The sequence below is a fragment of the Streptomyces sp. NPDC024687 genome (genome assembly GCF_055559055.1).
This window is the reverse complement of record NZ_JBVHLJ010000008.1, coordinates 1-57,671: the sequence shown is the minus strand read 5'-3', so window position 1 is coordinate 57,671 and position 57,671 is coordinate 1. Positions and strand designations below refer to the sequence as shown.

Genomic DNA, 57,671 nt, shown 5'->3' with positions numbered 1-57,671 from the left:
GACGCCGGCGGCTGCGTGAACCCCGCCGACCCCCGCCTTCACCGGCCTACGTGAGCTCCAGCAGCCCCCGTCGGACCGCCTCGGAGACCGCCGCCGCCCTGTTGTCCACGCCGAGCTTGCGGTAGACGCGCACCAGGTGTGTCTTGACCGTGGCCTCGCTGAGGTACAGGGAGTCGGCGATGGCACGGTTGCTGTGGCCGTCGGCCATCAGCTGCACGACCTCCCGCTCCCGACGCGTCAACTCCGGTGCGGGGCTGACCACTTGGCCGACCAGGTCGCCGACGGCCTCGGGGGCGAGCCCCATCCCGCCCACCGCGGCGCTGCGCACGGCCCGGAAGAGCTCCTCCGGCGGCCCGGCCTTCAGGACGTAACCGCGCGCACCCGCCTCCAGCGCGCGCACCACGTCGGCGCGTCCGGAGTAGCTGGTCAGCATCACCACGGGCACGGCCGGAGCCCGGGCGGCGAGCGCGCGGACCGCTTCGACGCCGTCCGGGATGCCGCTGCCGCGGGCCGTGCCCTCGAACCGCAGGTCCATCAGGACGACATCGGGGGCCAGTTCCACGGCGAGGCGCACGGCCTCCTCGGGGTCCGGGGCCTCCGCGATCACGTCGATGTCCGGCTCGCCCTCCAGCAGGGCGCGCAGCCCGGCCCGTACGACGGTGTGGTCGTCGGCGATCAGCAGGCGCAGCGGGGACGCGGTCACCGGACGGCCGCCGCGGAACTCTCGGCCAGGAGCGTGACGGACGACGTCCGGGCGGGCACGGTGGCCCGGATCCGGGTGCCCCGGCCCGGCGCGCAGTCGACGGCGAGATCACCGCCGTACTCCCGAAGCCTCGCCCGGGCGGCCGGCAGGCCGAACCCGCGGTCCGACGGGGGCCGGCCGGTGACGCGGGCGAGGTCGAACCCGACACCGTCGTCGCAGACGTCCAGGACGACGCGGTCCGCACCGTGGTGGAGCGTCACGAGCAGGCTGCTCGCCCGCGCATGTTCCCGCACGTTGGCCAGCGGGCCCTGCGCCACCCGGAACAGGGTCGTGGCGGCCTGTTCGTCCAGCTCGGGCCGGTGCTCGCCGGTCGAACGGAACCGTACGCGCGCCGCCGTGCCGTCCTGCTGGGCGCGCAGGCACAGCAGCCGCAGGGAGCCCTCGATGCCTTCCTCGACGACCACGGAGGGCGTGAGATCACGGATCATCCGCCGGGTCTCGGCGAGGCTCACGTCCAGACCGTCGGCGACCGCGCGCACCCGGGTGCGGGCCGCGTCCGGGCGGAGCTCCCACTCCCGCTCGGCGGCCTGCAGCAGCATCAGGCTGCCCGACAGTTCCTGCGCCAGAGTGTCGTGCAGATCCCGGGCGATGCGCTCGCGTTCCCCGAGTATCCCGGCCCGCCGCTGCTCCCGCGCCAGTACCTCGCGTGTGCCGCGCAACTCGTCCACCAGGCACTGCCGTTCAGCGGCGTCCCGCTGCTGCGCCCGGTACAGGGCCACCGTGCCCCACACGGCCGCCACCGGGATCAGCACCACCTCCGGGTCGAAGCCGCCCGCGCTCCGGGTGAGCTGACCGACCAGGACGAGCGTGATGACGCCGACCACGGCCGCGGCCGCCCGGCGTCCGAGCGCGCGCAGGGCCGCGCAGGCCAGGGGTACGGCACACCAGACGTAGGCGTTGGTCAGGAGAGGCGGGGTGAGGGTGACGAGCACCGCCCACAACGCGACCAGGGCCACCGCCCACACGTGCCGGGCGAGCGGCCCCAGTCTGTGCCACAGCGCCAGCCCGGCCGCGTACGTCGTGGCGAGCAGTGCGCTGACGGTCACGATGTCCCAGCACAGCGCGATGTCCAGGGCGACGAGGCGGACCAGTGCGGCGCCGACCACGAGGAAGAACACGAGGTGCGGGACGTGCCTCAGGGCGCGGTGGTCGTACACGACGAACCCCCTGAACGAAAGATCCTGGGACAGGGGGTCCGAGTCTATCCACCGACTGTGTGAACGGGGTGAAGGGCCGCCGTGGGATCAGGCGCCGGGATGCAGTCCCAGGACGCCGGGCGTGGGTTCGCCCTTCACCTCGCCGAAGTACAGGGCGAAGGTCTGCTTCAGGCGCTCCACCTCGGCGCGGTCGGCCATGAACTCGGGGAAGCCGTCCACGTGCGCGTTCGGGTACTCCCACACCGGCTTCAGGCCGGCCGGGGGTGTGATGTCGGTGCGGACCGACCAGCCGTTGAAGGACTTCTGCTGTGTCTCGGCGGACAGCTGCCAGTTGAGGTACAGATTGGCGGCCGTCGGGTTGGCGGCCTGCTTGAAGATGCCCGCGCGCTGGCCCCAGGCCATGAAGGGTCCGTCGGTGATCACGAACTTCGTCGCGGACGTCGAGGAGGGGACGGCCGAGCCCGAGGTCCCGATGCCGATGGCCTTCTGCCCGGCGGAGACGGCGACGCCCGGCGAGTTGCTCCCCCGCGCGAACTGCACGTCCTGCGCGGCGAGTCGGGCCAGCCAGTCCCAGCCGTACCGCTGGACGTACAGCGAGTAGAGGTAGAGGACGGCGTCGTCGTGCGGGTACGAGGAGGCGATCCGGCCCTTCCACTTCGGGTCGATCAGGTCGAGCGGGCTGCGCGGGGCGTCCGAGCCCACGGCCGCGGTGCCGTAGAGGAAGCTGAACGCGATCACCGAGACGGCGACCCAGGCGCCCGCCGGATCCCTGAACCCCTTGTGCAGCTTCGAGAACCCGGCGGGCCGGTACGGCAGCAGCCGCCCCTGCCGGTTCCAGCGGACGAAGTCCTGCAGCGTCTGCAGCTGTACGACGTCGGGGACGAGGGTGTTCGTCGCGAACTGGTTGTCGACGCGGACGTCGTGGTACTTGCTGTAGTCGACGACCACCTTCAGGTCGATGTCGGGGAAGCGGGCCTTGAAGGCCGCCTTGGTGCCGTCCTGCTGGGTGGGGGTGTCGCCGCCGGCGTAGACGACGAGCTTTCCGCCCTCCTTGAGCGCGGCCCGGTAGAGCTCGTCGAGCGTGCGGGTCTCCTCGGGCCCGGTCGCGTGCCGGGCGGCCGTGTCGGGGGAGGCCGAGGCGGAGGTCGCGGTGGCACCGACCGCTCCGAGACCGAGGGCGGCACCGGCCCCGGTGGTGAGGACACGTCGCCTGCTGGGGAAGCTGGACATGCTGCGGAGACCCCTCTGAGGGGGGTGACGTTCAGAGCCCGGCGCCATGGGCGACCGCCATTGTGCTGCGGGCTCGTGCGCCACCGCGTCGTCCGTACGGATCGACGGTCCGGCCGAGGATGGAATCCCCGTTCAACCGAAAGGATGAACGGGGCGCTCACCCGCGGCGGGGTCAGTCCCTCGTCGTCGTGTCGCCGAACGCCTCGAGGATCCGCTCGGCGGCCAGCGTCGCCGTCAACCGGCCTTCCCTCACCTGCTGTTCGAGGTCCGGGGCGAGGGACCGTACGGCCGGGTGGGAGTGCAGACGGCCGAGGAGCTCGTCCCGGACCATCGTCCAGGCCCAACCGACCTGCTGGTCCCGGCGCTTGGCGGTGAGCCGCCCGGTGGCGTCGAGGAGTGTGCGGTGCTGTTCGAGCCGCTCCCACACCACGTCCAGGCCGGTCGCCTCGCGGGCGCTGCAACTGAGCACCGGGGGAGTCCAGAAGGCGTCCTTGCCGTGCATGAGCCGCAGCGCGCCCGCCAGTTCACGCGCGGCCGCGCGAGCGTCCCGTTCGTGCGGGCCGTCCGCCTTGTTGACCGCGATCACGTCGGCGAGTTCCAGGACACCCTTCTTGATGCCCTGGAGCTGGTCGCCGGTGCGGGCCAGGCTCAGCAGCAGGAAGGAGTCGACCATGTCGGCGACGGCCGTCTCCGACTGTCCGACGCCGACGGTCTCGACCAGGATCACGTCGTAGCCGGCGGCCTCCATCACGACCATCGACTCCCGGGTCGCCTTCGCCACCCCGCCGAGCGTGCCGGCGCTGGGGGAGGGCCGTACGAAGGCGGCCGGGTCGACCGCCAGCCGTTCCATCCGGGTCTTGTCACCCAGGATCGAGCCGCCGGTACGGGTGGAGGACGGGTCCACGGCGAGCACGGCCACCCGGTGCCCCAGTGAGGTGAGCATGGTGCCGAACGCGTCGATGAACGTCGACTTCCCCACGCCCGGCACCCCGCTGACCCCGATCCGCCGCGCCCGGCCGCTGTGCGGGAGCAGCTCGGTGAGCAACTCCTGGGCAAGGGAGCGGTGCCGGGGGTGGGTGGACTCGACGAGCGTGATGGCACGGGCCACGATCGCCCGCTTGCCGTCGAGGACACCCTTCACATACGCGTCGAGATCGATCACTGCCCGTGCCCGAGGTCGGCCGAAAGACGCTCCACCAGGTCGTGGGCCGCGTCCGGAATCACCGTCCCCGGCGGGAAGACGGCCGCCGCGCCCATCTCCAGGAGGGTCGGCACGTCCTGCGGCGGGATCACCCCGCCCACCACGATCATGATGTCCTCCCGGCCCTCCTCGGCGAGCTGCTCGCGCAGCGCCGGTACGAGGGTGAGGTGACCGGCCGCCAGCGACGAGACGCCGACGATGTGCACGTCGGCCTCGACGGCCTGGCGGGCCACCTCGCCCGGGGTCTGGAACAGGGGGCCGACGTCCACGTCGAAGCCGAGGTCGGCGAAGGCGGTGGCGATGACCTTCTGGCCGCGGTCGTGGCCGTCCTGGCCCATCTTGGCCACCAGGATGCGCGGCCGGCGCCCCTCGGCCTCCTCGAAGGCGTCCACCAGGGCACGGGTGCGGTCCACGGACGGGGACTCCCCTGCTTCGTTGCGGTACACGCCGGAGATCGTACGGATCTGGCTGGCGTGCCGGCCGTACACCTTCTCCAGGGCGTCGGAGATCTCACCGACGGTGGCCTTCGCGCGGGCCGCGTGCACGGCCAGCTCCAGCAGGTTGCCCTCGCCGTCGGCCGCCCGGGTCAGCGCGTCCAGCGCGTCCCGGCAGGCGGTCTCGTCGCGCTCGGCGCGCAGCCGCCGCAGCTTCTCGATCTGCTGGGTCCGTACGGAGGAGTTGTCGACCTTCAGGACGTCGATCGCCTCGTCGGTCTCGACGCGGTACTTGTTGACGCCGATGACGGGCTGGCGGCCGGAGTCGATACGGGCCTGGGTGCGGGCCGCGGCCTCCTCGATACGCAGCTTCGGGATACCGGCGTCGATCGCCTTGGCCATACCACCGGCCGCCTCGACCTCCTGGATGTGCTGCCACGCCTTGCGGGCCAGGTCGTACGTCAGCCTCTCGACGTACGCGCTGCCGCCCCACGGGTCGATGACCCGGGTGGTGCCCGACTCCTGCTGGATCAGCAGCTGGGTGTTGCGGGCGATGCGCGCCGAGAAGTCGGTGGGCAACGCCAGTGCCTCGTCGAGGGCGTTGGTGTGCAGCGACTGCGTGTGGCCCTGCGTCGCCGCCATCGCCTCCACACAGGTACGCGTGACGTTGTTGAAGACGTCCTGCGCGGTCAGCGACCAGCCCGAGGTCTGCGAATGGGTGCGCAGGGAAAGGGACTTGGGGTTCTGCGGGTCGAACTGCTTCACCAGCTTGGCCCACAGCAGGCGGGCCGCCCGCAGTTTGGCGATCTCCATGAAGAAGTTCATGCCGATCGCCCAGAAGAAGGAGAGCCGGGGCGCGAAGGCGTCCACGTCCAGGCCGACTTCACGGCCCGCCCGGAGGTACTCCACACCGTCCGCGAGGGTGTACGCCAGCTCCAGGTCGGCTGTCGCACCGGCCTCCTGGATGTGGTACCCGGAGATGGAGATGGAGTTGTAGCGGGGCATCCGCTGCGAGGTGTAGGCGAAGATGTCGGAGATGATCCGCATCGACGGCTTCGGCGGATAGATGTAGGTGTTGCGGACCATGAACTCCTTGAGGATGTCGTTCTGGATGGTCCCGGCCAGCTTCTCGGGCGGTACGCCCTGTTCCTCCGCGGCGACGATGTACAGCGCCAGCACCGGCAGCACGGCGCCGTTCATCGTCATCGACACGGACATCTCGTCCAGCGGGATGCCGTCGAACAACTGCCGCATGTCGTAGATCGAGTCGATGGCCACGCCCGCCATGCCGACGTCACCGGTCACGCGCGGGTGGTCACTGTCGTAACCGCGGTGCGTGGGCAGGTCGAAGGCGACCGACAGGCCCTTCTGGCCGGCCGCGAGGTTGCGCCGGTAGAAGGCGTTGGACTCCTCGGCGGTGGAGAAGCCCGCGTACTGGCGGATCGTCCAGGGCTGGTTGACGTACATCGTCGGGTACGGGCCGCGCAGGTACGGCGCCACACCCGGGTACGTCTCCAGGAAGTCCAGGCCCTCCAGGTCGGCGCCGGTGTAGAGCGGCTTGACCTCGATGCCCTCCGGTGTCTCCCAGAGGGGCTCGGCGCCCTGAGTGGCGCCCTTCACGGCCGTACGCCACTCGTCGGCACCGCCGCCCGGGGCCGGGGCCCCCAGCTCGATCCCGGTGAAGTCGGGGATGGAAGGGCCGGCGGGGGCGGTCATCAGGACACTCCCATGCGGTCGAGGGTGGCGGTGAGCACGGCGACGGCGTCGCAGCCCGCGAAGACGTAGGAGTCCACGCCCGCGTACTGCCCGGGCCGCCCGGCGAGGAACACGTGCCGGGCGCCTTCAGCCTTCAGGGTCCCTGCGACGTCCTCGGCCCGCTCCACGTACAGCGCGTCGCTGGAGCACAGGCAGACCTCGGTGGCGCCGCTCTCCTCGAAGGTGCCCTGAGTGACGGGCTCGACGCCACCGGCCTGGAAGAGGTTGGCGGCGAAGGTCAGGCGCGCGGTGTGGGCGGCGGCGGGGCCGATCGCGGCCAGGAAGACCCGGGGCCGGGACCCGGTCGCCGCGAGGTGCGCGTCGGAACGGGCGCGCAGCTCCTCGTACGCCTCGTCGCGCCGCACCCGGGGCAGGCCGCCGGTCCGCGGCTCGGGCGCGGGCGCGCGCTGCACGGGCTTCTCCCCGAGGTGCGGGAACTCGCTGACTCCGGTGATGGGTTCGCGGCGGGTGGCGAGCTTCTTGGAGCGCTGCGCCCACGTCGTCGCGAGGTCGGTGCGGATCCGGCCGGAGCGCAGGACGGCCGCCTGGCCGCCGTCGCGTTCGATCGTCCGGAAGAACCGCCAGGCGGCCTCGGCGAGTTCGTCGGTCAGCCGCTCCACGTACCAGGAGCCGCCGGCCGGGTCGATCACCCGGGACAGGTGCGACTCCTCGACCAGGATCGCCGAGGTGTTGCGTGCGATGCGGCGGGCGAAAGCGTCCGGCAGACCGAGCGCGTGGTCGAAGGGCAGCACGGTGACGGCCTCCGCGCCGCCGACCCCGGCGGCCAGGGTGGCGATCGTCGCGCGCAGCATGTTCACCCATGGGTCGCGGCGGGTCATCATCACCGGCGACACCACGGCGTGCTGCGCCTGCGCACCGGCGCCGGGCGCCCCGCACACCTCGGCGACCCGCGCCCACAGCCGGCGCGCGGCCCGCAGCTTGGCGATCGTCAGGAACTGGTCGGCCGTCGCCGCGTACCGGAACTCCAGCTGTGCGCAGGCCTGTTCGACACTCAGCCCGGCCTCGGTCAGCGCCCGCAGATAGGCGACCCCGGTGGCGATCGAGGCGCCCAGCTCCTGCGCGGCCGAACCGCCGGCCTCGTGGTACGGCAGCGCGTCCACGGTCAGCGCCCGCAGCCCCGGGTACTCCTCGGCACACCGCCGCGCAAGCGGGACGACCCGGGCGAAGTCCAACTCCTCGCCGGTACGGGCCTCGTGGCCCAGCGGGTCGGCGCCAAGGTTGCCGCGCATGGCCTTGCCGTCGGTGCCGCGCTCGCCGTGGAGCCGCAGCAACTCCTCTGCGGCGGCCTGGAACTGTCCGCCCGCGTCGAGGACGACGGGGGCCAGGTCGAGGTGGACGCCGTCGAGGACCGCACCGAGCGACCCGACCGGGATACCGCCCTCGCCCGCCACCAGCCACAGCGAGCTGACACCGTTCTCCAGGTCCGTGAGGACCGCGCTGTTGTCGGCGACGGCGTGCCGCTGCCGTACGTCCCAGCCGCCGGTGGTGTTCCCCTCGGGGCGGGAGCCGCGCACGAAGGGCGCGAATCCGGGAACGCCGGGGTCGGGCGCGGTGTCGTGCGCCGTGTAGAGGGGGCGGGTGCGCAGCCCGTCCTCGAGCGCGGTGGACAGGGCGTCCTCCGCTGCCGCGCCGGAGACTTCCTTGCCCGACTTGCGCAGGACACCCGCCACCAGGCTGTGCCACTGATCAAGGTTCGCGTCAGGGAACTCGGCGGCCAGCGAGAGCCCGTCGTCAGGCAGGACCGTCATGCTCGGATGCTAGGCCAGACCCCCAAAGGAGCAGCAGGGGGCACGGCTGTGACCTTGCCCGCAACGAGACTGTGACCCCGGTCTCCCGGGCCCGTGGAGCGGTCGCCACCGGACCGGCGGGACCTGCGTAGGCGCCGGGCACGGTGGCTGCGAGAGCAGAGCTGGATCACGGGAGCGTGATGAGGACGATGCTCTCTGTCTGCGCGATGGCCAGCCGGGTGCCGTCGGGGTGGAGGGCGGCCACGGGAGTGGGGATGTGGGTGACGCCGAAGCATGTGGTCTTGACGGATACGCCGACCTCGGGCCATTCCGCGACGAGGCGCCCGGTGGCCGTGTCGAGCAGGCGTGGGTGGCCGAGAAGGGAGATCACGTGATCGCCACGGGGCAGGAGCAGGACCCCCGGCTCGGCATCGGCGACCGGGTTGCGGTGGAGCCACCGTCCCTCGGACACCGACCACACACCGAGGTGGCGGGCCGGCAGTGCGGTCCCCTCTGCGTCGCTCCCCCCTTCGGCCCCCGTCGCCAGCACCAGCCGATCGGCGTCGAGCCAGCAGCCCGCCGTCACCTCGCCCTTCATGACCGCCGCTGCCGGCAGCAGACCCTCGCCGTCCAGAGTGCCGGGGTCGGTGAGCGCGAGCGCCGTGTCGTAGACCATGGCGGTTCCGAAGGGATGCCAGACCCATCCGACCGAGAGCAGGTACCGGCCGTCCGGGCTCAGGCTCAACCGGGAGTGGAAGACGTCCCTCGGCTCACGCCCGCCGGCGGTCAGCCGCTCGCCGCTCGCCGCGTCCTCGATCTCGAGCACGTTGTACTCGTCGGGGCAGTGCACCACGGCCTCGCGGCCGTCACCCAGTGCGCCGAGGGCGAGCGGATAGTCGTAGTTCTCGGCCTGGTAGTCGCTGCGGATCAGCTCCCGCACGAACTGTTCTCCTTCGAGCAGCACTCCCTCGGTGCCGCGTTCCTGGAACACCGCGGAGTACGGCCCTGAGACCGAGGTGATCCCGGCATCGAACGGAAAGCTCCATTCGAAGGCCACCTTCCGCTTGCGCTCCACCCCGTCGCGGCTCCAGCGCCGACCGCATCCGGAGACCAGCTCGTCGCCTTGCCATGCCAGCGCTTCCGGCGCGGCCGCTACCGCTATCGACTCCACGGTCGTTGATGACCCCCTTCTGAGAACCTGTGGTCGAAGTTCATGCCGTAGATCGTCCCGACCAGCGTCGGTGCGAACAGGATCGCCGCATTCTGGGGCCGTACCGGTCGGCGAGACCACGAGGAGACTGGTCCGTTGTCCCGAATTCAGTGCCGGGCCGCGACCATGCAGACATGGACCATCCGATGGAGGGACGCGGCCGGGCGGGGCCGCGGGCACGCTGCTGCGTGATCACCGTGCTGGTCGCGGTGGGCGTGGTGTGCTTACTGGCGCTCTGCATGCTGTGGCAGATCCACCGTAGTTTGGATCGCACGCCGCCCGATGTCGGCGCCTTCACACACTCCGCTGCCACCCGGACCGCCGCCGTGGACGCGGCGCGGAGGAGTTCCGCGAGCCTGACGAACCTGACGTCGGCGTTGTCGTGGGCCATTCCGCTCGGCACATCGGTGGCGGACTCCTGCCAGACCGAGGACCAGAACCCGTTCATGGGGGCCGCGCGCTGGGCACCGATCAACTGCGTGCGCAGTAGCGTCCGCTACCTCGCGTTTGACGGGGACATCAGCACGCGCCTCCACCAACTCGACGCCGTGCTGGCCGAGCAGAAGTGGGTGGGCTCGGGTCAGTTGCCGCACACGCTGACCGGGATGGCGACATGGATGAGCCAGGCCGGCGGTGACCCGTCCCCGGCCGTGTCGCAGCGGGGAAGCACCGAGCCCCCGGGTTCGCAGCCGATTTGCCTGTCCACGACGTACGGCCCAGCCACACAGCAGGAGCTTGCGCACGGCGGGCTCGGCGTCCGGCTGCGCGTGTCCGTGGCGGAGCTTCCATGCACGCCCAGAGCGGACACCGGCGACATCCAAATGAACGGCACCCTGGACAAGTCCGCGGCTGACGGAACCATCTACCTCGCATGGCACCCTCTGTCGACCTTCGCGGTGAGCCGGTCCGCCTACACGGCGCACCGCTACGTGGCGGCCTTCTCCCTCGTCGACAGCTACGCCGTCCAGTCCACCCCGACGACCTCCCCGCCGAGCAGGTAGGACGACGGCGTTCCATCGCGCCTCACCAGCAACCACCTGCGCGGGTTCCGGTGCCGGTCTGTCGCGGGATCACGGTTTTCGCTGTGCTTGCTGCACGGAGTCCAAGCCAAGGCCGCTCCACATCCATCACGTCGCCAGCAAACACATTCGAATCCGGAACCTTTATTCTGCTTGTGTCTCATGGCAAGCAAGTGGCCGTTGCTGATGGTGAGTTGACGGGGGAGTCACAGGCATGGGAATAGTGCTGCCCGGATGGGCGGATGAGCTGCTGGACCTGATCGGCGTGTCCTGGCCGAATGTGGACGAGGACGACTACCGGCAGATGGCAGATGCCATGCGGGAGTTCGCTGACGACATCAAGGACGGCACAGCGACCGCCCATCAGGGGATCCAGGCGCTGGTCGCCTCTTCCGGCGGCTCGTTGGCCGCGGAGGCGCTCGATGCCCATTGGGGGAAGATCCGCGGCAAGCATCTGGAGAACCTGGCCGAGTGCGGCCGGCTGGCGGCGACCGCGCTGGACGGGGTGGCGGTGGTCATCGAGGGCGCCAAGGCCGCTGCCGTGGTCCAACTGGGCATTCTCGCGGCGGAGGTCGCCGCGGCCCAAGCCGCGGCGCCCCTGACGTTGGGGCTGTCGGAGTTGGGCGCACTCGGGGCTACCCAGGCAACCCGGCTGATACTGAAGCGCCTGTTCAAGGAGGCCGCCGAGCAGGCCGCCGAACAGGTGGTCGGCTTGGCGCTGGCCCCGGTGGAACAGGCGCTGGGTGCCATGGTCGGGGACCTGGTGGTCCAACTGGGCGGCAACGCCCTGGGAGTGCAGAACGGTGTCGACCTGAGCCAGACCGCGCGGGCGGGCAAGACCGGTCTCGGCGACGGGGCCGACGCCACCAAGGGGCAACTGAAACTGGCCAGCGCCGGCGGAGGCAGTGGCGGTGGCGGTGGTGGAGGGGCGGGTAGTGGTTCGTTCACTTTCGACCCCGATGAGTACGAGCGGGCTTCCACCAGCCTGACCAGCGCGGGGGGCGTCTTCCGTAACCGTGCCGGGGGCAGGATCAGCAGAGCCAAGGGCCACTACGGGCGTACGAAGGGCAAGGACGCGATCGCCGATACGGCGAACGCCGTGCTGGACAAGGTGATCGACGGCATCGAGGAGGCCGTCAAGAAGTCCGCCAAGCACCTCGACGACAGCATGACGCGCGGCCTGAAGCAGATGGCCCGCAATCATCAGGACAACGACCGCGGTCTCGCCGACCACTTCGACGGCCTGCGCAAGGGCGGCGACAGCAGCGCGGGGTCCCCCAAGTCCGGCCCGGGCACGTCACTGGCCTCGACCGGGACGGGACCGGGCCGGCGCAGCGGCGACTCGTCGAGCCCGCTGCGGGACGGGGCGGGCGGTGACGGGCTGGGGACCGCACAGCCGGCCAACGGTCGCTGCAAGGGCGGCGACCCGATCGACTTGATATCCGGCGAGATGATCCTCACCGAGACCGACGTGAGTCTGCCCGGTCTGCTGCCCCTGGTCGTCGAGCGCACGCACGTGTCGTCGTACCGGTGCGGTCAGTGGTTCGGCCGTTCCTGGGCCTCCACGCTCGATCAGCGGCTGGAGGCCGATGGCGACGGGCTCGTCCTGGCCGCCGCCGACGGCATGCTGCTGGTCTACCCGGTTCCGCGCCCCGACGAGCCGGTCCTGCCGGCCCACGGCCCCCGGTGGCCGTTGACCTGGGACGGCACACCGGGTGGAGAGATCCACATCACGGACCCGGCCACCGGTCACACCTTCCACTTCGCTCCCATCCCGGCGCCCGCCCCCGGCACCCCGGCCGCCCACCGGATGACCCTGCCGCTGTCAGGGGTCTCCGACCGCAACGGCCACCGCCTGGAGATAGACCGCACCGAGTCCGGCACCCCCGTCGAGGTCTGGCACAGCGGCGGCTACCGGATCGCCGTCGACACCGACGACAACCGGATCACCGCGCTGCGGCTGCTCGACACCGAGGACGGCGGCCCCGAGGGCACGGCACTGCGCCGGTACGGGTACGACGTGCACGGCGACCTCGTCGAAGTCGTCGACGCCCTGGGCCACGCCGCCCGCTTCACCTACGACGGCAACGGCCGCATCGTCGAGCGCACCGACCGCAATGGCGGCTGGTACCGCTGGGAGTACGACAGTTCGGACCGCTGCATCCGCGGCACCGGCGCCGACGGCTTCCTCTCCTGCACCCTCGACTACGACCTGCTCGGCCGCACCACCCGGTACACCGATTCCCTCGGCCACACCACCGTCTACCGCTACGACGAGCACCGGCAGCTGACCGGCTGGACCGACGCCGAGGGCAACACCGTCCACCGCCTGTGGGACGGCCCCGAGCGCCTTGCCGCCGTCACTGATGCCCTGGGCCGTACCACTCGCTACGAGTACGACGACGCCGGGAACACCACCGCCGTCGTCCGCCCCGACGGACACGTCATGTGCGCGCTCCACAACGACCTCGGCCTGCCGGTCGAGATCACCGAGGAGGACGGCGCCACCTGGCGGTACACCTACGACGAGCGGGGTAACCGGCTCTCGGCCACCGACCCGGCCGGTGCCGTCACCCACTACGGCTACGACGAGCAGGGCAGGCCGACCGCGATCACCGACGCCCTGGGCCACACCCGCCGGATCGAGGCCGACGCGGCCGGCCTGCCCGTGGTGCTCACCGATTCCCTCGGCCACACCACCACCGTCGAGCGGGACGCCTTCGGCCGCGTGCGCACCTTCACCGACGCCGACGGCCGCACCGAGAGGTTCGGCTGGACGACGGAGGGCCGGCCCGCTTGGCGCGAACTGGCCGACGGCGCCCTGGAGATGTGGGAATGGGACGGTGAGGGCAACCTCGTCGCCGCCACCGACCGGGCCGGGAACACCTCCCGCTTCACCTTCACCCACTTCCACCTCCCCGCCTCCCGCACCACCCCCGACGGCGTCCGTCACACCTTCCACCACGACAGCGAACTGCGCCTCATCGGTGTCACGGCCCCGGGCGGCCGCGTCTGGGAGTACACGTACGACGCAGCCGGACGCCTGGTCCGCGAGCGTGACTTCGCGGGCCGTACCCTGACCTACCGCCCCGACCCGACCGGCGCGCTCGCCGCCCGCACCAACGGCGCCGGCGAGACGACGACCTACGTGCGGGACGTCCTGGGCCGCCCCGTTGAGGAGCACCGCGCCGACGGCGTCAGCACCTTCGCCTACGACCTCTCCGGCACCCTGCTGCGCTCGACCAACGCCACCACCACCGTGGAGCACACCTACGACCTGCTGGGCCGCAAGCTGTCCGAGACCATCAACGGCCGCACCACCACCTGGGCGTACGACCTCCTGGGCCGCCGCATCGAGCGCCGCACCCCGTCAGGCACCGTCTCCACCTGGAGCTATGACGCCACGGGCCGACCCACCGCCCTGGACACCGAGGGCCACCGGATCGACTTCACCTTCGACGCCACCGGCCGCGAGATCCTGCGGGGCCTGGGGCCAGGCCTCAGCCTCACCCACGACTGGGACACCAACGGCCGCCTCGGCGCCCAGCAGCTGTCCCACGGCGAGCAGCTGCTGGAGCACCGGCGCTACAGCTACCGCCCGGACGGATTCCTGACCGAGATCCAGGACCTGACCGGCAGCAGCCGCCGCTTCGACCTCACCCCCGCCGGGCGGGTCACCGCCGTCCACGGCACCGGCTGGAGCGAGTCGTACGCCTACGACCCCGCCGGCAACCTCACCCGCGCCGCCCGACCCGGCACCGACCCGGACGCCACCACCGGCGAATACGACGGCAACCGGCTGCGCCGCTTCGGCCGTACAACGTGCGAATACGACGGCAACGGGCGCCTGGTCCGCCGCCGCACCCGGCTCCTCAACGGCCAGACCAAGACTCACACCTACACCTGGGACAGCGACGACCACCTGACCGGCACCACGACCGCCGACGGCGCCCGCTGGGTCTACGAGTACGACGCAGCAGGCCGACGTACCGCCAAGCGGCGGCTCGACACGGACGGGCGGGTGGCAGAGGAGACCCTTTTCGCCTGGGACGGCACCCGGCTGTCCGAACAGACCACCCTGGCCGGAAGTACGACCACCTGGGACTACCACTCCGGCACCCACCGCCCGCTCACCCAACTCGACCGGCACCCCGCAGCCGACCCCCGTTTCCACGCCGTCGTCACCGACCTGTCCGGCGCGCCCACCGAACTCGTCACCCCGGACGGCACCATCGCCTGGCGCGGCCGCACGACCGTGTGGGGGCTGCCCCTGCCCGCTGCCCCGGACAGCCCGGCCACCGGTGCCACCGACTGCCCGCTGCGCTTTCCCGGCCAGTACGCCGACGAGGAGACCGGCTGGCACTACAACTACTTCCGGCACTACGACCCGGAAACCGCCCGCTACCTCAGCCACGACCCCCTCGGTCTGGCCGCGGCCCCCAACGACTACGCCTACGTCGACAACCCGTTCACGATCGCCGACCCGCTCGGCCTCATGCCCGCCATCCACGGCCCGAACGGCCAGTGGATGCGTGATCCCAACGCGCCGATCATCCAGCACAACCGCGACACCGAGTACCCCAGCAGTTACCGGCAGTCCACCCACGACGCCATGGCCTCGCAGTGGACCGTGGAGGGCCAGATGCAGGGTGGCGTCCCCGTCTACCCGACCGGGCACCCCAGCGCGGGTCAGCGCATCCCCCGGGACCAGCTGAACTGGTTCGACTCCAACGGCAACCCGGTCCCCAGCGACCAGCTGACCTACGAGCACGTGCACCCGGTCGTCCAGCACTGGAACCAGACCGGATACAACACCGACCGCGGTACCCGCAACGACTACTACAACGACACGAATAACCTGGTGCCCATGACCCGCAGCCAGAACTCTGCGGGCGGCGGACGGATGACGGCGACGTACCGGCAGGACACCGGACCCAACTACTCCTGCTCCTGACCCGCTCCGGCAGCAGACACACTCAGAAGCACGACAGTGAGCGACAGGAAGAGAGCCAGACGATGGACATGACGTCGAAGGTGGCCGCCCAGCCCGGAGCCGCCCCCATCGAAGGCCTGCCCGACGCCTGGCACTGGTCCCGCATGATTTTCCACTTCGACGCCGTCCTCACCCCGGACCACGAGCACCTGCTGGAGATGCGGGTCATGGGCCGCTACGACGCGAACCTGGCACAGGCCGTGCTGGCCTTCGCACGCAAGCACAGCACGGACATCACCGACAGTGGCCGGCCGCTGGTGGCTCTGGGCGGATTCACCTGCCCCGGCTGGGAGTTCGACACCATCGCGGCCGTCGGCCCCGGCGTCCACGACAACCACGCCCAGGACGACGCCGACCTCCACAAGGCCACCTGGACCCTCTTCCCCGGCTACCGCTGCGAGTTCTCCGGGACGGAGACGGAGGAAGAGGCCATCCACCTGTTCCGCCTGGCGCTCCAGCCGACCAAGCTCGACCGCGAGCGCGTCCCCTTCCTGCGGATGCGCTACGCCAACACCCGCACCCTGAGCCACAGCACTGGCCCCGACCGCGGCATCGCCCCCCTGCCCGTCCTGCTGAACGAACTGTCCCTGCTGGAGGGTGCCCCCGGCAGCTGGGTCGAGTGGGAGAACCGCCTCGGCGAGATTTTCAAGGCCGAAGCCGACCCCGCGGCCGGCCTCACCCTGCACACCGCGGCCGGTGACCGCGGTATCACCGGCGAGGAGCTGCTCGGCCTCGCCGAACAGTCCGTCGTTCACGCCGGCGAGGTTGCGTGACCAGGATTCGGGCGAAGGCGTGGAACGGTGACACCTGGGACGACCCCGCTGCGGACACGCTGTACGACCTCCTCAGCGAGCTCAACCTCGTCCACCGCTTCCTGATCGTCGAGCGGGCCGACTCACCTGATCCCGGGCAGCACTACATCCAGGTGTACCTGGAGGACGACCACAGCTGCCTCGTCGAGTACCGCGACGGCGGTCCACACGCCCATTACCAGGCCCGCATCCCCGCCCCCTATGCCATGCACGGGCATGACCTGGCCGCCGATGTCGTGAAGAGTTGGGCACGCGCCGACGACCAGTGGCGTACTGCCCTGTCATGGTCTCCACTGACTGTGTGAGCTGTCGCTCAGAGCCAGTCCCGTCTCTTGAAGATCACGTACAGACTCACGCAGACCACCCCCATCAAGCCGATCGCGAAGGGGTATCCGAAGCTCCAGCCCAGCTCCGGCATGTGGTCGAAGTTCATTCCGTAGACCGTCCCGACCAGCGTCGGAGCGAACAGGATCGCCGCCCACGAGGAGATCTTCTTGATCTCCTCGTTCTGTTCGAACCCCGCCTCCGCCAACGCCCGCATCTCCGCGTTCTGTTGCTGGGTGACGAGGGTCGCGTTGACCGTGAGGATGTCGGCGAGGGCCTGGCGGAAGCCGTCGACTCGTTCGCTGGTGTGGGTGACGTGGTCGGCGACGTCCCGGAGGTAGCGTTGCAGTTCCTCGTCCGTGCCGTACTTCGTGAAGCCGGCCATCAGGGCGTGCAGCATACCGACGAGGGGGCGGGTGGCGCGCTGGAACTCGACCATCTCGCGGGAGAGTTCGTAGATGCGGCGGGAGACCTCCGGGTCGCCGCGGAAGACCTCCGTCTCGATCTCGTCGATGTCGTTCTGGACGCCCGCGACGACCGGGGCGTAGCCGTCGACCACCGCGTCCAGGATGGCGTAGAGCACGGCCTCGGGCCCCAGCTTCAGCAGCTCGGGTGTCTTCTCCATGCGGGCGCGCACCGCCGACAGGTCGGGCGCCGCCCCGTGCCGGACCGTGATCACGAAGTCCGGGCCCACGAACACGTGCAGTTCTCCGAAGTCGACCTCCTCGGGGGCGTCCAGATAGCGGGCCGCCCGCAGGACGACGAAGAGCGTGTCGCCGTAGCGCTCCAGCTTGGGGCGCTGGTGGGCCTCCATCGCGTCCTCGACGGACAGGGGGTGCAGGTCGAACTCCTCGGCCAGGGAGAGGAGTTCGTGCTCCGTGGGGCGGGCCAGGCCGATCCAGGCCATGCCGGAGGGCTGTTCGCGCAGTTCGCGGAAGGTGTCCGCGAGCGTCGCGGGGGAGGACACGCGCACGCCGTCCCGGTAGAGGGCCGCCTGGACGATGCTCGGCGGCTCCGCCGTCTCGGAGGCGGATCCCTCGCCCCCGGGTGCCTGAGTCTCCGGAGGCGCGGAAGGCGGGGTCAGGGCGCGGCGCCAGGCGGACTTCCCGGAGCCCTTGGCGGCGGAGCCGGCGGAACCCTTGGCGGTGGAGCTCTTCGCGGCGGGGCGAGCGCGTCGCTCGGACATCGTGGCTGCCTCTCGCTCTCGGGCCGAGCCGATGTCGGCGGGATCACGGAGCAGGGTATACGGGGCAAATGACATCCTGGGGAGGGCTGTGCGGGGACACGGTGAGAGTTGCGGACAGAGGCTGTCCGCAAGCACCCCTAGCGTGTTTCCCATGACGAAGACGACCACGTCGGCCCCCGCGCTCGGCACCCGCGCCCTCAACCGCGCAACCCTCGACCGACAGCTGCTCCTGCGCCGGTCCGGCCTGTCCGCGAAGGCCGCCGTGGGGCACCTCCTCGGCCTCCAGGCCCAGAACGTCAAGCCGCCGTACTACGCGCTCGCCGCCCGCCTCGACGGGTTCACCCCCGAGGCGCTCTCGGAGCTGATGGCCGACCGCGAGGTCGTCCGGATCGTCACCATGCGCTCGACCATCCACACCCACACCGCGGAGGACTGCCTCACCCTGCGGCCGCTCGTGCAGCCCGCCCGGGACCGCGAACTCACCCACTTCCGCAAGGGTCTCGACGGCGTCGACCTCGACCGCCTCGCCGTCCTCGCCCGGGAGCTCGTCGAGACCGAGCCGCGCACCATGAAGCAGCTGCGCGAGGTCCTGGTCGCCGAGTGGCCGGACGCCGATCCGCAGGCCCTCGCCATCGCCGCCCGCTGCAAGCTCCCCCTCGTCCAGGTCACCCCGCGCGGGCTGTGGGGCAGGAGCGGCCAGGTCGCGCTCACCACGGCCGAGCACTGGCTGGGCCGCCCCGCCGAACCCGCCCCCGCGCCGGAGGACGTCGTCCTGCGCTACCTCGCCGCCTTCGGCCCCGCCTCCGTCAAGGACATGCAGACCTGGGCCGGCCTGACCCGCCTGCGCGAGACCTTCGAGCGGCTGCGTCCGCGGCTGCTCACCTTCCGCGACGAGAAGGGAGTCGAGCTCTTCGACCTCCCCGACGCCCCGCGCCCCGACGCCGACACTCCCGCCCCGCCCCGCTTCCTCCCCGAGTTCGACAACCTGCTCCTCTCCCACGCCGACCGAAGCCGGGTGGTGCCGCCCGAGTATTGGGGCCGCAGCTGGGTGGGGAACCTGGTGTACTGCACGTTCCTGGTCGACGGCTTCCTGGCCGGGGTGTGGAAGCTGGAGCGCGACGCCCTCGTCATCGAGCCCTTCGGCAGCCTCACCAAGGCCCAGCGCGCGGACCTCACGGCGGAGGGGGAGCGCATGCTCGCCACGCTGCACCCGGGGACGCCGTACGACATCCGGTTCGGGACCGTGATCCCGTGATCCTCAGTCGGCCCGCCCCGTCACCGCCACCGCCACCGTCAAGCCCAGCCCGATCATCGTGAACCCGCCCGCGCCGCCGATCATCGAGAGCCGACGGTCGGATCGGGAGAACCAGGCGCGGCGGCCTACGCCGTCAGGCCCCACAGGGTGTCGGTGACCAGGCCGATGGTGATCGGCACCAGGCCGAGCAGCAGCGTCTACGCCGGTACGTGGCCCGCCGAGTCCTCGTTGGTGACACCGACGATGGTGCCGTCGAGCACGGTCCGCGAGTCGCCGCGCGCGGGCCCCGCGGACCGGGAGGTGATCGCCGACGGACAGACCGCCACCGACCGCTCCACCAAGGAACCGATCCCGACCGCGACCGCCACGACGAGCAGAGGACACGGTCCGTTGACGCCATGGCGGTCGTTCAAACACGGACCGCACCCATGGATAGGGGGCGCTGCGGGCCGCTCGTGGTGGCCCGCAACGCCCCCGGTCTCTCACCTGAGGAATGCTCAGGAGAACCTCTGGGGACCTATGAGTTGACCTGTGCGCTCACGAGGCTGGAGAAGGTGGTCAGCCGGGTGTAGACACCCGGGTATCCGGCCTCCGCGCAGCCCTCTCCCCAAGAAGTGATCCCTGCCAGGACGCCCCCGATGAGCAGGGGACCGCCGCTGTCGCCCTGGCAGGTGTCTACGCCGCCGGATGTGTATCCGGCGCAAACCATGTCGCTCGCCACGTAGGACGAACCGTAGGAGCTCTTGCAGCTGGAGTCGGACACGATCGGCACGGTCGCGGTCCGCAGCTGGTTGGAGGAGCTCCCGCTCTCCGAGGTGGTGCCCCAGCCGACGATGCGGGCCGTGGTGCCGGCCGCGTACACGCTGGTCTGGGACGAGGAGACGTAGGACGCCGTGGTGTACGGCATCGACGTCGACAGGGTCAGTACGGCCACGTCGTCGCCGTTGCTCGCGTCCGTGTAGTCCGGGTTGATCCAGATCTTGCTGACCCGGCTGACCGTGCCGTTGGTGCCGCTGAGGTAGGTGCGGCCGCCGACGACCCGCACGCTGCTGGTGGTCTCGCCGACCATGCAGTGGGCCGCGGTGACGACCTTGGTCGCGGAGACCAGGGTGCCGCCGCAGAACTGGTTCTGCGAGGCGTCCGTGATCTGCATCATGAACGGGTACGCCGTCGTGGTCGTCGTCGTACCGCCGACGATGGGCTCAGGGGCGGCGACGGCGGTGGGGGCGCCGAGCAACGCGGTGGCGGCGGCAGCGGCGGTCGCCAGAGCGGCGGCGCCGGTTCTCTTCGCACGGGTGAGACCGAACATCAGTGAGTCTCCTCAGGGTTGCCGGTGGGGGGGGCGCGCGGGTGTGGGGGTGTACACGGGGGTCGCGGGACCGACCCCCGTATGCCCGGGCGAGCGGCACGTTCATAAGCTAGAACGCGGAAGTTCCCCTTCCCAATGAGGGAAGCCCCTAAGGGAGTTGGGCAGGGAAAACCCTCGGTCGGCCCCCTGGGGAAGCCGTTCTGACGGCCCCTCGGCTACGGTCGGCGGCCCGCCGCCAGCCGGACGATGTCCACCCGGGAGCGGATCCCGAGCTTGCGGTAGACCCTCGTGAGCGTCGCCTCGACCGTCTTCACACTGATGAACAGCCGCGCGGCTATCTCCCGGTTGGTGGCGCCCTCCATCACCAGCGCCGCCACCTGACGCTCCATCGAGGCGAGCCCTTCGAGGTTGTCCAGCCCGTCCGGCGCGGCGGAATGCGCGGGCTCCGGCTCGGCCGGCCGGGCCAGCGCGGCCGCCTCCACCTGCCGCAGCCACGGCAGCGCCCGGCAGCGCCTGAAGAGCCGGGCCGCCTCGTCGTACGACGTCGGGCCGGGCCGTCGGGTGCGCAACTGGGCCAGCGCGAAGGCGGCGCGGGCCTCCTCCAGGCCGTACCCCAGCTTGGCGAGACGGTCCTGTACCGACGTCAACTGCACCAGCGCCGCGTCGACTTCACCCCGCGCCGCCCGCACCAGGGCCTCGGCCCGGTCCAGGACGGCGAGCACGCTCTCCCGGCCCAGCCGGAGCGCGTTCACCCGCGTCACGTCGATGACGTCCTGCGCCTCGCCGGTCTCCCCGATGCGTACGAGGGCCTCGGCGAGGTCGCCCTGCCAGCGACCGCGCGCCGGGTCCGTGATGCCGAGGCCGTGCTCCAGCTCGCGCACCCGGCGCAGCGAACGCACCGCGCCCTGCGCGTCCCCGGCGACGAGCTGCGCGTACCCGAGGGCGGCCAGGCCCCGGGACTCGTACATCTGGTCGCCGTTCTCCTCGGCGTGGTCGACCGCCTCCCGGGCCAGTTCCAGCGCCCGCTCGACCTGGCCGCCCGAGGCCTCCGCGAGCGAGGCGAGCACGGCCGAGGCCACCTCGCCGATCCCGGTGTCCCGGGCCATCATCAGGCTCTCCCGCGCCAGGTCGAGCGCCCGGCCGCAGTGCCCGGAGCGCAGCTCGGTCTCGGCCACCCCGCGCAGGAAGTGCACCTCGCTCTCGACCGAACCGCGCCGCCGCACCTCGCGCAGCAGCGCGGTGACCGTCGCGCGGGCCTCGGGCAGCTGGTCGCTCATGATGAGCCAGCGGAAACGGGAGTATCCGGCGCCGTTGTGGTGGCAGGCCACCCGCGGGTCCTGGGGCTCCTTCAGGGCGCGCTTGATGGTCGCGGGGGCGTCCGGATGGCCCATGAGGGTCTCCAGCTGGGCCTGGAATGACAGCGCCATCAGTTCGTTGTAGCGGTCGCCGGCCCGCGCGGCCAGCGCCGCCGAGCGCGCGGCCTCCCCGCGGGCCTCGTCGAAGTCGCCCTCGACGAGCAGCGCCCGCCAGGCCAGCTGGTAGCGGATCAGGGCGAGCAGTTCGGGGTCGTCGCCCGCGTCGGCCAGCGCCTGCGGGAAGACCGCGTCGACCTCCGTCATGGCGTGGCCCGCGGTGTCGATCACGGTGATCCAGGCCCGTACCCGGTCCGCGGGCACGGTGGCCCGGGTGAGCACGTCCCGGGCGATGTCCCGGGCGAGGTCCAGCTCGCCGGCGGTGATCGCGTCCTCGGCCGCCGTGAGCCGCCGTACGTCGGGAGCGGGCACGCTGTCGGCCGGGGTGTGCCGGGCCGACAGCAGCCCGAGGGAGGCGGCCATCGAGGGGGCGCCCCGGTCCCGGGCCAGGGCCGCGGCCTCGGCGAGCCGGGCGGCCACCTCCGGGTCGGTGCCGATGGTCGCGAGGGCCAGGTGGCGGGCCCGTTCGATCGGGTCGGAGGCGGCCGTGGACAGCGCCCGGTGCGCGTCCCGCCGTTCCTGCGCGGGCGCCTCCGCGTACAGCGCGGCCGAGATCAGCGGATGCGCGAAGCGTACGGCGGGACCCTCGGCCTCCGTCGCGAGCAGGCCCAGTGCGGCCGCCTGGGCCATCTCCGCCTCGGCGTCCCCGCGGCCGGCCGCGTGCAGCAGGGCCGGGGTGGGCCGGGCACCCGCGCTCGCCACCAGGAGGGTGCGCCGGGCCTCCTCGGAGAGCATCTGCAGGCGGCTGAGCACCAGGGCCCGGAGGGAGGTGGGCACGGGAAGGGGATCGCCGGGGCGGGGCGGGGTCGGGTTCTCGCTGAGGGCACGGCCGAGTTCCAGGGCGTAGAACGGGTTGCCGCCGCTGGTGCGGTGGATGTCCCGGACGGTGGAGCGCTGGAGGCCGGTGTAGCCGCGGTGGTCGAGCAGCGCGGACACCTGGGCGCGGGTGAGCGGGTTGAAGCGGACGGCGAGACTGTCCGGGGGCAACGCGCGTAGATGACGGTCGTACTCCGGGCCGTCGGTCCGGACCGCGCACAGCATCCGTACCGGGATGTCGCCGAGCCTGCGGGCGGCGAAGCCGAGCAGTTCCAGGCTCGCCGGATCCAGCCACTGCATGTCGTCGGCGACGACCAGGACCGGCCCCTCGGCGGCCAGCGCGCGCAGCGCCGACAGCACGGCCAGGCGCAGGGCGAGGCCGTCGCGCTGCAGGGTGGACTCGCCGCGGCCGGTCAGCGCCGATTCGAGCGCGGTGCGCTGCGCGGCGGGCAGCTTGTCGGAGATGTCGTCGAGGACCAGGCCGAAGAGGTCGGCCAGGGCCAGGAAGGGGAGGTGGGATTCCGACTCGGTGGCCGAGCAGCGCAACACGGTGTGGGTCGTTTCGCCGTATTCCGTGGCCAGGGCCCGCAGCACGGTGGACTTGCCTATTCCGGCCGGGCCGTGCAGCAGCACGCTGCCACCGCGGGTCAGCTGCTCACGGGCCTGGACGAACAGCTCGTCCCGGCCGATGACCAGGTCGGGGCGACATCTCGCAGGCTCCTGGAAGTCGCGTGGCACGGTCACCGCTTCCCTCCCTGTGTCGTGTCCTGGCCAATATTAGGCAAGCTGCTCTGAAATTCGGCGGGAAGATGTGGTGAGGGAGATAACAACCCGTTCCGTATGGAGAAATTCAAACCGCCCGCGAATGAATGAGATGTCTACGAATGTTACGGGAGCGGCCGGGTTGTCACGGGAGCAGTCCCGACCGGCGTGCGGCGACCACCGCCTCGCCACGGGTCCTGGCCCCGAGCTTGCGCATGGCCGACCGCAGATACGCCTTGACCGTCTCGGCACTCACGCCCAGCCTCTCCGCCGCCACCGCGTTCGTCGCCCCGGCCGCCACACAGGCCACGACGTCCAGCTCACGCGGGGTCAGTGAGACCCCCTTCGAGGGCCCGGAACCGGTGGTCAGGAGCGCGCAGGCGTCGAGCAGCTCGGCGCGCAGCGCGGGATCGGTGATCCGCGGGGCCAGCGCCCGCAGCGCCAGGTGAGCCTCCCGGACCTGCTCCCACCCGGAGGCGTCATCGTGGCCGGGCTCGGCCCGCGCCGCCACCAGCACGTCCCGTGCCTCGTCGCCGACGACCAGCGCCTGCTCCACGTCCTGGGCCGCGTCCACCGCGGCGGTCAGCGTGCGGTCACCCAGCGGCCGGGCGTCCCGCAGTGCGCCGTAGAGCACGCCCCGCACCCGGCGCCGTACGACCACCGGCACGGCCAGCACCGAGCGCAGGCCCTCCGCGGCGACGGCGGCGTCGTACTCGTGGCTGATCTGCCGGGACAGCGAGTAGTCCGCCACGGCGCACGGCCGGGCCAGTGCGACGGTCCTGCCGCCGAGGCCGTTGCCCGAGGTCACCGCGAGGGCGAGGAGCGAGGTGGTGGCCGTACCGCTCAGCTCGCTGATCCGTATCTGCGGGCGCCCCGACTCGACCAGACCGCCGAAGGCGACCGGGAGGCCCGTGGTGCGCCGCAGCCGTACGAGCGCACGCCGGATCTCCACCGCCCCGACCGCGTCCACTGTCACCTGTTCGTCCCTTCACCGCGGCACACACCCCCGTTCGGGGGTAGTGAGACCTGCATCACGGATTACACGATGGCAGAGAGCCGCCCGGCAATGGTCCGGTACGAGGAGGACACCAAGATGACGGCCACGGAGGATTTCCGCGGGGCGCGGGACTTCCTGCTGCAGCACCGCGAGGACTACGCCACGGCGTACGAGGGCTTCGCCTGGCCCCGCCCGCGACACTTCAACTGGGCGCTCGACTGGTTCGACGTCATCGCGCGGGGCAACGACCGCACCGCCCTGCACATCGTCGAGGAGGACGGCAGCGAGATCCGCCTGTCCTTCGCCGAGCTGGCCGAACGGTCCGACCGGGTCGCCAACCTGCTGCGGGAGCGCGGGGTGGAGGCCGAGGACCGGATCCTCGTCATGCTGGGCAACCAGGCCGAGCTGTGGGAGACGGCCCTGGCCGCCATGAAGCTGCGTGCCGTCGTCATCCCGGCGACCCCGCTGCTCGGCCCCGCCGACCTGCGCGACCGCGTCGAGCGCGGCCGGGTGCGGCACGTCCTGGTGCGGGCCGAGGACGCCGCCAAGTTCGACGAGGTGCCCGGCGACTACACGCGCATCGCCGTCGGTGGCGTACCGGAGGGCTGGCAGCCGTACGAGGACGCGTACACCACCTCCGAGGAGTTCCTGCCCGACGGCCCGACCCTCGCCGACGACCCGCTGATGCTGTACTTCACCTCCGGGACGACGGCCCGCCCCAAGCTGGTCGAGCACACGCACACGTCGTATCCGATCGGGCACCTGGCGACCATGTACTGGATCGGTCTCCAGCCCGGTGACGTGCACCTCAACATCTCCTCGCCCGGCTGGGCCAAGCACGCCTGGTCCAACCTGTTCGCGCCGTGGAACGCGGAGGCGACCGTCTTCATCCACAACTACACGCGCTTCGACGCGGCCCGGCTGATGTCGGAGATGGACCGGGCCGGGGTCACGACCTTCTGCGCCCCGCCGACCGTGTGGCGCATGCTCATCCAGGCCGACCTCACCCAGCTGCGCACACCGCCGCGGGAGGTGGTCGCGGCCGGTGAGCCCCTGAACCCCGAGGTCATCGAGCAGGTCCGGCGGGCCTGGGGCATCACCATCCGGGACGGCTTCGGCCAGACCGAGACGGCCGTGCAGGTCTCCAACAGTCCCGGGCAGGTGCTGAAGACCGGCTCCATGGGCCGCCCGAGCCCCGGCTACAAGGTGGAGCTCCTCGACCCGGTCTCCGGCGCGCCCGGCGCGGCCGAGGGCGAGATCGCCCTGGACCTGTCGGCCCGGCCGGTCGGCCTGATGACCGGCTACCACGGGGACCCGGACCGTACGGCGGAGGCGATGGCCGGCGGTTACTACCGGACCGGCGACGTGGCGTCGAGGGACGACGAGGGCTACCTGACCTACATCGGGCGCAGCGACGACGTCTTCAAGGCCTCCGACTACAAGATCAGCCCCTTCGAGCTGGAGAGCGCGCTCCTGGAGCACGAGGCGGTGGCCGAGGCGGCCGTCGTGCCCGCGCCGGACGAACTGCGGCTCGCGGTCCCGAAGGCGTACGTCGTGCTGGCGGAGGGCTGGGAGCCCGGGCCCGACACGGCCAAGGTGCTCTTCGAACACTCCCGGCAGACACTGGCGCCGTACAAGCGGATCCGGCGCCTGGAGTTCGGGGAGCTGCCCAAGACGGTCTCGGGCAAGATCCGGCGGATCGAGCTGCGTGAGGCCACGGCGGCGGGCTCGGACGCGGAGTACCGCGAGGAGGACTTCCAGTGAACTCGTACACGCACGGCACCAGCGACACCGCACTTCTCGGCGACACGATCGGGGCCAACCTGGACCGGGCGGTGGCGACCTGGCCCGACCGGGAGGCACTCGTCGACGTGCCGTCCGGACGGCGTTGGACGTACGCGCAATTCGGCGCCGACGTCGAGGAGTTGGCGTCCGCGCTGCTCGCGTCCGGGATCGCCAAGGGGGACCGGGTCGGCATCTGGGCGGTCAACTGCCCCGAGTGGGTGCTCGTCCAGTACGCCACCGCCCGCATCGGCGCGATCATGGTGAACATCAACCCGGCGTACCGCACCCACGAGGTCGAGTACGTCCTCAACCAGGCGGGGATCTCTCTGCTCTTCGCCTCGCTCGGTCACAAGAGCAGTGACTACCGGGCGATGGTCGACGAAGTGCGCGGCAGGTGCCGGGAGTTGCGGGAGGTCGTGTACATCGGCGACCCGAGCTGGGGGAAGTTGCTGGGCCGCGGCGACCGCGCGGCGGCGTACCCGGAACTGTCCTGCGACGACCCGATCAACATCCAGTACACCTCGGGTACGACGGGCTTCCCCAAGGGGGCGACCCTCTCCCACCACAACATCCTCAACAACGGCTACTTCGTAGGAGAGTTGATCTCCTACAGCGAGCAGGACCGGATCTGCATCCCGGTGCCCTTCTACCACTGCTTCGGCATGGTGATGGGCAACCTGGCGGCGACCTCGCACGGCGCCTGCATGGTGATCCCGGCCCCGTCCTTCGAGCCGGCGGCGACGCTGCGGGCGGTCCAACAGGAGCGCTGCACCTCGCTCTACGGGGTGCCGACCATGTTCATCGCGGAGTTGAACCTCCCCGACTTCGCGACGTACGACCTCTCCTCCCTGCGCACCGGCATCATGGCGGGCTCGCCGTGTCCGGTGGAGGTGATGAAGCGGGTGGTCGCGGAGATGCACATGGCGGAGGTGTCCATCTGCTACGGCATGACGGAGACGTCCCCGGTGTCCCTGCAGACCCGCCGGGACGACGACCTGGAGCACCGCACCGGCACGGTCGGCCGCGTCCTGCCCCACCTCGAGGTCAAGGTCGTCGACCCGGCGACCGGGGTGACCCAACCCCGGGGCAGATCGGGGGAGTTGTGCACCCGGGGTTACAGCGTGATGCTCGGCTACTGGCAGGAGCCGGAGAAGACGGCGGAGGCCGTGGACGCCGGACGCTGGATGCACACCGGGGACCTGGCGATGATGCGCGAGGACGGGTACGTCGAGATCGTCGGCCGCATCAAGGACATGATCATCCGGGGCGGGGAGAACATCTACCCGCGCGAGATCGAGGAGTTCCTCTACGGCCACCCGAAGATCGCGGACGTCCAGGTGGTCGGCGTCCCTCACGAGCGCTACGGCGAGGAGGTGCTCGCCTGTGTCATCCCGAGGGACCCGGCGGACCCGCCGACCCTCGAGGAACTGCGCGGCTTCTGCGAGGGGCGACTGGCGCACTACAAGATCCCGAACCGGCTGAAGATCCTCGACGCCTTCCCGATGACGGTGTCCGGGAAGGTACGCAAGGTGGAACTGCGGGAGACGTACGGGCGGTAGCCCGGTGCACAGTTTCTCGGCGGCCGGTTCGCCGGCAAGCAGCCGTACTCGGTAGGGCGGTGCGCGGTCCGGGTGCACCGGCCGGGGGATCTGCGCCTCGAACGCCGCTCGCCAGGCGGTGGCCTTGGACTGGCCGGGCGGGGTGCGACCGTCACCGGTTGCGTCGGCGACGACGGCCCGCGCGTCATCGCGGACCGTGACGGGCCGCGTCCACCCCGACCCCCTGGCGTACTTGGTTGCCGCGTGCGCGAGCCGGAAGCGCACCCAGCGTGGGGGACCTGCGCCCCGAACGCCCTCCGCCAGGCGGTGGCCCCGGCCGTCCCGCCTAGGGCGCTGCCGCCGCCCCCTTCAGACTCCGCGCTGCCCAGTCGGTCGAATCGCCGACGGCCTACGGCCCGTCCAGTTCGTCCGCCAGGGTGTTCACCGGCTGGGGCGTGCCCGTCAGGTCCAGGACGAACAGGGGGACGCCGAGGGCGTCGGCGCTGGTGCGGGCCTCGGTGGTGTAGCCGGCCAGGGAGAAGTACACGCACCGCGCGGACTCCGTCATGGCCGTCAGCCACAGGCACTCCACGTCCCGCGGTGAGGCCGGCCGCACGGTCGGGTCCACCTGGGCCAGCAGCCCGCGGGCCGCGAGGCCGATGCCGGACGGCGGCCGCTGGTCCGCGCGCCGGATGTCCTGGTAGCCGAGCCAGCGCAGATACAGCGCGGCGACGGTGACCGCGTCGCGCGCGGTGCGGATCGTGATCGGCTGAAAGGCGGGGCGCGGGGGAGCGGGGGCGTCCGCGTCCGGCTCCGCCCGCGGACAGGCGTCCCCGGCCACCGCGATCCGCAGGACCGTCCCGCAGCCACAGCCCAGCTCCGGCTGCGGCCACTCGGCCTTGCGGCCGCAGACCGCGCACTCCACGGCGACCCACGCCTCGTCCCACACCGGGTGGGTGACGGCCGTGGGCACGCCGTGCCGGTCCAGCGGGGGACAGACGGGGGCGCCGCACTCGCACGGGTAGGACGGCGCCGCGTAGAGGTGCTCGCGCCGGCAGACCGGACAGCGCACCGACACGCTCTCGGACATGGGCTCATCGTCCTCCAGGGCATGCCCGGTTGTCCGCCTCTTGACGGTCTTCATCCACCCGCCTACATTACTTCCAGATAGTAGAAAACTTATTCCACTATACGGAAGTGCTCGCCGCGGGGCGCGACGGGAGTACGCATCCGACAGCCGAAGCAGGAGTACTCGATGGCTCGAATGACCGCTGCCCGCGCGGCAGTTGAGATCCTCAAGCGCGAAGGTGTCACGGACGCGTTCGGTGTCCCCGGCGCGGCGATCAACCCCTTCTACGCCGCGCTCAAGGCATCCGGGGGTATCCACCACACCCTCGCCCGCCATGTCGAGGGCGCCTCGCACATGGCCGAGGGTTACACCCGCACCCACCCGGGCAACATCGGAGTCTGCATCGGCACCTCGGGGCCGGCCGGCACCGACATGATCACCGGCCTGTACTCCGCGACCGGCGACTCGATCCCGATCCTGTGCATCACGGGCCAGGCCCCGACCGCCGTGATCCACAAGGAGGACTTCCAGGCCGTCGACATCGCCTCGATCGCGGGACCGGTGACGAAGATGGCGGTCACCGTCCTGGAGGCGGCCCAGGTCCCCGGCGTCTTCCAGCAGGCCTTCCACCTCATGCGCTCCGGCCGCCCCGGCCCGGTCCTCGTCGACCTGCCGATCGACGTCCAGCTGACCGAGATCGAGTTCGACCCGGAGACCTATCAACCGCTCCCGGTCTACAAGCCCGCCGCGAGCCGCGCCCAGATCGAGAAGGCGCTCGGTCTCCTCAACGCCTCCGCCCGCCCGCTGATCGTCGCCGGCGGCGGTGTCATCAACGCCGACGCGGCCGAACTCCTCGTCGAGTTCGCCGAGTTGACCGGCACCCCGGTCGTCCCGACCCTCATGGGCTGGGGCGTCCTGCCCGACGACCACGAGCTGAACGCCGGCATGGTGGGCCTGCAGACCTCCCACCGCTACGGCAACGCCACCTTCCTGGAGTCCGACTTCGTCCTCGGCATCGGCAACCGCTGGGCCAACCGCCACACCGGCAAGCTGGACGTCTACACGGCCGGCCGGACGTTCGTCCACGTCGATGTGGAGCCCACCCAGATCGGCAGGATCTTCGCACCGGACTACGGCATCGCCTCCGACGCCAAGGCGGCCCTGGAGCTCTTCGTCGAGGTGGCAAGGGAGTTGAAGGCGGCGGGCTGGCTCCCCGACCGCTCGGCCTGGGCGGCCTCGGCGCAGGAGAAGAAGGCGACCCTCCAGCGCCGTACGCACTTCGACGACATCCCCATCAAGCCGCAGCGCGTCTACGAGGAGATGAACAAGGCCTTCGGCCCGGAGACCCGGTACGTCTCCACGATCGGCCTCTCCCAGATCGCCGGCGCCCAGATGCTGCACGTCTTCAGGCCCCGGCACTGGATCAACTGCGGTCAGGCGGGCCCGCTCGGCTGGACGATCCCGGCTGCGCTGGGTGTCGCCAAGGCCGACCCGGAGGCACAGGTCGTCGCCCTCTCCGGGGACTACGACTTCCAGTTCATGATCGAGGAGCTGGCCGTCGGGGCCCAGCACCGGATCCCGTACATCCACGTCCTCGTGAACAACTCCTACCTGGGCCTGATCCGCCAGGCCCAGCGCGCCTTCGACATCGACTTCCAGGTCAACCTGGAGTTCGAGAACGTCAACTCCCCGGAACTGGGCGTCTACGGCGTCGACCACGTCAAGGTCGCCGAGGGCCTGGGCTGCAAGGCGATCCGGGTGACCGATCCGGCGGAGCTGGGCGCGGCCCTGGAGCAGGCGAAGAAGCTCGCCGCCGAGTTCCGGGTCCCGGTCGTCGTCGAGGCCATCCTGGAGCGGGTCACCAACATCTCGATGTCGACGACGAACGACATCTCCAACGTGGTCGAGTTCGAGGAGACCGCGACGGAGCCGGCCCACGCGCCGACGTCGATCAAGCCGCTGAAGGTCTGACCCCGCGCACAGCTGAAGGGCGGTCCCACCGTGAAGGTCGGACCGCCCTTTCCCGTGCCCGGCTCCCCCGAAGCCGTCCCCCGTCGCGATGCCCGCCGCCCCCGTGCCGGCGAACCTCGTGTGATGAGAATGCGCCCGGAACGGGTCCGGCAGAAGCCCCTGAATCAGGTTCAGAGGTTGATTTGAGGATTCCGTAGCCGACCTACGACCGCTGCGGTACGCCCGCTCACCGCTCGTGGTGCTCGGACAGTCCCGGCCAGTCGTCCGGACCGCCGCCCTGCCACTCCACGATGTCGTCGTCCTCGACCTCGATCCGGTCCAGGTCGGCGAGCCGGAGCAACTCCACGACGTCGTCCAGGTGTGAGGCGACGCCGAGGTTGTCGTCGTTCGCGGTGACCCGCCGGGAACCGTCCAGGGCCGGGGCGTGCACCACGACATGCGGATGCTGTGCTGGATGTCCTGCCATGCCTTCAGAGTCCTGCGATCCGCGGCGCTCCGCACCCCGGGAACGCGGCGGAGCGCCGGATACGGGATCGTCCGTATCCGGCGCTCTGTGTTCCTGCCGGCCTTGCCGGGACCGCGGCGGCGGCGACGGAACCGGGGCGCGCTCCTTCCCTCAGGTCGAAGAAGGAGCGTCCGGGACCTTCACCACCGCACTGGCTCGCACGCCGCCGCGGTCCTCCCCCGACCGCACCCGGTACCGGGCGACACCCCTCATCCGGGTCGCCGGGCGCGTCGGGTGCGGTCAGGGAGTCTCGGTTCTCCACGCGGTCGTACCGGTGGAGTGGTTTCCGGGCGGCGCCGTCGCCTGGGCGCGACAGGACAGATGTCAGCGGCGGCGCCGCCCGGAGTCTTGGGGAGCGGAGGTCAGACCTGGGCGCCGGACAGCCGCTCGACCGCACGCAGCAGTGCCGAGTGGTCCAGAGCCCCGTCGCCCTGCGCACGCAGGCTGGCGACCAGCTGGGCGACCACTGCGCCGACCGGCAGGGCCGCCCCGACGTTGCGGGCGGCGTCGGTGACGATGCCCATGTCCTTGTGGTGCAGGTCGATCCGGAAACCCGGCTTGAAGTCGCGCTGGAGGAAGTTGTCCTTCTTGCGCGTCAGTACCGTCGAGCCGGCGAGACCGCCGCCCAGGACGTCGAGGGCGGCCTTGAGGTCCACGCCCGACTTCTCCAGGAAGACCACGGCCTCGGCGCACGCCTGGATGTTCACGGCGACGATCAGCTGGTTCGCGGCCTTCACCGTCTGGCCCGAGCCGTGCGGACCGCACAGCACGATGGTCTTGCCGAGTGCCTCGAAGACCGGCTCGGCCTCGTCGAAGTCGGCCTGCTCACCGCCGACCATGATGGACAGGACGGCCTCGATCGCACCGGCCTCACCGCCGGACACGGGTGCGTCCAGGACGCGGATGCCCTTCTCCTTCGCCGCCTTCGCCAGGTCGACCGAGGTCTGCGGGGTGATCGAGGACATGTCGATCAGCAGGGCGCCGGAGCGGGCGTTCTCCAGGATGCCCTCGGGGCCGTACGCGATGGCCTCGACCTGCGGGGAGGCGGGCACCATCGTGATGATCACGTCGGCGTCCCGGACGGCCTCGGCGATCGAACCGGCGGCGGTGCCACCGGCGGCGGCCAGCCGGTCCAGCTTGTCCCGTTCGAGGGTGAAACCGGTGACGTCGTAACCCGCCTTGACCAGGTTCTCGGACATGGGGGAGCCCATGATGCCGAGGCCTATCCAGGCGATCTTGGGGAGGTTGCTCATGGTCGGGGGTGCCTTTCCGGGAAGGGGGTCAGCGGGGCAGCCAGTCGAAGGCCTCGGCGCTCGGGCGGTCGCCCGGCTTGTACTCGAGGCCGACCCAGCCGTCGTAGCCCGCCTTCTGCAGCTGGTCGAGGAGGTCTTCGAGGGGGAGTGAGCCGGTACCGGGCGCGCCGCGACCGGGGTTGTCGGCGATCTGCACATGGCCGGTCTTCGGGGCGAACTCCTCGATCACCGCCGGCAGGTCCTCGCCGTTCATCGACAGGTGGTAGAGGTCCATCAGGAACTTCGCGTTGCCGAGGCCGGTCGCGGCGTTGACCTTGTCGACGATCCCCACCGCCGCGGGCGCGCTCACCAGCGGATACCGCGGCGACTCGGGCTTGTTGAGGGCCTCGATCAGGAGGATCGCGCCGATCCGGTCGGCCGCGCGGGCCGCGAGGACCAGGTTCTCCAGCGCGAGCGCGTCCTGCTCGGCCGGGTCCACGCCGTCGACGCGGTTGCCGTACAGGGCGTTGAGCGCGGTGGCGCCGAGCGATCCGGCGAAGTCGGCGGCCACGTCGACGTTGGCGCGGAACCGCTGCGACTCCTCGCCCGGCAGGGACAGGGCGCCGCGGTCGGGGCCCGGCAGCCGGCCGGCGTAGAAGTTCAGGCCCGTGAGCCGGACGCCCGCGTCCTCGATCGCCTTCTTCAGGGCATCGAGCTCGGACCGCCCGGGGGTGGGGGTGTCGATCCAGGGCCACCACAGCTCGACCGCGGTGAAGCCGGCCGCGGCGGCCGCCGCGGGGCGCTCCAGGAGCGGGAGTTCCGTGAAGAGGATCGACAGGTTGACGTTGAAGCGCTGCTCTGCGAATCCCATGCGGCGCTCCCTTCCGTGTGGAGTATTTCCGTAATATGGAAGTTAGTTTCTGCTTATTGGAAGATTGCCGTCGGGTCGAAGGCGTTGTCAAGAGGGCCCGACGGAAAACGGCACCGCGGGTTAGGTTGTGCGCGTGCGATTGAGAGTGGAGTTCACGACCGAACCCTTCGACCTCGACGAGGCCCCGGCGCACGCGCTGGTGGCCCGCGAGGTCATCGAGGCCGCCGAGCTGGACGCGGTGGACGTCGGCCCGTTCGGCAACACGGCCGAAGGCGGCGCCGACGAGGTGCTCGGTGCCGTGGATGCCCTGCTGCGCCGGACCCTGGCCTCCGGTGCCACCCGGATCTCCCTCCAGGTGAACGTGGTCGGGGAGGCCGGCGCGTGAGCACCGACGAGCCGTTCGTCGCGGCGGTCAAGCCGCTGATCGACGCCATGGGCGGCGAGATGGTCCCGCCCGACGAGGCCGGCCCCGACGACGTCGTGCTCTCCTGGGAGGGTGCCGACGTGGTCGCCGTACGGCTGCCGCAGCTCGCGGACTCGCTCGATCACATCCTGGCCGCCATGGAGCGCAAGCAGGGCAAGCCGCTCGCCGACCTCGACCGCAAGGCCAAGCAGGAGGTCGTACGCATACTGGAGGCGCGCGGCGCCTTCTCCGTACGACACGGCGTGGAGACCGTGGCGAGCGCCCTCGGGGTGAGCCGCTTCACGGTCTACAACTACCTGAACCGGGACAAAACGTAGGCTGCGGACCCCGGCGGGTTTCGTAACCGCGAATTTTCAACAAAGTGTTGACGTGATGTCGCGTCGGGGCGTTAGCTGACTCCCGTGACTTCGACTTCCACGTCCCCCGGCCTGGCCCGGTTCAACGTCCTCGAGGAGCACGCGGCCCACGCGGTCCTCCTCGAGGCGTGCGCCTCGACGGCGTGGGCTCGTCGGCTGCTCGCCGCCCGCCCCTACGCGACCGCGGAAGACCTCTACGCCACCAGCGAGGCCGCCATGGCCGAGCTGACCGCCGACGACCTCGCCGAGGCGATGGCCGGGCACCCCCCGATCGGCCGCCCCAAGCCCGGCGACCCGACCTCCGCCCGCGAGCAGCGCGGCATGGCCGGCGCCTCCGCGGAGCTCAGGGCGCAGATGCTGGAACTGAACCTGGCGTACCAGGAGAGGTTCGGCCATGTCTTCCTGATCTGCGCGACCGGCCGCACCGCCGAGCAGATGCGCGACGCGGTAGAGGAACGGATCGGCAACTCGCCGGAGCGGGAGCGCGAGATCGTCCGCACCGAGCTGGGCAAGATCAACCGTATCCGGCTCGCCCGTATCGTCGAAGAGGACTGAGCAGCATGAGCACCAGCACCACCGCCTCGGTGTCCACGCACATCCTGGACACCAGCCTCGGCCGCCCCGCCGAGGGCGTCCCCGTCCAGATCGCGGCCCGCGCCGGACGGGACGCTGAATGGCAGGCGCTCGGGGGTTCCGCGACCGACGCGGACGGGCGGTGCAAGGACCTGCCGGCGCTGCCGGAGGGGACCACCCACGTACGGCTCGACTTCGCCGTGGAGCCGTATTTCCTGAAGAAGCAAGCCGATGCGCAGCAGGACGCCCCCGCGAATCGGGACAGCGGTGCCGGTGTGTTCTTCCCGGAGGTGGCGATCACATTCGCCGTCGAGCCGGGCGAGCACTACCACGTACCGCTGCTGCTCAACCCGTTCGGCTACTCCGTATACCGAGGGAGCTAGCTAGAGATGCCCACCATTCTGGGACAGAACCAGTACGGCAAGGCCGAGAACCGAGTCGTCAAGATCACGCGGGACGGCGCCACCCATCACATCAAGGACCTCAACGTCTCGGTGTCGCTGAGCGGCGACATGGACGAGGTCCACTACTCCGGCTCCAACGCCAACGTGCTGCCGACCGACACCACCAAGAACACGGTGTACGCCTTCGCCAAGGAGCACGGCATCGAGTCCGCCGAGCAGTTCGGCATCCACCTCGCCCGGCACTTCGTGACGAGTCAGGAGCCGATCAGGACCGCGCGGATCCGCATCGAGGAGTACGCCTGGGAGCGGATCGGGACGCCCGGCGAGGACGCACACTCGTTCGTCCGCCAGGGCCAGGAGACCCGCCTGACCCAGGTCACCTACGACGGCTCCTCCTGGGAGGTCGTCTCCGGCCTCAAGGACCTCACGGTGATGAACTCGACCAACTCCGAGTTCTGGGGCTACGTCAAGGACAAGTACACGACCCTGCCCGAGGCGTACGACCGCATCCTGGCCACCCAGGTCGCCGCCCGCTGGCGCTTCAACTGGTCCGACGACGAGCAGGAGATGCCCAACTGGGAGGAGTCCTACGAGCAGGTGAAGAAGCACATGCTCCAGGCCTTCGCCGGGACGTACTCGCTCTCGCTCCAGCAGACCCTGTACCAGATGGGCTCGCGGATCATCGAGAACCGCCGCGAGATCGACGAGGTCCGCTTCTCACTGCCCAACAAGCACCACTTCCTGGTCGACCTGGAGCCGTTCGGCCTCAAGAACGACAACGAGGTGTACTTCGCCGCCGACCGGCCCTACGGCCTGATCGAGGCGACCGTCCTGCGGGACGGCGTCGAGCCGAGGATCCCGGTGGACCTCACCAACCTCTGACCAACTCCCATTGCGGCACCCGCGGCCCGCCTGTACGGGCCGCGGCACTCAAATCCCCGGGTCCTGCCGTGCCCACTCCGCACAGTGAAGGAGACGCATCATGGCAGCAGCCCAGCGCATCGTCATCGAGAACTGTTCGATCGCGACGGTCGACGCCGACGACACGGAGTACGCCACCGGGCACCTGGTCATCGCCGGCAACCGCATCGAGTCGCTCGGCGCGGGCAGGGCCCCCGAGGGCCTGGAGAACGTCGACCGCCGTATCGACGCCACCGGCCACCTGGTGACCCCCGGCCTGGTCAACACCCACCACCACTACTACCAGTGGATCACCCGGGGCCTCGCCACCGACCACAACCTCTTCAACTGGCTCGTCGCCCTCTACCCGACCTGGGCGCGCATCGACGAGCAGATGGTCTACGCGGCGGCGCAGGGCTCGCTCGCGATGATGGCTCGCGGCGGCGTCACCACCGCCATGGACCACCACTACGTCTTCCCCGCCGGCTCCGGCGACCTGTCCGGCGCGATCATCCGCGCCGCCCGCGAGACGGGTGTCCGCTTCACCCTCGCCCGCGGCTCCATGGACCGCAGCGAGAAGGACGGCGGCCTGCCCCCGGACTTCGCGGTCGAGACCCTGGAGGGCGCCCTCGCCGCGACCGAGGCGACCGTCAAGGAGCACCACGACTCCTCCTTCGACGCGATGACCCAGGTCGCCGTCGCCCCCTGCTCGCCCTTCTCGGTCTCCACCGAACTCCTGCGTGAAGGCGCCGAGTTGGCCCGCCGCCTCGGCGTACGGCTGCACACCCACGGCTCGGAGACCGTCGAGGAGGAGCAGTTCTGCAAGGAACTGTTCGGCATGGGGCCCACCGACTACTTCGAGTCCACCGGCTGGCTCGGCGAGGACGTGTGGATGGCGCACTGCGTCCACATGAACGACTCCGACATCGCCGCCTTCGCCCGTACCAAGACGGGTGTGGCCCACTGCCCCTCGTCCAACGCCCGTCTGGCCGCGGGCATCGCCCGGGTCCCGGACATGCTCGCGGCCGGCGTGCCGGTCGGCCTCGGCGTCGACGGCACGGCGTCCAACGAGTCCGGCGAACTCCACACCGAACTGCGCAACGCCCTGCTCATCAACCGCCTCGGCGCCCACCGGGAAGCGGCTCTCAACGCCCGCCAGGCCCTGCGCCTGGGCACCTACGGCGGCGCCCAGGTCCTGGGCCGCGCGGCGGAGACCGGTTCCCTGGAGGCGGGCAAGCTCGCCGACCTGGTGCTGTGGAAGCTCGACACCCTCGCGCACGCCTCGATCGCCGACCCGGTGACCGCGCTGGTCTTCGGCGCGGCGGCACCCGTCACGGCCTCCTTCGTGAACGGCCGTCAGATCGTCGAGAACAGCCGCCTGTTGCATGTCGACGAGGACGCCATCGCGCGTTCCACGCGGGAACAGGCCCAGCGCCTCGCGCGGATCGCCGCGCAGGGCTGACCACTTCACCAGAACTCCGGTCGGGAGGGACGGCTCCCGGCCGGCAGCCGTGGACCCCGCACGCCGGGTTCCATGGCGGCCGTGCCCGGGGCGCGTGTTGGACGCACGCGCCCCGGAACGGTCTCCGTTCCCGGTCCCGCACGACCACTCGCACCACCTCCATGAAACCCACGGCACCGCCTTTCGGCAGCCGTGTAACCGCCCGGAGGCGAGCCGCAGTGTCAGTCCACCCCGTCGACGAAAAGCTCCCCGCCCTGAAGATGGCGACCACCGGCCTCCAGCACGTGGCCGCCATGTACGCCGGAGTCGTCGCCCCGCCCCTGATCGTCGGCGCGGCCATCGGCCTCTCCGCCGCCGACCTCACCTTCCTCACCGGCGCCTGCCTGTTCACCGCGGGCCTCGCCACCTTCCTGCAGACCCTCGGCATCTGGAAGATCGGCGCCCGGCTGCCCTTCGTCAACGGCGTCACCTTCGCGGGCGTGGCCCCCATGACCGCCGTCGTCGCCTCCATGGACGACAAGTCCGACGCCCTGCCCGTCATCTTCGGCGCGGTGATCGTCGCCGGACTCCTCGGCTTCCTCGCCGCCCCCTTCTTCAGCAAGGCGATCCGCTTCTTCCCGCCGGTCGTCACCGGGACCGTCATCACCCTGATAGGCGTCTCGCTCCTGCCGGTCGCCTTCGGCTGGGCACAGGGCCCCGACCCCGCGGCGCGCGACTACGGCTCTACGACCAACCTGGGCCTGGCCGCGGCGACGCTCGGGATCGTGCTCGTCCTACGACGTTTCACCCGAGGCTTCGTCAAGCAGATCGCCGTACTGCTCGGCCTGGTCACCGGCACACTCCTCGCGATCCCCTTCGGCGCGACGGACTTCGGGCCCGTCACCGACGCGGCCGTCGTCGGCTTCCCTACCCCCTTCCACTTCGGCGCCCCGCAGTTCCAGCTCGCCGCGATCCTCTCGCTGTGCGTGGTGATGGTGGTCTCCATGACCGAATCCACCGCGGACATGCTGGCGTTGGGCGAGATCGTCGAGCGCCCGGCCGACGAACGGACCATCGCCGCGGGCCTGCGTGCCGACACTCTCGGCTCGGCGCTCAGCCCCCTCTTCAACGGCTTCATGTGCAGCGCCTTCGCCCAGAACATCGGCCTCGTGGCGATGACGAGGATCCGCAGCCGCTACGTCGTCGCCACCGGCGGCGCCTTCCTGGTGCTGATGGGCCTGTGCCCCATGGCCGCCTCGCTCATCGCCGTCGTCCCGCGCCCGGTGCTCGGCGGCGCCGGAGTCGTCCTGTTCGGCTCGGTGGCCGCCAGCGGCATCCAGACCCTGGTCAGGGCGGGCCTGGACAAGGACAACAACGTCCTGATCGTCGCCGTGTCGCTGGCCGTCGGCATCATCCCGATCACCGCGCCGGAGTTCTACCACGCCTTCCCCGAGACCGCGAGGATCGTCCTGGACTCGGGGATCTCGACAGGCTGCGTCGCCGCGGTGGCGCTGAACCTGGTCTTCAACCACCTCGGCCGAGGCGAGGACGCACGCGAGGTCACCCACCCCATGGAGGCCGTCCCCGCTCAGCCGATCTCGTAACTGTCCCCGTACACCTTCCACTTGAGCGGCGGGTCCAGGTCGAGATTGCCCTGTTCCAGGAAGACCCGCTGGGCCGTCTCGACCCGGCTGACGTCACTGTGCGCCGCCTCCTGCTTCATCGCCCACACCCGGGCGTCCAGGAAGGCGTGCAGGTAGGCGGTCTGGGCACCGCCGTCCGCCGGGGTGGCCGCACCCCGCCGGGCCCGGTCGCGGATGCCGCCGAAGCTCAGGGCGTCGGTGCCGGGGCCGTGCATGACCATCGCGTCGTAGTAGACGAACTGGCCGAGCGTGCCGAGACCGTCCTTCTTGGCACGCGCGACCGCCGGGTCGAAGTAGCCGCGGTCCCGCTCGTCCCGCTGTGCCTGGCGGAACGCGGATGTCTGCGCCGCTTCCCGCCAGGCCGCCGGAAACCCCGGGTCCAGCCCGTCGTGCGAGTCGGTGCCGTCCACCGCGCGCAGGGCGGGCAGATACGGGGCCAGCGGGTTGTCGGGGACCCGCTGCGTGTACAGCTCGACCAGCGCCAGCATGTCGCTCGTACCGGAGCAGAAACCGATGATGCCGGCGGTGTAGCCGCGGCCGTCCCCGATGTCCTCGAGGTAGGCGTACTGCGCCTGCCAGTCCAGCGAGGAGTTCTCCGCACTGGACACCAGCCGCATCGCGAGGTCCTTCTTGACCGGGTCGTCGAGCCCGGTCGGGCCCGCGGCCCCGGCGGACGGCCACCGGGAGCTCAGCACTCCGGCTCCGAGGGCGGCGAGCAGGGTGCGGCGGGCGGCGGTTCTGCGAAATCGCATCACAGGCTGTCGATCGTCTGGCAGGAGCGGGGAGCGGGAAGCCGTCCGGTGAGGTACGAGCGCGGCGGGACGCCCATCAGGGTGCGGAAGTCGGACGTCATGTGGGACTGGTCGTAGTAGCCGGTGACGGCGGCCAGTTCGGCGGAGGCCAGCTCGGAGGCGTGGGCCAGCACCGCGCGGACGCGGTCGATGCGGGCGTAGTGCTTGGGCGAGAGCCCGACACCGTCGCTGAACAGGTTGCGTAACTGGCGCTCGCTGACGGCGAGTTCACGAGCAACCTCGCTGACCTGACCGGGTGGGTGACCCGAGCGGACCGACAGCGCGGCGACCGCGGCCCGCAGCAGTTCGGCGCGTGCCCGGTCGGCCGCGGTGGGCAGCCGGTCCGGAAGGACGTCCGCGAGCCGGGCGACCACGTCCTCGGGCTCCAGCTGCCCGAGCTCGTACGCCAGTCGCCGCGCGGTGGGCCCCGGCAGCGCGCTCAGCGGCACGATCCGCCCGACGAGGTCGACCGCGGGGACGCCCAGCAGCGCGCGGGTCGTGCCGGGCGCGAGGCGCACCTCCACGCAGGACACGTCTGTCTTGCCCCGGTAGTACGTGGCCCGGACGCGCGGTCCCGACACCAGCAGGGTCGGCCGGCCCCGCGCCTCGCTGCGAACGATCACCTTGGTCGAGGGGTCCGGCAACTGGACGAACGGCTCCCGCGGATCCGTTTCCACGGCCAGGGCCCCGATCCCGGCGATCCACGGACCCGGCGCATCGGGGGTGCGCCGGGCGTGCTCGGAAACGGAGTTGGTCACGCCTCCACCGTAAGCGCGGAGGCGGGGGGTCCGGGCGCGCGAAACGTGCCGGAATTTCCTATCGGCCGGGCCGGTGCGGCACCCATCGTGGTGGCCATGATCCTGGTCACGGGTGCCACGGGCACCATCGGAAGCGATGTCGTACGACGGCTCGTGGCGCGCGGCGAGAAGGTGCGCGCGCTCACGCGGGACCCTGGCGGGGACCGGCTGCCGCCCGGGGTGGAGGCGGTCGGGGGTCACCCTCGCGACCTCGACTCCGTGGCAGCGGCCATGGCGGGCGCCGACGCCGCCCTCCTCGTCGGCGTGTTCGGCCCGGAGGACGCCGACACCGACGGGGGGATGGTGCGGGCGGCCCGGGCGGCGGGCGTACGGCGAGTGGTGAAGCTCTCCGCGATCAGCGCGGGGGATCCCAGGACGGGTCTGGGCGGCATCGCGCACGGACACGGCGAGGAGGCGGTCCGGGACAGCGGCCTGGAGTGGGTGATCCTGCGGCCGTCGTCCTTCGCGTCGAACACCTTGAGCTGGGCCGATGCGCTCCGCTCTGGTGAGCCGGTCCCGAACATGCTGGGAACGGGCCGGCAGGGGGTCGTGGACCCGCGCGATGTCGCCGAGATCGCGGTCGCGGCACTGGTGGGTCCGGGGCACGTGGGGCGGACGTACACCCTGACCGGCCCCGAGACGCTCAGCCCCCACGACCAGGCGGCCGCGCTGGGGGAGGTGCTCGGCGGCCGGGTGGAACTCCGTGACCTGACCCCGTCCCAGACGCGTGAACTGCTGCTCGCCTCGGGCTGGAGCGAGGAGTCCGCGGAGGGGATGCTGCGCAGCGTCCGCTTCGTGGCCGAGGGCGGCAACGCGGTGGTCACCAGGGACGTGGAGGAGGTGCTGGGGCGTCCGGCGCGGACGTATCGGGAGTGGGCCCAGGACCACAAGGGGGCGTTCGGTGGGGGTGGAGGCTGACGGTTGTGCGTCGGCTGCGGGGCGGTGGGGGCTGGTCGCGCAGTTCCCAGCGCCCCTGGTGGGTGCAGTCACGGCACCTGCCGGGTACTGGTGACCAGCCGCGATGTACCCGCAGCCGCGACACGGCACAACGAGGTACAGGCGAAGGCGGCTCAGACCTTCCCTCGCGGCCGGAGCACCACCGCAGCCAAGACCAACGCCCCCACCGCGATCCCCGCTCCCACCCGGAACGCCAGCTGATATCCCTCCGCCGTCGCCGAGACCACCTCGACCCCGTCGGCCAGCAGCCCCTCCGTCCGACCCGCCGCCAGCACCGACAGCACCGCCAGCCCCAGCGAACCCCCCACCACCTGCGTGGTGTTGAACAACCCGGACGCCAGCCCCGCGTCCTCCTCCCGCGCTCCCGACATGGCGAGCCCGGTCAGCGCGGGCATGGCCGCGGCGAACCCGACGGACAGCAACAGCAGCGGCGGAAGAACGTCCGCGACGTACGAGCCGTCGGCCGGCGCACGGCTCAGCAGGGCCATCCCGGCGACGATGAGGCCGAGCCCCGCCAGCAGGACCCGGTACGGGCCGAACCGCCCGATGGTCCGCGCCGACAGCCCCAGCATCAGCAGCCCGATCACGACCGGCGCCGGCAGGAACGCCGTGCCGGTGAGCAACTCGCCGAAGCCGAGGACGCGTTGGACATACAGCGCACCCAGGAACTGGAAGCCGTACATGGTGGCGATCATCAGGATCTGCACGGCGTTCGCGCCGGACAGCAGTCGGGAACCGAACAGCCGGAGCCGCAGCAGGGGACGGGCGGCACGGGCCTGGCGCAGGGTGAACGCCGTGAACAGGGCGACGGCGGCCAGGGCCAACGCCGGCGTGGTGGCCGGCCCGCGGTCACCGGACCCGACGATCACGTACACCGTCAGCATCAGCGCCCCCGTCACCAGCGCGGCCCCCGGGTAGTCCGCGCCCCGGCCGAGCCCTTCGCCGGCCTCCGGAGCGAGCACCCGAATCGCCGCCACCAGGGCGACGATCCCGATCGGCAGGTTGATCAGGAAGATCCAGTGCCAGTTCAGTGCCTGCGTCAGCGCCCCGCCGAGGAACGTGCCCAGCGCCCCGCCTCCCGCGCCCACCGCGCTGAACACCGCGATCGCACGGGCCTGTTCACGAGGCTCGGGGAACAGCGCGACCAGCATGCCGAGCACCACCGCCGAGGTCATCGCCCCGCCGACGCCCTGCAGGGCACGCGCCGCGATCAGCGTGCCCTGGCCGGTGGCCACCCCGCACAGCACGGACGCCGCCGTGAACACGGCGAGCCCCGCCGCGAACATCCGCTTGCGCCCGACCAGGTCGCCCAGCCGGCCCACCAGCAACAGCAGGCCCCCGAACGGGATCAGATAGGCGTTGACCACCCAGGCGAGGCCCGGCCCGGAGAAGCCGAGGTCGCTCTGGACGGCCGGCATGGCGACCGTGACGATGTTGCCGTCCAGGATCGTCATGAGTGTCCCCGCGCACAGGACGACCAGGGCCGTCCAGCGGGAGTACGTTCGGTGCGGCGCTGGTGTCGGGGTTTCGGCGACGGTTGTCATGGCGGGCGTGGCCTCCGCGTTCTCCATGGATTCCGGCAACTGGCTTTGGTGCACGACTTGTAACGGGCAACATCGTCAGTGACCATGGAGAGCGGTGTAAGGAGGCAGTTCGATGTCCCAGAGGAACACCGGTGTAACCGTGCAGGTCGTGAACGCGCACGCGTGTCCGGTGCGGGAAGTTCTTGACAGGGTCTCCGGCAAATGGAGCGTGCAGATCCTCGTCGCCGCAGCCCACGGGCCCATCCGTTTCACCGAGTTGGAGCGCAGCATCGAGGGCATCAGCCGCCGCATGCTGACCCTGACCCTGCGCAACCTGGAGCGCGACGGTCTTGTCACCCGCACCGTCCATCCCACGGTGCCGCCCCGGGTGGAGTACGAACTCACCCCGGTCGCCCGCGATTTGCACGAGACCCTGCAACGCCTCACCGACTGGGCGGAGCGCAACAGGGTCTACATCGCCGAGGCGCGGGCGCACTACGACGCCGAGCGGGAACCGGAGCCGGCCTGAGCTACAGCCCGAACAGGCCCGGGTCGGCGGCCAGTTCCTTGAAGACCTCGACGGGCTGCTCGACCAGTCGCCGCTCCTTGAGATCCATGATCCCGCCGACCGCCGTGATCTCGGCCGCCACCGTGCCGTCCTTCTTGCGGATCGTCTGCTGTATGCGGAACGTCTTGCCCCCGCCCCACTCGAAGGCGCAGGTCACCTCCACCTCGTCGCCCGCCAGCAGTTCGCGCCGGTACCGGATGGTGGTCTCCAGAGCCACCGGGCCCACTCCGCTGCCGATGAGCCCGGCCTGGGTGATCCCGGCGGCCTCGAGCAGCGACCAGCGGGCGTGCTCCGCGTAGTTGATGTACACGCTCTGGTTGAGGTGTCCCTGCACGTCCGTCTCGTACCCGCGGACGGTCACCGGCACGGAAAACGGTTCGCTCATGCGTCAATCCCCTCTCAGGCAACGGCAGTTGCTGCACCCGATCCTGACATGTGCCCCCTACACCCGGCGCGGCGAGGCCAGCAGGTACCGGGCCCTGGTCCGCGGTTCGGTGTACTCGCCGACCTGCCAGCCGGCCTTCTCCAGGGTGGTCGCGCAGGCCCGCAGCGCCTCGCCGTCCGGCGCGTGCACGGCCACGGCCTCGGGCTGCGGGGTCGCGCGCACCCGGTAGCCGGACGAGCCCCCCGCTTCCGGCGCGTGCCCGGCCGCCTCCAGGGCGAGCGCCGCCGCCTGCACGAGATGTGCGCGTTCCCAGCCGCAGGGCCGGTCCGTCGACCCGTCCGGGTTGGTCATCCGGCGCAGCTCCAGCAGCCCCTGCCAGGCGCTGTGCACCTCACGCGCCCGGGCCGGACCGCTCTCCGCGGGCTCCTCGGTGCCGCCGATGTGCGCGGCGAACACGCCGGTGGCCGGGTCGGCGGGCCGCTCGGGCTCCTCCTCGACCGTCTCCCGTATGCGGTGCCCGGCCGGGGTCAGGAAATGGTCGTGCGGCGGCCGGGGGTGCCGGAAGGCCAGCCCGCGCTTCACCAGCGCGTCCAGCTGGGCCTCGGTGCCCCTCAGTCGCCCGGTGACGGGATCGGCGGCGTCGATGACACGCCGCTGCGCGGCGGTGGGCGGTCGCGTCACGGCGTGCTCCTTCCGGGGGAAGGGCCGCACGACGGACCGTACGGATCACTGACCCCTCCGCTTCGAAGGCTACGACGGGGGTCTGACATCCCTCCCGGCGATCACCGGCGGCCCAGGTTCCGCCCCCCCGGCCTGAAAGGGGACAGGCCGAGCCGACGGGCGGTGAGCATGAGCAGGAAAGGGCGGGCGCCACCAGCCCGACGCACCCCTCGGTCTTCGCATGCGCCGCGTCCACCTCGGCCGGCACGTGGTCGGCCCGCCCACCACAGCACCGTGCCACACGGCACCCCCGCCTCACACCCCCGGCAACCCCTGCACCGACTGCGCGAGTTGTCCCACCGCGACGACCAGCGGTGTCACCGGCTGTACGAACTCGTTGAGGCGGTCGAGGGCCCGTCGCAGGACCGTCGGCTGGGGTTCGGGTTCGTCGAGTTCCTCGCGCAGGCGGCGCAGTTCCCTGCCGGTCGCGTCGGGGTCGGCGAGCGCCGCCCGGTGTTCGGTCAGCAACTGCTCGACGTGCGCGAGGAGTTCGGCCGTACGCTCGGCGTCCTGCGGCTGGAAGGAGACCGTGCCGGAGAACGCCTGGGCGCGGTGTCCCACGGCCTGGTTGCCGACGTAGTGGGTACCGCCGCTGATCATGACGCCGTTGTTGACCGGAGGGTCCTGACGCCGGTCGTCGTTGCCCATGATGAGGACCTCCTCGGACTATGTGCCGGAGCCGCCGACGGCACCCGGCGCCGCCGCACCGGACTGCTGCTGGGGGACGTTCTGCGTGGCGGTCGCGCCGGTACCGATCGCCTGGTTGCCGATGATGCTCGTCCCGCCCTGCTGAATGAGGCCCTGATTGAGGATGGTCTGCTGCTGGGCGCGGAAGTCGGCGATGTCGTAGCCGCGCGCGGCGAGGAACTCACGGATCGCGGCGAAGGTGTGGCGCTCCACCAGGGACGTGATCCGGGTGGCGTCCACGACCTGGAAGTAGTTGTGGTAGTCCGGGCTCAGCGCCAGCTCCCGGATGCTCATCCGGGCGCCGAAGTCGTAGACCGGGTCCTGCTCCAGGGCCTTGAGCTCGTCCGTCATCCGTCTGCTGTGCCGCTCGTCGAAGTAGCTCTGCCGCAGCGCCCTGAAAGGCGCCGCGTGGAACGCCTTGCCGGTGCGGGGGACGGCCTCCAGCAGCAGTTCGCGCCGCGCCGCGGGGGAGAGGGGACCGCGCAGCCGGTCCACGACGTGGTACTCGGCGCGCACCGGAGCGAGTACGTGGTTGCTGCAGTGCAGGTGGAGCGTGCGTCCCGTGGTCGAGAAGTGCAGGAAGACGCTCGGCACCACGTCCCCGCCCCACAGCGGGACATGCACGGCCAGATAGTGGCGGACGGCCCCGGCGGGACGCTCCGTGATCCGCTCCACCTCGTCGGCCGACAGCCGCGCGGCCGGGGCGAGGCTCCTGGTCCTGATGAACCGCTCGTCGTCGCCGATGCTCGTGCCGCTCGCGAAGACCCGGTCCTCGACGACGAGGGAGGCGAGGGACTCGGCGACATCCGCCGGCGTCCCGTCGGCCGTGCCGTGGGTGGCGGTCGCCCGCAGTCGCGCGCGTACGTGGTCGACGAGTTCGGTGACGGTGAACGGCTCAGGGTCGGCAGGGCGGCGCGGCACCCCTGCCACGGGGTTGCCTGCGGGCAGCAGCGGCACGCTGAGCGACCACTGCGAGGCGGCCTCCGCGTAGCCGATGAAGGGTGTGTACCCGCTGTACACCGTGACGTTGCCGTCCTGCGCCTCCCTGATGGCCGTCAGCCGCTCGGCCATCCACTTCCGCCGCGGCACGGTCGGCCGCGGCTGCCGGGCGAAGGCCTCGCGGGTCATGGTCGTGCGCAGCAGCCGGTCGACGGCGAGATCATGGCGTACGACCGTGACGTACGCGCACGCCACCACCGCGACGGACAGCAGCACGGCCGGTACCCCGGCCAGATAGGCGCCCAGCAGCCAGCTCACGAAGCCGGGGGCGGGCAGCGCCGAGACGAGGACACCGAAGGCGAAGGCGACGAGCACCGTGATGCCGGCCGTGATCGCCGTACCCACCAGCACCCTGCCCTCGGGCTGGTGCCGGCCCCGGGTGGCCCGGCTCGGCCGGCCGCCGGCCCGCCGGCCGGCCGACAGGAACACCGTGACGAACGCCAGCCACAGGGGCGCGAACACCGCCAGGACGGCGAAGGCCGCGGTCAGCCGCAGGTCGCGGGAGCGGCGCAGCTCCTGGGCCGTCAGGCAGTGACGTACCACCGTCACCAGGTCGACGTCGGGCGAGGCCGCCACGGCGCCGGCCTCGTCGGCCAGGAGGTCCTCCACCACTCGCTCGGCGAAACTCTCGTCGATGTAGGCCGCGGCGCACAGATACCGGGTGACATCACCCGGCGCACTCCCGACCGGCATGTGGACCGGCGCCGTCGTCATGCCGAGCCCTCCCTCTCTCCAGCGGCGGAGCGGCGCCGTGACGGCGCCGACGGAGCTCCTGGCCCGGATCCCCGGCAGGCCGCCGGTCAGGAGCACGAGCAGCACGCCCGCCGCCAGGCCGAACAGCAGGCCACCGGGCAGCAGGTAGTCGAGCATCATGTCGGCCGGCGCCAGCGGCACCTCGGGCACGAAGGTCCTGTGCAGGCCCCACCACAGGAGGTTGGAGGCCACCGAGACCGACACACCCACGACGAGACAGCGGAGCAGGCCCGGCTTCCCGCGGAGCGACATCCGCCACAGGAAGAAGGCGAGGGCCGCCAGCAGGAACAGGACGGAGAGGTCGTTCACGACCAGTGCGGACGTGGTGCCGTATCGCGCGTCCGACGTGTCCCAGGCTGGGACGAACGCCGCTTCGAGCAGTCGGCGCAGGTTCTTGCTGTCGGACCCCTCGATGTAGAACTTCCGCTCGTACAGGTCCCTGACGGGCCCCTGCACCCACGGGCTGCCGAAGAGGCCGACGCTCAGGACGAGCAGTACGACACGGATGCGTAAGGCCGACGGTGCCGATGGCGTGTCCGAGGCACGGCGACGAGACGAGAACACCCGGGATCCCCCCATCCCCCGACCCTGCGGATCAGTGGCCGCACTCTATGGCATCCCCGCTCTCCCCGACCATGAATCCCCGCAACACCACCAGCTACTGCCGGTATCCGCTCAGGAACCGCCCGATCCGCCCGATCGCCGCCTCCAGGTCCTGTGCGTGAGGCAGCGTCAGGATGCGGAAGTGGTCCGGGGCAGGCCAGTTGAAGCCGGTGCCCTGGACGACCTGGATCTTCTCCCGCAGCAACAGGTCCAGGACGAACTTCTCGTCGTCGTGGATCTTGTGGACCTTGGGGTCGAGACGTGGGAATGCGTACAGCGAGCCCTTCGGCTTCACGCATGTCACACCGGGGATCTCGTTGAGCTTCTCCCAGGCCACCGTGCGCTGTTCGTACAGCCGGCCGCCGGGCGCGGTCAGCTCGTGGATGGACTGGCGGCCGCCGAGCGCGGCCTGGATGGCGTACTGGGCGGGGGCGTTGGCGCACAGCCGCATGGAGGCCAGCATGGTCAGGCCCTCCAGGTAGCTCTTCGCGTGCTGCTTGGGGCCGGTGACCACCAGCCAGCCCGAGCGGAAGCCCGCCACCCGGTACGTCTTCGACAGGCCGCAGAAGGTCAGGACAACCAGATCGGGGGCGAGGGCGGCGACGGAGTGGTGCACGGCGTCGTCGTACAGGATCTGGTCGTAGATCTCGTCGGCGAAGACCATCAGGCCGTGCCGGCGGGCGAGATCGAGGATGCCCTCGATGATCTCCTTCGGGTAGACCGCGCCGGTGGGGTTGTTCGGGTTGATGATGACGACGGCCTTGGTGCGGTCCGTGATCTTCGAGGCCATGTCGTCCAGGTCCGGGTACCAGTCGGCCTGTTCGTCGCAGAGGTAGTGGACCGCCTTGCCGCCGGCGAGGGTGGTGACCGCGGTCCAGAGGGGGAAGTCGGGGGCGGGGATGAGGATTTCGTCGCCGTCCTCGACGAGTGCCTGTACGGCCATCGAGATCAGCTCGGAGATGCCGTTGCCGAGGTAGACGTCGTCGACGTCGACCTCCAGGCCCAGCGTCTGGTAGCGCCCCGCCACGGCCCGGCGGGCGGAGAGGACGCCCCGGGAGTCCGTGTAGCCGTGCGCCTTGGGGAGCATCCGGATCATGTCCTGGAGGATCTCCTCCGGCGCCTCGAAGCCGAACAGCGCGGGGTTGCCGGTGTTGAGGCGCAGCACGCTGTGGCCCGCCTCCTCCAGTGCGTCGGCGTGCTCGATCACCGGGCCGCGGATCTCGTAACAGACCTCGCTGAGCTTGCTCGACTGCCGGAACTCCATGCGCTGCTGCCTCTCCGGTTACCTGTGTTGCTTGGTTTTACCAAGTAGGAGCTTGGAAAGTCCAACAACTTGTCTAGACTGCGTCGCATGTCACCTCGCCGAAGCTACGACCAGTACTGTTCCGCGGCCCGCGCCCTGGACGTCGTGGGCGACCGCTGGACCCTGCTGATCGTCCGGGAACTGCTGGCTGGCCCGCGCCGCTACACGGACCTGCACGCCGACCTGCCGGGCGTGAGCACGGACGTACTCGCCTCACGGCTGAAGGACATGGAACGCGACGGCCTGACCACCCGACGCCGGCTGCCCCCGCCCGGGGCGGCCTACGTCTACGAACTCACCGACCGGGGACGCGAGTTGCTGCCCGTGCTCCAGGCCCTCGGCGCCTGGGGCGGCCCCGAACTCGGCGACCGACGGCCCACCGACGCGGTGCGCGCGCACTGGTTCGCGCTGCCGCTGCTGCGCTCGCTGGAGGGCGAAGGACTCGTCGAAGTGCGGTTGGAGGAGGGGGAGTTCCACCTGTATGTCGGCACACAGGACGGCCCCGCGTACGGCGAGGGACCGGCCCCCCAGGAGCCCGACGCCCGCCTGGCCCTGGACGCCGAAACCTGCGAGGCCCTCAGCCGGGGCGAGTTGAGCCTGCCGGACGCGGTGCGGACCGGCCGGGTCGAGGTGACCGGGGACGGCACGATCGCGAAGCTGCTGCGGGCGGGGTGACGGAAGAAGGCCCGCCGGAGCGGGCCTTCTTGATGAGTCGTCAGATTCTGTCGCGCAGCCGTCAGGCTCCCGGCGGTACCCGGGTGGGTCGTCCCGAGCCGCGGGTCAGTGCGTAGCCGCCGACCCCGGCCAGCGCGGCGAGCGCGCCGCCGATCGCGGTCCACACCCAGCGGTCGGACCACCAGCCGGAGGACCAGCCGTCCTCGGGCTCGATGGCGGACAGGACGGCGGAGGAATCCTCGGAACCGTCCTTCTCGGCCTCGGACTTCACCGCGATGCCGGGTACCAGCGGCTCCGCCAGCGAACCGTCCACCGCGGCCGAACCGCCGATGTCCTTGGAGTCGACCCGGACTTCCGTGCTCACCGGGAGTCCCAGGTCGGCCGTGGTGAGGCCGACGGCCGTCAGCCGGACGTAGTACGTGCCCGGCAGCGGGTCGTTGGCCCAGGTCTCCGACCAGGCGCGGACCGTGCGCAGCGTGCAGGCCAGCTCCACCGAGGGCGCGTCCGCTGCGGCGGTGCGCGTCTGGGCGCCGTACTGGCAGGACTGGCGGCGGCGCAGACCGTCGTACACGTCGATCTGCCAGGTCTGCGAGGCGTGCGTGTCGGGCAGCTTCACCGTCGCCTTCACGGTGGGGCGCTGTCCGGCGTCCGCGGGGAACGACCAGTACAGATAGTCGCCCGTGGAGCCGCTCGCCGTCGCGGTCCGGCCCTGCTCGACCTCGGTCGCCGTACGGAACGACGTGCCCGCCTGGGTGGGCGCGTCACCGTCCGCCGAGGCCGAATCCGTCGGCGTCGGCGAGGAGTCGGCCGCCGCCGGTGCGACGGCCAGCCCCAGCATCAGCAGGGAAACGCTCAACGCGCGTGTGATCCGCATCAGTTGGTCCTCCAGACCGCGACCCGCCAGCGTGACAGCCAGCCCCACAGCAGACCGGCGACGAAGCCCGCGAGAATCAGCGCGCCGAGCAGCCACCAGCCGCGCCCGAGGCCGAAGGAGGCCACGTCGCTCGCGTTCGACGGCCCGTCCACGACGTCGACGGTCAGCTCGAGGGGCAGACCCGGGGTCGTCTTCACCCCGGAGGCCGCCGAGAAGGAGTTGGTGACCTGGAGACACACGGTCTCGGCCGAGGCGTCGTCACGGTCGGCCCTGGGGTATCTGAGCCCCGTCGAGATCACGTCCGTACGGCCGTTGCCCGCACCCTCGCCGCGCACGATCTCCCGGCCGTGCACGGTGACCGCCCGCAGCAGCACCCCGTAGGAGGGGTTCACGGCCCGGTCGGCCCCCACGCTCACCGAGGCGCGCAGCTCCTGGCCCGGTTCGACGTCCACCCGGTACCAGCGCTGCTGGGTGAACTCCTCGCGGTCGGTGTACAGCCCGGACTTCAGCGTCGGGGCGGTGGCGCAGGTGCCGGCGCCCTCCGTGGCCACCGGCGTCACCACCGGGTCGGCCGCGCGGTCCACCAACTGGTTGACCTTGTCGGTGAGTTCGTCGGCGTGCTCGACCGAGGTGTAGGTACCGCCGGTCGCCTCCGCGATGCAGCTCAGCTGCCGCCGCATCTTGGTGTTCGGGACCAGACCGAGGGTGTCGATGGTCAGCCCGACGCCCTTGGCGGCGATCTCGCGGGCCACCTCGCACGGGTCGAGCGGGGCGCAGGTGTCCTCGCCGTCGCTGATCAGCACGATCCGCTTGGAGGAGGCGCTGTCGGTGAAGTCACCGGCGGCCTTCAGCAGTGCGGGGCCGATCGGTGTCCAGCCGGTGGGGGAAAGGGTCGCCACCTGCGTCTTGGCCTCGGTACGGTCCAGCGTGCTGACCGGGTAGAGCTGGGCGGTGTCCTTGCAGCCCGTCTTCTGGTTGTCGCCCGGGTAGTTGGCGCCCAGGGTCCGGATGCCGAGCTGGACCTCTTCGGGCGTCGCGTCCAGCACCTCGTTGAAGGCCCGCTTAGCCGCCGCCATCCGGGTGCCGCCGTCGATGTCCGCCGTCCGCATCGAGCCGCTCACGTCGAGGACGAGATCGACCTGAGGCGCGGTGCCGCCCGTTGGTTCACCGGCGACCGCCGCGACCGGGGAGGCGACCCCGGCCGTCAGGGCGGCGAGCAGGGCGCACACTCCCGCCGCCAGCCGTTTTCTTGTGATCATCGCCGGATCCTATTGATCAGGTGCGCCGGGCTCCAAAACGGCCGCTCACAGCAGGGGGTTGGGCAGCTGGGTCCACTGGTCGCCCGGCGCCCCCGGCGACAGCCGCATCAGCGTCAACGCCTTCGCGGGCAGCGGCTGTTCGAGCAGCGCGGCCAGATCCGGCGTGCGCGGCAGCTCTCGCACGGCCGTCTCCAGCGCCCCCCGCAACGCCGTCGCCGAACCCGCCGTACCCGCGAGGGCACCCGCCACCAGGGAGCCGAACAGCTTGCGCCGCAGGGTCGTCACATCGTCCGTGACGATCCGCCCGGACAACGCGGGAACCTGGATGCCGTGCCGCGCGAGCCTGGCCGGGCCGACCCGGATGTCGGCGAGGTCCCGGTAGACAAGCCCGAGCGGCGCGCCCGACTCGGACAGGACGACGAGGAGGTTCTGGCCGTGTGCCTCCAGGGCGACGCCGAGTTCCAGGAGCCGCAGCCCCGCCGTGAGGGCCAGCCGGGCGAACTCGGCCAGCCATGCCGGGGATCGGGGCAGCTCGGTGGTGGCGAGGGCCGCCACGGGCAGCACCCGGTCGCCGTACACCTGGGGGGACTCGCGCACCACGGCCGCCAGATCGGGCGAGTCGGCCGTCACCGCCCCCAGCGTGCGGGTGAAGTGCAGGAGGCCGTCCATCCGTTCCGTCAGGGTCTCCGCGAACTCCGAGAGGATCGCCGACATACCGATCGAGTAGACGGAGATGTCCCGCACCGAGGACGTGAGCCGGGCGCTGAGCGCGGTCTTCACATGCGGTCCGCCGCCGGCCAGGGCGAGGGTGCGCAGCGACATCAGCGGATGCGCGTCCAGGCCGTCGGCGACGGTCCGCTTCAGCACATGTTCCGCCTGCCACGGATGCACCGGCAGCAACAGCCGCTCCCCGTCCCGCATCTCGGCCGGCCACGCCCCCGTCACCAGGCACTCACCGGCCGGTACGGGCACGAGCCCCAGCCGTACCAGCGGCCGGTGCTCCGGCCCGTAGGCCAGCTGCTCGGCCACCGAGAAGCCGGGCCGGGAACGGCAGTTGGGATGGTAGGGATGCCCGTCGACGACCCGCTGCTCCCACTCCCAGTCGCGCACCGGCCACTCCTCGGGGCCCGGCGGCTGCCTTGCCCTCGACAGCGCCAACGACGCCACGCTGTCGGCGAGTTCGACCGCGAAGTCCGCGCCGTGCGGTACGCCGAGGGCGGTCATCAGGCACGCCGGATCGTCGTGCACGACCTCGTCGAGCCGTACGGCGGTGACCTGGGCGGCGGTGGCGAACGGGTCAGGGTGCGGGCCGTGCAGCCGGCGTCCGTCCGACAGACGCAGCGTGAGCCCCTCCCGGCCCGCCTTCCGCGCGGCGACCCAGGGCAGCGGCTCGTGCGTGAGCCCCCGCCACAGCCGGGACAGCACGGCCGCGCGGGCGCCGGGCAGCTCGGCCGCGTACCGCGCCACGAGGTCGGGGCGCAGGACGGCCAGCTCTTCGACGAACCGGGCCTCGGCGGCGCGGGGACGGTGCACGGGCGGACTCCTCGGGTACGACTGGTGTCACAGCGGGACGGAGACGGCAGACATACTGATCGTCATCGCCCCGGATGAACCGTAGAGAACGAGTGAAACGCGTGGATCTCCTGCCCCCGCCGGCCGGCACCTCCGTAGCCCGCCGCGCCGACGCGTACGCGGCAGCGCCCCTGCTGAACTGCCTGCTGCGCGAGGTGGCCGTGCCGCTCCCGGAACCCGGCGAGCGCCCGGTGTACCGGCTGCCCGGCGGGCGGCTGCTCAGGGTGCGGGGCGATCGGCGGCCCGCCGAGCCCGAGGTGTACACGGCGGGCGGCTGGCGGCGGATCGGTCACCCCGAACTCGTGAAGCTCGTCGCCGAGGAACTCACCCGCCACACCGGAGTGTCCAACCACGAGCTGCCCGCCGAGATGATCGACAGCCGGGACGCGGTGGCCGCCCTGCTCACGGCCAGGGACCGGACGACGGTGCCCGGCGACCCGTATCTGCGCTCCGAACAGTGCCTGGTCACCGGCCATCCGCACCACCCCGCGCCCAAAGCCCGCGGCGGTGGTCCCGCCGCCGCCTGGCTGCCGTACGCCCCCGAGGCCCATGCCCGTTTCCCGCTGGTCCTGCTCGGGGTGCGCGAGGACGCCGTCGTCGAGGAGGGCGACACCGCGGCCCTCGACGCGCTCGGCGAGGCCCCGCCCGGCTACCGGCTGCTGCCCGCCCACCCCTGGCAGCTCGACCTGGTGTCCTGCGCGGAGGCCTTCGAGGACGGCCGTCTGATCCGGCTCGGCACGACCGCCTTCGAGACCTGGCCGACGGCCGCGATCCGCACGGTGTACGCCCCCAGCCGGGATCTCTTCCTCAAGTTCAGTCTCGACGTCCGCATCACGAACGACATCCGCCGGCTCTGGCGCCACGACCTGCTCGGACTCCGCCGTACGGATGAAGCGGTCGCGAGCGCCTTCGCCGCGAGCCCCGGCTGCGCGGCCTGGCTGAGCGACCGCGGCTACCGCACCGTCGACTTCGCCTTCGAGGAACTCGCCGTCCTGGTCCGCGACGGACTGCGCGGCCATGTCCTGCCCGGGGCGACCCCGCTGCTCGCCGCCGCCCTGGTGGAGGGTTTCGAGGGCAGCCCGCTCGACGGCACCCGGGATCCGGCGGGCTGGTGGGAGGCGTACCTGGGCGCGGTCGTCCCGCCCGCCCTCGCGGCCTTCGCCGACCACGGCGTCGTCCTCGAGGCGCATCTGCAGAACACCCTGGTCGCCGTGGACGCGGACGGTACGCCCGTGCAGGCGCTGTTCCGGGACGCCGAGGGCGTGAAGCTGCTGCCGGACGTGTCGCGCGAGACCGGATGGGAGCGGCTGGTGTACTGCCTGGTCGTCAACCACCTGTGCGAGATCGCCGCGGCCCTCGTCGAACGCCACCCCGGCTTCGACCCCTGGCCGGCCGCCCGCCGCGAACTGTCCCGCCAGTCCCGCCACGACCTCCCCGAAGCCACCGCCCTCATCACCGCGCCCACCCTCCCCGGCAAGACGAACCTGCTGCTGAGGTGGACAGGGGCGGACGGGGCGGACGCTCGCTACCTGCCGCTGCCGAACCCGCTGGCCGGCACCTGACCCGACGGCGGCCTGCTCCTCCGCCGGCCTCAGTTCCTTCTGAGGCCGACGGCCTGAGCGATCGCCACCGCGCCCGCCAGCACTCCGGCGGCGACGGCGAGCAGGACACCCGTGGACCCGAGGAGGTCCGCGGAGTCCGAGGCGTTCTGCAGGTCCCCGAGCAGGATGTTGACCGGCGAGACGCCCCTGCCCAGCAGGGCCGCGAGCAGCAGGACCAGGGCGGCCGCGAGTGCGTAGCCCTGGTGCCGGAAGAGCGGACGCGAGCAGAGCACGCCGATGGCGACGCCGGTCACGGCACAGGTGAGCTGTGCCTCCACGCCCAGCACGGCGTCGGCCGCCGTGAAGGTGTGGGACCCGAACAGCAGCGGCAGGAGCAGTCCCGCCACCGTCAGCGGCAGGCACCACAGCAGGGCCGTGGCCACCGACCCGAGCAGCACCCGTAGATGGCTGCCCGCGCTGACGACCACGACCGAGCGGTGCGCCGGGTCCTCGAGGCCGATCAGTGCCATGGTCGACCAGACCGAACACACCAGCATGGCGCCGGCCGCCGAGCTGTAGGTGGCCGCGAGCGGGCCCGAGTCGCTGCTGGTCAGCACCGCGAGCAGTCCGACGAACAGCAGCAGGGGCGCGAGGAAACGCTGGGACAGCAGCAGCGCCGTGACCATGTAGCGGATCAGGGCGATCACCGGGAGGAGGCCCTCCTCGCGGCCGGGCGGGAGGCATGGGCGTCGTGGGCGTCGTCGGCCCTCGCGACACCTTCTACCGACCATCGGTGCCGCAGTGCCGTGAGCAGGACGGTGTCCGAGTGCTCGCGCGTCACCCGCAGGACGAGCGCCCCGCCCCGACGCGCAGCGTCCAGCACGCCCGGCAGGTCGTACCAGCTCACCTCGGTGGGCGGGACACCGGTGGGCGGCGCCGTCAGGACCAGTTCGACCTCCGGGGGCCGCCCTTGTGCACGCGCCCCGTCCCGCGGGGTGACCCGGCCGTCGCCGAGTACGTGGACGCAGGTGGCGTGTATCCGGGTGATCGCCTCACGATGGTCGGTGAAGACCACGGCCCCGCCCCGGGCGGCCACCTGCTCGATGAACTCGGCCAGAACACCGTGGGCCGAGGCGTCCAGACCCGACCAGGGCTCGTCGAGGACCAGCAGATCGGGTTCGACGAGCAGCGCCTGGGCCAGTGCCACCTTCTGCGCGTTGCCCTTGGACAGGGTGCGCAGCGCGGCGTCCGGGCCGCCCACCAGGGCCAGGCGCTCCAGCAGCAGACCCGCCCGGACGCGGGCCGCCGACCCCGGCAGACCGCGGATCCGTCCCATGTGGGTGAGGTAGGAGAGTGCCGACATGCGGTCGGGAGCGGTGAAACGGTCGGGTACGTAACCGATGTGCGGCGGGCGGCCCGAGACGGTTCCCGAGGTGGGCCGAGACAGTCCCACGAGGATCCTCAACAGAGTCGACTTCCCGGAGCGGTTGCCGCCGACCACCGCGAGGACGTCTTCGGCCGAGACCTCCATGTCCACGTCTCTGAGGATCCAACGCCCTCTGCCGTAACGCTTGGTGAGCCCTTCGCACCGCATCGAGGACCGCAACAGACCGACCCCTCATCCGCTGTCCGGTGTACCGCCGGACCACATTGTCCTCCAGCGACAGGGCGGGCGGGCCGCCACGGCTGTCACGCCCGGTCGGCGGTCCCGGGCGTCACAGGAGCACTCGATCGGAGCCGGTGTCCGCGAGGAGTCGCGCGGTCTGCGGGGACGGGTGGTGCAGGCGCAGGGACGTGTCGCGCTCGGCAGCGTGCCGCGACGCGTCGAGGAAAACGCGCAGCCCGCTGGTGTCGCAGCGGCCGACGGTGCTCAGGTCGACGTCGATGGTGGTGATGCCGTCGTGCAAGCACCGGTCCAGGGCGGTCCGCACCTGGGGCGCGGTGGCCCGGTCGATCTCACCGGCCAGGGTGATCAGTGCCCGCGCGCCCCGGTCGTGCCGGTAGATGTTCAGCCGCGGAAGAGTCATGGTGCCTCCGTTCGTCGACTCCGGTCGCCACTGCCGGTTCACATACCGACGGTCGGGCGGCTGTCCCGACCGGGCTGATGCGGGACGGCTGTGGACGCCGCAGCGGCGCCGCCCTCGGACTCCCAGGCCTCGTCAGGTTCCAGCGGTTCGTCGGTGGCGGTGGCGATGGCGGTGGCGGTGACGTTGTGCCGGGTGTCCGCGGTGATGAGGGCGCTCGCGGTCAGGGGCGGGCCGTCGTGGTCGGACGCGGCGGCCATCAGCCGGGCCGCCGACTCCGCTCCGGTTTCCGGCGGGATGATCAGCAGATCCCAGCGGCCGGTGCCGTAGGAGAGCAGGAGCAGCTTGTGCGGGTCGATCTCCGGGGTGAACCAACCGACCTTGACCACGTGGCCGTTCGCGGAGATCTTGCGCGGGATGACGGGCCAGTGCTCGGGGTTGACGGCGATGCGCGTGATGCGGCCCCACAAGGGATCCAACGCGTC

49 protein-coding genes and 1 pseudogene are annotated in these 57,671 nt (G+C 71.4%); 19 read left to right on the top strand and 31 right to left on the bottom strand.

Annotated features, from left to right (window positions below):
- Positions 1–46 precede the first annotated feature (46 nt).
- The 7 genes from ACZ39I_RS29150 to ACZ39I_RS29120 form a co-directional block, all read right to left on the bottom strand.
- Positions 47–703: a response regulator gene (locus tag ACZ39I_RS29150; protein WP_467247677.1), complete on the bottom strand. Its 657-nt coding sequence runs from the start codon at positions 701–703 to the stop codon at positions 47–49.
- Positions 700–1,920: a sensor histidine kinase gene (locus ACZ39I_RS29145; RefSeq protein ID WP_467247676.1), complete on the bottom strand. Its 1,221-nt coding sequence runs from the start codon at positions 1,918–1,920 to the stop codon at positions 700–702. Before ACZ39I_RS29145 ends, ACZ39I_RS29150 begins: the two co-directional genes overlap by 4 nt.
- Before the next feature lie 87 nt (positions 1,921–2,007).
- Positions 2,008–3,150 (bottom strand): ABC transporter substrate-binding protein, encoded by a 1,143-nt coding sequence (locus tag ACZ39I_RS29140; protein WP_467247675.1) that lies wholly within the window; start codon positions 3,148–3,150, stop codon positions 2,008–2,010.
- Between the two features lie 172 nt (positions 3,151–3,322).
- Positions 3,323–4,312: a methylmalonyl Co-A mutase-associated GTPase MeaB gene (gene meaB, locus ACZ39I_RS29135; protein WP_467247674.1), complete on the bottom strand. Its 990-nt coding sequence runs from the start codon at positions 4,310–4,312 to the stop codon at positions 3,323–3,325.
- Entirely contained in the window at positions 4,309–6,501 is a 2,193-nt protein-coding gene (scpA, locus tag ACZ39I_RS29130) for a methylmalonyl-CoA mutase (protein WP_467247673.1), read from the bottom strand. Before scpA ends, meaB begins: the two co-directional genes overlap by 4 nt.
- Positions 6,501–8,309 carry a methylmalonyl-CoA mutase family protein gene (locus ACZ39I_RS29125; RefSeq protein WP_467247672.1) on the bottom strand — a complete coding sequence of 603 codons (1,809 nt, stop codon included), beginning with the start codon at positions 8,307–8,309 and terminating at the stop codon, positions 6,501–6,503. Before ACZ39I_RS29125 ends, scpA begins: the two co-directional genes overlap by 1 nt.
- A gap of 166 nt (positions 8,310–8,475) precedes the next feature.
- Positions 8,476–9,459 carry a hypothetical protein gene (locus ACZ39I_RS29120; protein WP_467247670.1) on the bottom strand — a complete coding sequence of 328 codons (984 nt, stop codon included), beginning with the start codon at positions 9,457–9,459 and terminating at the stop codon, positions 8,476–8,478.
- 227 nt (positions 9,460–9,686) lie between these two features.
- Between ACZ39I_RS29120 and ACZ39I_RS29115 the strand changes: the two genes are divergently transcribed.
- The 4 genes from ACZ39I_RS29115 (at position 9,687) to ACZ39I_RS29100 (ending at position 16,627) form a co-directional block, all read left to right on the top strand.
- Positions 9,687–10,499: a hypothetical protein gene (locus tag ACZ39I_RS29115; protein WP_467247668.1), complete on the top strand. Its 813-nt coding sequence runs from the start codon at positions 9,687–9,689 to the stop codon at positions 10,497–10,499.
- A gap of 232 nt (positions 10,500–10,731) precedes the next feature.
- On the top strand, positions 10,732–15,471 hold the full coding sequence (locus ACZ39I_RS29110; protein WP_467247666.1) for a DUF6531 domain-containing protein: 4,740 nt from the start codon (positions 10,732–10,734) through the stop codon (positions 15,469–15,471).
- A gap of 62 nt (positions 15,472–15,533) precedes the next feature.
- Entirely contained in the window at positions 15,534–16,283 is a 750-nt protein-coding gene (locus ACZ39I_RS29105) for a hypothetical protein (protein ID WP_467247664.1), read from the top strand.
- Positions 16,280–16,627 (top strand): hypothetical protein, encoded by a 348-nt coding sequence (locus ACZ39I_RS29100; protein WP_467247663.1) that lies wholly within the window; start codon positions 16,280–16,282, stop codon positions 16,625–16,627. The genes ACZ39I_RS29105 and ACZ39I_RS29100 overlap by 4 nt, the downstream gene beginning before the upstream one ends.
- An 8-nt stretch (positions 16,628–16,635) precedes the next feature.
- Here ACZ39I_RS29100 and ACZ39I_RS29095 read toward each other — a convergent pair whose 3' ends face one another.
- A complete protein-coding gene (locus ACZ39I_RS29095) occupies positions 16,636–17,832 on the bottom strand; it encodes a magnesium and cobalt transport protein CorA (protein WP_467247662.1) in 1,197 nt (398 codons plus the stop codon).
- A 151-nt stretch (positions 17,833–17,983) separates the two neighbouring features.
- Between ACZ39I_RS29095 and ACZ39I_RS29090 the strand changes: the two genes are divergently transcribed.
- Complete coding sequence (locus ACZ39I_RS29090) at positions 17,984–19,087, top strand: winged helix DNA-binding domain-containing protein (RefSeq protein ID WP_467247660.1); 1,104 nt, start codon at positions 17,984–17,986, stop codon at positions 19,085–19,087.
- A 3-nt stretch (positions 19,088–19,090) separates the two neighbouring features.
- On the opposite strand, the pseudogene ACZ39I_RS29085 reads toward ACZ39I_RS29090, so the two are convergent.
- From ACZ39I_RS29085 to ACZ39I_RS29070, 4 genes and pseudogenes are all read right to left on the bottom strand, one after another.
- Positions 19,091–19,464 (bottom strand): annotated as a pseudogene (locus ACZ39I_RS29085) (LysE family translocator); the annotation flags it as partial.
- A 140-nt stretch (positions 19,465–19,604) separates the two neighbouring features.
- Complete coding sequence (locus tag ACZ39I_RS29080) at positions 19,605–20,396, bottom strand: S1 family peptidase (RefSeq protein ID WP_467247658.1); 792 nt, start codon at positions 20,394–20,396, stop codon at positions 19,605–19,607.
- A 215-nt stretch (positions 20,397–20,611) separates the two neighbouring features.
- Positions 20,612–23,428, bottom strand: coding sequence for a helix-turn-helix transcriptional regulator (locus tag ACZ39I_RS29075; RefSeq protein ID WP_467247656.1), 2,817 nt, complete (start codon positions 23,426–23,428; stop codon positions 20,612–20,614).
- Positions 23,429–23,591: 163 nt separating this feature from the next.
- The gene (locus ACZ39I_RS29070; protein ID WP_467247654.1) at positions 23,592–24,422 is read right to left on the bottom strand and encodes a helix-turn-helix transcriptional regulator; all 831 of its coding nucleotides are present in this window, start codon (positions 24,420–24,422) and stop codon (positions 23,592–23,594) included.
- Positions 24,423–24,539: 117 nt separating this feature from the next.
- On the opposite strand from ACZ39I_RS29070, the gene ACZ39I_RS29065 reads away from it, so the two are divergent.
- Both ACZ39I_RS29065 and ACZ39I_RS29060 read left to right on the top strand, forming a co-directional pair.
- Positions 24,540–26,207 carry an AMP-binding protein gene (locus ACZ39I_RS29065; protein WP_467248071.1) on the top strand — a complete coding sequence of 556 codons (1,668 nt, stop codon included), beginning with the start codon at positions 24,540–24,542 and terminating at the stop codon, positions 26,205–26,207.
- Positions 26,204–27,787 (top strand): AMP-binding protein, encoded by a 1,584-nt coding sequence (locus ACZ39I_RS29060; RefSeq protein WP_467247653.1) that lies wholly within the window; start codon positions 26,204–26,206, stop codon positions 27,785–27,787. Before ACZ39I_RS29065 ends, ACZ39I_RS29060 begins: the two co-directional genes overlap by 4 nt.
- Before the next feature lie 388 nt (positions 27,788–28,175).
- Here the strand turns inward: ACZ39I_RS29060 and ACZ39I_RS29055 are convergent, their stop codons facing one another.
- On the bottom strand, positions 28,176–28,856 hold the full coding sequence (locus ACZ39I_RS29055) for a hypothetical protein (RefSeq protein ID WP_467247651.1): 681 nt from the start codon (positions 28,854–28,856) through the stop codon (positions 28,176–28,178).
- A 165-nt stretch (positions 28,857–29,021) separates the two neighbouring features.
- Here ACZ39I_RS29055 and gcl point away from each other — a divergent pair, with 165 nt between their 5' ends.
- Entirely contained in the window at positions 29,022–30,806 is a 1,785-nt protein-coding gene (gene gcl / locus ACZ39I_RS29050; RefSeq protein ID WP_467247649.1) for a glyoxylate carboligase, read from the top strand.
- 226 nt (positions 30,807–31,032) lie between these two features.
- Here the strand turns inward: gcl and ACZ39I_RS29045 are convergent, their stop codons facing one another.
- The 3 genes from ACZ39I_RS29045 to ACZ39I_RS29035 all read right to left on the bottom strand — a co-directional run bounded on the left by ACZ39I_RS29045 (position 31,033) and on the right by ACZ39I_RS29035 (position 33,414).
- On the bottom strand, positions 31,033–31,272 hold the full coding sequence (locus ACZ39I_RS29045) for a hypothetical protein (RefSeq protein WP_352381580.1): 240 nt from the start codon (positions 31,270–31,272) through the stop codon (positions 31,033–31,035).
- A 401-nt stretch (positions 31,273–31,673) separates the two neighbouring features.
- Positions 31,674–32,564, bottom strand: a complete 891-nt coding sequence (locus tag ACZ39I_RS29040; RefSeq protein WP_467247647.1) for a 2-hydroxy-3-oxopropionate reductase — start codon at positions 32,562–32,564, stop codon at positions 31,674–31,676.
- A 28-nt stretch (positions 32,565–32,592) separates the two neighbouring features.
- On the bottom strand, positions 32,593–33,414 hold the full coding sequence (locus tag ACZ39I_RS29035) for a TIM barrel protein (protein ID WP_467247645.1): 822 nt from the start codon (positions 33,412–33,414) through the stop codon (positions 32,593–32,595).
- Between the two features lie 133 nt (positions 33,415–33,547).
- On the opposite strand from ACZ39I_RS29035, the gene ACZ39I_RS29030 reads away from it, so the two are divergent.
- From ACZ39I_RS29030 to ACZ39I_RS29000, 7 genes are all read left to right on the top strand, one after another.
- Positions 33,548–33,799 carry a YkoF family thiamine-binding protein gene (locus tag ACZ39I_RS29030; protein WP_403665272.1) on the top strand — a complete coding sequence of 84 codons (252 nt, stop codon included), beginning with the start codon at positions 33,548–33,550 and terminating at the stop codon, positions 33,797–33,799.
- Positions 33,800–33,846: 47 nt separating this feature from the next.
- Complete coding sequence (locus tag ACZ39I_RS29025) at positions 33,847–34,155, top strand: helix-turn-helix domain-containing protein (RefSeq protein ID WP_451477220.1); 309 nt, start codon at positions 33,847–33,849, stop codon at positions 34,153–34,155.
- 84 nt (positions 34,156–34,239) lie between these two features.
- Positions 34,240–34,749, top strand: a complete 510-nt coding sequence (gene uraD, locus ACZ39I_RS29020; protein WP_467247643.1) for a 2-oxo-4-hydroxy-4-carboxy-5-ureidoimidazoline decarboxylase — start codon at positions 34,240–34,242, stop codon at positions 34,747–34,749.
- A gap of 5 nt (positions 34,750–34,754) precedes the next feature.
- Positions 34,755–35,150, top strand: a complete 396-nt coding sequence (uraH, locus tag ACZ39I_RS29015) for a hydroxyisourate hydrolase (RefSeq protein ID WP_467247642.1) — start codon at positions 34,755–34,757, stop codon at positions 35,148–35,150.
- A gap of 6 nt (positions 35,151–35,156) precedes the next feature.
- On the top strand, positions 35,157–36,053 hold the full coding sequence (gene pucL / locus ACZ39I_RS29010; RefSeq protein ID WP_467247640.1) for a factor-independent urate hydroxylase: 897 nt from the start codon (positions 35,157–35,159) through the stop codon (positions 36,051–36,053).
- Positions 36,054–36,153: 100 nt separating this feature from the next.
- On the top strand, positions 36,154–37,533 hold the full coding sequence (locus ACZ39I_RS29005) for an 8-oxoguanine deaminase (RefSeq protein ID WP_467247639.1): 1,380 nt from the start codon (positions 36,154–36,156) through the stop codon (positions 37,531–37,533).
- A 218-nt stretch (positions 37,534–37,751) separates the two neighbouring features.
- Positions 37,752–39,116 (top strand): nucleobase:cation symporter-2 family protein, encoded by a 1,365-nt coding sequence (locus ACZ39I_RS29000; RefSeq protein WP_467247637.1) that lies wholly within the window; start codon positions 37,752–37,754, stop codon positions 39,114–39,116.
- Here ACZ39I_RS29000 and ACZ39I_RS28995 read toward each other — a convergent pair.
- Both ACZ39I_RS28995 and ACZ39I_RS28990 read right to left on the bottom strand, forming a co-directional pair.
- Complete coding sequence (locus ACZ39I_RS28995) at positions 39,101–39,907, bottom strand: chitosanase (RefSeq protein ID WP_467247636.1); 807 nt, start codon at positions 39,905–39,907, stop codon at positions 39,101–39,103. The genes ACZ39I_RS29000 and ACZ39I_RS28995 overlap by 16 nt on opposite strands.
- Positions 39,907–40,704: a helix-turn-helix domain-containing protein gene (locus ACZ39I_RS28990; RefSeq protein ID WP_467247634.1), complete on the bottom strand. Its 798-nt coding sequence runs from the start codon at positions 40,702–40,704 to the stop codon at positions 39,907–39,909. Before ACZ39I_RS28990 ends, ACZ39I_RS28995 begins: the two co-directional genes overlap by 1 nt.
- A gap of 87 nt (positions 40,705–40,791) precedes the next feature.
- Between ACZ39I_RS28990 and ACZ39I_RS28985 the strand changes: the two genes are divergently transcribed.
- A complete protein-coding gene (locus tag ACZ39I_RS28985; RefSeq protein WP_467248069.1) occupies positions 40,792–41,661 on the top strand; it encodes an NAD(P)H-binding protein in 870 nt (289 codons plus the stop codon).
- Positions 41,662–41,813: 152 nt separating this feature from the next.
- Here ACZ39I_RS28985 and ACZ39I_RS28980 read toward each other — a convergent pair whose 3' ends face one another.
- Complete coding sequence (locus tag ACZ39I_RS28980) at positions 41,814–43,244, bottom strand: MFS transporter (RefSeq protein ID WP_467248067.1); 1,431 nt, start codon at positions 43,242–43,244, stop codon at positions 41,814–41,816.
- 112 nt (positions 43,245–43,356) lie between these two features.
- On the opposite strand from ACZ39I_RS28980, the gene ACZ39I_RS28975 reads away from it, so the two are divergent.
- Entirely contained in the window at positions 43,357–43,752 is a 396-nt protein-coding gene (locus tag ACZ39I_RS28975; protein ID WP_352381559.1) for a winged helix-turn-helix transcriptional regulator, read from the top strand.
- A 1-nt stretch (position 43,753) separates the two neighbouring features.
- Here the strand turns inward: ACZ39I_RS28975 and ACZ39I_RS28970 are convergent, their stop codons facing one another.
- The 5 genes from ACZ39I_RS28970 to ACZ39I_RS28950 form a co-directional block, all read right to left on the bottom strand.
- Entirely contained in the window at positions 43,754–44,176 is a 423-nt protein-coding gene (locus tag ACZ39I_RS28970; protein ID WP_467247633.1) for an acyl-CoA thioesterase, read from the bottom strand.
- A 57-nt stretch (positions 44,177–44,233) separates the two neighbouring features.
- Positions 44,234–44,857: a hypothetical protein gene (locus ACZ39I_RS28965; RefSeq protein ID WP_467247632.1), complete on the bottom strand. Its 624-nt coding sequence runs from the start codon at positions 44,855–44,857 to the stop codon at positions 44,234–44,236.
- A 294-nt stretch (positions 44,858–45,151) separates the two neighbouring features.
- Entirely contained in the window at positions 45,152–45,544 is a 393-nt protein-coding gene (locus ACZ39I_RS28960) for a hypothetical protein (RefSeq protein ID WP_467247630.1), read from the bottom strand.
- Positions 45,545–45,562: 18 nt separating this feature from the next.
- Positions 45,563–47,899 carry a hypothetical protein gene (locus tag ACZ39I_RS28955; RefSeq protein ID WP_467247629.1) on the bottom strand — a complete coding sequence of 779 codons (2,337 nt, stop codon included), beginning with the start codon at positions 47,897–47,899 and terminating at the stop codon, positions 45,563–45,565.
- A gap of 94 nt (positions 47,900–47,993) precedes the next feature.
- Entirely contained in the window at positions 47,994–49,202 is a 1,209-nt protein-coding gene (locus ACZ39I_RS28950) for a pyridoxal phosphate-dependent aminotransferase (protein ID WP_403665246.1), read from the bottom strand.
- 87 nt (positions 49,203–49,289) lie between these two features.
- Between ACZ39I_RS28950 and ACZ39I_RS28945 the strand changes: the two genes are divergently transcribed.
- Positions 49,290–49,916 carry a winged helix-turn-helix transcriptional regulator gene (locus ACZ39I_RS28945; RefSeq protein WP_467247623.1) on the top strand — a complete coding sequence of 209 codons (627 nt, stop codon included), beginning with the start codon at positions 49,290–49,292 and terminating at the stop codon, positions 49,914–49,916.
- 61 nt (positions 49,917–49,977) lie between these two features.
- On the opposite strand, the gene ACZ39I_RS28940 is transcribed toward ACZ39I_RS28945, so the two are convergent.
- The 3 genes from ACZ39I_RS28940 to ACZ39I_RS28930 are packed head-to-tail and all read right to left on the bottom strand — an operon-like array spanning position 49,978 to position 53,582.
- The gene (locus ACZ39I_RS28940; RefSeq protein ID WP_467247622.1) at positions 49,978–50,790 is read right to left on the bottom strand and encodes a hypothetical protein; all 813 of its coding nucleotides are present in this window, start codon (positions 50,788–50,790) and stop codon (positions 49,978–49,980) included.
- On the bottom strand, positions 50,790–52,049 hold the full coding sequence (locus tag ACZ39I_RS28935) for a VWA domain-containing protein (RefSeq protein ID WP_467247621.1): 1,260 nt from the start codon (positions 52,047–52,049) through the stop codon (positions 50,790–50,792). Before ACZ39I_RS28935 ends, ACZ39I_RS28940 begins: the two co-directional genes overlap by 1 nt.
- 45 nt (positions 52,050–52,094) lie before the next feature.
- Positions 52,095–53,582 (bottom strand): IucA/IucC family protein, encoded by a 1,488-nt coding sequence (locus tag ACZ39I_RS28930; RefSeq protein ID WP_467247619.1) that lies wholly within the window; start codon positions 53,580–53,582, stop codon positions 52,095–52,097.
- 92 nt (positions 53,583–53,674) lie between these two features.
- Here ACZ39I_RS28930 and ACZ39I_RS28925 point away from each other — a divergent pair, with 92 nt between their 5' ends.
- Positions 53,675–55,183: an IucA/IucC family protein gene (locus tag ACZ39I_RS28925; RefSeq protein WP_467247617.1), complete on the top strand. Its 1,509-nt coding sequence runs from the start codon at positions 53,675–53,677 to the stop codon at positions 55,181–55,183.
- A 29-nt stretch (positions 55,184–55,212) separates the two neighbouring features.
- Here the strand turns inward: ACZ39I_RS28925 and ACZ39I_RS28920 are convergent, their stop codons facing one another.
- From ACZ39I_RS28920 to ACZ39I_RS28905, 4 genes are all read right to left on the bottom strand, one after another.
- Entirely contained in the window at positions 55,213–55,869 is a 657-nt protein-coding gene (locus ACZ39I_RS28920; RefSeq protein ID WP_467247615.1) for a hypothetical protein, read from the bottom strand.
- Entirely contained in the window at positions 55,866–56,756 is an 891-nt protein-coding gene (locus ACZ39I_RS28915) for an ATP-binding cassette domain-containing protein (RefSeq protein ID WP_467248065.1), read from the bottom strand. The genes ACZ39I_RS28920 and ACZ39I_RS28915 overlap by 4 nt, the downstream gene beginning before the upstream one ends.
- A gap of 121 nt (positions 56,757–56,877) precedes the next feature.
- Positions 56,878–57,189: an STAS domain-containing protein gene (locus ACZ39I_RS28910; protein ID WP_467247613.1), complete on the bottom strand. Its 312-nt coding sequence runs from the start codon at positions 57,187–57,189 to the stop codon at positions 56,878–56,880.
- Positions 57,190–57,227: 38 nt separating this feature from the next.
- On the bottom strand, positions 57,228–57,671 hold a 444-nt coding region (locus tag ACZ39I_RS28905; protein WP_467247611.1), incomplete at its 5' end, for a DUF5994 family protein.

Bases quoted from the DNA above. Each gene is read 5' to 3' on its own strand.
- ACZ39I_RS28940 (WP_467247622.1), bottom strand. From the start codon at position 50,790: ATGCGGATCACACGCGCGTTGAGCGTTTCCCTGCTGATGCTGGGGCTG.
- ACZ39I_RS29095 (WP_467247662.1), bottom strand. From the start codon at position 17,832: ATGTCCGAGCGACGCGCTCGCCCCGCCGCGAAGAGCTCCACCGCCAAG.
- scpA (WP_467247673.1), bottom strand. From the start codon at position 6,501: ATGACCGCCCCCGCCGGCCCTTCCATCCCCGACTTCACCGGGATCGAG.
- ACZ39I_RS29110 (WP_467247666.1), top strand. From the start codon at position 10,732: ATGGGAATAGTGCTGCCCGGATGGGCGGATGAGCTGCTGGACCTGATC.
- ACZ39I_RS28980 (WP_467248067.1), bottom strand. From the start codon at position 43,244: ATGACAACCGTCGCCGAAACCCCGACACCAGCGCCGCACCGAACGTAC.
- ACZ39I_RS29125 (WP_467247672.1), bottom strand. From the start codon at position 8,309: ATGACGGTCCTGCCTGACGACGGGCTCTCGCTGGCCGCCGAGTTCCCT.
- ACZ39I_RS29025 (WP_451477220.1), top strand. From the start codon at position 33,847: ATGGGCGGCGAGATGGTCCCGCCCGACGAGGCCGGCCCCGACGACGTC.
- ACZ39I_RS29035 (WP_467247645.1), bottom strand. From the start codon at position 33,414: ATGGGATTCGCAGAGCAGCGCTTCAACGTCAACCTGTCGATCCTCTTC.
- ACZ39I_RS28915 (WP_467248065.1), bottom strand. From the start codon at position 56,756: ATGCGGTGCGAAGGGCTCACCAAGCGTTACGGCAGAGGGCGTTGGATC.
- ACZ39I_RS28970 (WP_467247633.1), bottom strand. From the start codon at position 44,176: ATGAGCGAACCGTTTTCCGTGCCGGTGACCGTCCGCGGGTACGAGACG.
- ACZ39I_RS29140 (WP_467247675.1), bottom strand. From the start codon at position 3,150: ATGTCCAGCTTCCCCAGCAGGCGACGTGTCCTCACCACCGGGGCCGGT.
- ACZ39I_RS29090 (WP_467247660.1), top strand. From the start codon at position 17,984: ATGACGAAGACGACCACGTCGGCCCCCGCGCTCGGCACCCGCGCCCTC.
- ACZ39I_RS29045 (WP_352381580.1), bottom strand. From the start codon at position 31,272: ATGGCAGGACATCCAGCACAGCATCCGCATGTCGTGGTGCACGCCCCG.
- ACZ39I_RS29040 (WP_467247647.1), bottom strand. From the start codon at position 32,564: ATGAGCAACCTCCCCAAGATCGCCTGGATAGGCCTCGGCATCATGGGC.
- ACZ39I_RS29105 (WP_467247664.1), top strand. From the start codon at position 15,534: ATGGACATGACGTCGAAGGTGGCCGCCCAGCCCGGAGCCGCCCCCATC.
- ACZ39I_RS28960 (WP_467247630.1), bottom strand. From the start codon at position 45,544: ATGGGCAACGACGACCGGCGTCAGGACCCTCCGGTCAACAACGGCGTC.
- uraH (WP_467247642.1), top strand. From the start codon at position 34,755: ATGAGCACCAGCACCACCGCCTCGGTGTCCACGCACATCCTGGACACC.
- ACZ39I_RS29080 (WP_467247658.1), bottom strand. From the start codon at position 20,396: ATGTTCGGTCTCACCCGTGCGAAGAGAACCGGCGCCGCCGCTCTGGCG.
- ACZ39I_RS29005 (WP_467247639.1), top strand. From the start codon at position 36,154: ATGGCAGCAGCCCAGCGCATCGTCATCGAGAACTGTTCGATCGCGACG.
- pucL (WP_467247640.1), top strand. From the start codon at position 35,157: ATGCCCACCATTCTGGGACAGAACCAGTACGGCAAGGCCGAGAACCGA.
- ACZ39I_RS28910 (WP_467247613.1), bottom strand. From the start codon at position 57,189: ATGACTCTTCCGCGGCTGAACATCTACCGGCACGACCGGGGCGCGCGG.
- ACZ39I_RS29065 (WP_467248071.1), top strand. From the start codon at position 24,540: ATGACGGCCACGGAGGATTTCCGCGGGGCGCGGGACTTCCTGCTGCAG.
- ACZ39I_RS28935 (WP_467247621.1), bottom strand. From the start codon at position 52,049: ATGATCACAAGAAAACGGCTGGCGGCGGGAGTGTGCGCCCTGCTCGCC.
- ACZ39I_RS28995 (WP_467247636.1), bottom strand. From the start codon at position 39,907: ATGCGATTTCGCAGAACCGCCGCCCGCCGCACCCTGCTCGCCGCCCTC.
- ACZ39I_RS29055 (WP_467247651.1), bottom strand. From the start codon at position 28,856: ATGTCCGAGAGCGTGTCGGTGCGCTGTCCGGTCTGCCGGCGCGAGCAC.
- gcl (WP_467247649.1), top strand. From the start codon at position 29,022: ATGGCTCGAATGACCGCTGCCCGCGCGGCAGTTGAGATCCTCAAGCGC.
- ACZ39I_RS28975 (WP_352381559.1), top strand. From the start codon at position 43,357: ATGTCCCAGAGGAACACCGGTGTAACCGTGCAGGTCGTGAACGCGCAC.
- ACZ39I_RS28950 (WP_403665246.1), bottom strand. From the start codon at position 49,202: ATGGAGTTCCGGCAGTCGAGCAAGCTCAGCGAGGTCTGTTACGAGATC.
- ACZ39I_RS28945 (WP_467247623.1), top strand. From the start codon at position 49,290: ATGTCACCTCGCCGAAGCTACGACCAGTACTGTTCCGCGGCCCGCGCC.